Origin of the sequence: Chryseobacterium potabilaquae (genome assembly GCF_902728265.1) — a bacterium.
In the GTDB taxonomy this organism is placed as follows: domain Bacteria; phylum Bacteroidota; class Bacteroidia; order Flavobacteriales; family Weeksellaceae; genus Chryseobacterium; species Chryseobacterium potabilaquae.
The window spans coordinates 1-57,671 of record NZ_CACVBR010000025.1 but is presented as its reverse complement, the minus strand read 5'-3'; the positions used below and the strand labels follow the sequence as shown (position 1 = coordinate 57,671).

The following is a 57,671-nucleotide window of genomic DNA, read 5'->3' as shown; positions in this document are numbered from 1 at the left end:
CCGGCATTTTAATCGTTCCTCCTCCACTGTTCCCTTTACTTGGAAAAGTCTTTTGCATAATATCATCTAATTTCGGATCTCTTTCGAAATCAAGACTTGGGGCCACATTGTAAATTCCTAAAGATCGTTTTATTGTGGATCGCAGTAGGGCAAAGATTAAATGTTCATCTTCAAACTTAACTTCGGTTTTTTGAGGGTGAATATTAATATCTATTTTTTCAGGATCCAGCTCAAGGTAAAGAAAAAAAGTAGGAATGTAGCCTGGCAAAAGAAGTCCTTCAAATGCTTCCTGAACAGCCTTATTAAAATATGGACTTTTAAAATATCTTCCATTCACAAAAAGGAATTGCTCTCCTCTTGTTTTTTTCGCTCCCTCAGGTTTTGCCACAAATCCATGAAGCTTACACCAAATAATATCTTCTTTAATTGGAATCAATTGAGGTTGTAGCTTTCTTCCAAATACATCTATAATCCTTTGCATTTGGGTTCCTTTTCTCAGTTTGAAAATAGGTTCATCATCGTGAAATAATGAGAACTCTAAGTTTTCATGAGCTAAGGCTACACGTTGAAATTCATCAATTACATGTCGGAATTCGATATTGTTATTCTTAAGAAACTTTCTTCTCGCCGGAACATTATAAAAAAGATTTTTAATCAGAAAGTTACACCCTTCTGAAGTTTGTATCGGATCCTGAAATTGAAATATTCCCCCTTCAATATAAATATTTGTCCCAATGGTTGAGTCCTTCTGCTTTGTTCTTAATTCAACTTGGGAAACTGCAGCTATAGAAGCGAGAGCTTCTCCTCTAAAACCTTTTGTTGCAATTTTAAAGATATCTTCCGTTCCTTTAATCTTTGAAGTAGCATGTCTTTCAAATGCCATTCTGGCATCGGTATCGGACATTCCTTTCCCATCATCAACAACTTGTATAAGGTTTTTACCTGCATCCCTTACAATCAATTCAATTTTAGTTGCATCTGCATCTATTGCGTTTTCCAAAAGTTCCTTCACGACAGAAGCAGGTCTCTGTACTACCTCTCCCGCCGCAATTTGGTTGGCCACATGATCTGGTAAAAGCTGGATAATATCTGACATAAAAATATAAATCAACTTACAAAAGTAGTCAATGAAAACGGGAATTAAAATATAAATCCTTCGATTTAAGATATAATTATAAAATTTTAAATAATAGGATTTCCTTAGACCCTACATGTAAACTGCTTCTAGAGAGGGATTAAAAAAAAACAACCCTCCATTGTTTTTAACAAATAGAGGATTGATTCACAGCTAGTTTACACAAAATTAATACTGATATAATTATATTTATTTAACATGAATCATTTATTCGTCAAATACAAGTGTTCGTTTCTTCTCTCTTTTATCTTTTATTTCAGGAATACCATGCACCTTGTCATATAGATAGGCTAAGAGATTAAACTTTTTATAAATACGAATATATCTATATTTGGTATTGAAATGTCTGACATGAATTTTATAGGCATCATATCCAATAACAATCAATAAGCACAAACTAATTATATAGAAGACTTTGAATTCTAAATAGTAGTATGTCAGCCCTGAAAATATTGCTCCTAATACGTAGGCAACCATAATACTTGACAGTAATTTTGCCCTGCCTATTAACTCTCCATTTTTTCTAAATTTTTTCTGAGTAAACATTGAAAATAAAATCCCAAGGTCAGTTGTAGTACCGGTAAGGTGAGTGGTTTTTACGGAAAAATTAGAAATACTTGCGGTTAATCCATTCTGCAAACCCGTAGCAAACAACATTAACGCTACTAAGGCCTCTGTTTCTTCTAAGGTTTTTTGATAATAAAATTGGCCATAGACTCCTACAAACAACAAGCATAGAATCTCCAGAATAATAGGCATCGCATGAGCAAAATATTTACTCCTTTTATTAAAGTTTATCACAATAAAATTGGATAAAAAACTTCCAAAGAAGAACAACAATATCCAGCCTCCTACTACAGCTACCTGTCTCCAATTTCCTTTACTTATTTCTGCTGCTAATATGGCGTAATGTCCTGTTACATTTGACGTGAATGAAAGAAATATTAATAGAGAAGCTATATTTATAGTACCTGCTGTAAATGCAGTCAGCGTCCCCAGTCTAATGTTGTCTCCCAACGTCCTGCTGTTACTATAATTTCTTAACATTTTTTTAAGTTTTTAAGTTATTAAACCTCCACAAAAATTTCTGCAAGCCTCCCTCTTTCAGGAAGTCTTTCAGATGTTTCAATTGCGATTTCAAAAGATTTTAGGTTTTTACATTTTTTGATATAAGGAATAAGATCAAATTTCCCTTTTCCTTTACTTTTGATAGAATGAGAGTAATAGGCTTCTTCTATATTTTCTATCTTCACATAATTATTGAACGCTCTCTGAAAACTTCCGGTGAAAATATCACAAATTACTTTGTTTACTAGATGAGGATATTTATTCTTAATTATCCCATAAGCATCATTAAATTCCTTGGGTTTGATCTTATTAAATACCGTACTTTTTGTATTAAACAAAAGATCTCTGATAGAATCTCCCATATCATATCCCGAAACCAAAAGAATATCATACTGATATTGGTCTTCCGAGACCTCTTTCTCTTTAAGAATTTTTTTCAATATATTCAAAGACTCAAGAGAATAATCTGTAGCAATTAAAATTGTTTTGGTCATATCTTTAAGCATTTAGTTTCATTATCTTTTTTGATACTACAAAACTAAAGTGACCAAATTAGAAGTCTTTTGGAATACAATTAAAATGTCATTAAAGAGATTAAAATGAGATTAGAAAATTGTTAAGTGTTATTAATATTAAAGAAATAATATATTCTTAAAAAGAAGCAAAACTCTTATTTTCAATCAATTAATATTATTATCAGATTAATTTTTCCTCATTTTGAGTACTATAGAAATTGGGAAAGCGTAACTGCACTGTTGTCCCTTGGTTTTCATGAGAACTTACGATTAGTTCTCCGTTATGCATCTTCACAATATTTCTGGCTAATGGAAGCCCAATTCCATATCCTTCATAGTTTTTTGTATTGGAAGCTCTAAAAAAGGGATCATAGATTTTATTCATTTCTTCTTCAGGAATTCCAATTCCATTATCTTTTACTATAATATAGACGTCTGCATCCGTTGCCCCTAAAGAGACTTTAACCTGTTGAAAATTGGAATATTTACATCCATTATTGATAATATTTGCCACCGCAAGATGTAACAACTGTTCATTTCCAAAAACTTTCAGCTTTTTAGGGTTATCCGGTAGCATGCTTATATCCAAATAAATATTATTCCGAGAATCAATTCTCCTTAATGTTTCTATTACATCCCAAAGTAACTGATCCATCCTAACTTTATCCATTTTTTGGATTTTCCCATCAAACCCGGTTTGAGCAATCATCAGTAAAGCGTTAATTTTCTTGTCCAACTTCTCGGCTTCATCCAAAATAATTTCAAGAGTTTCCTTATATTCACCCGTTGTCCGATTAATGGAAAGAGCAACATCTGCTTCTCCCATAATAGAAGTTAAAGGAGTTCGCAACTCATGAGAAACATTTCCAATTAAATGATTTTGAGTCTCAAATGAGGTCTCTATACGATTCAGCATATCATTAAATGTATCTACCAACTCGTTTAATTCTTTATTATCCGGTTGAGACTCAAGTCTTAAATGAAGATTTTCAGAACTGATTTCCTTTACCTTCCCTGTAATTTTTAAAATAGGCTTAAATAATGTTTTGGAGAGATAAAAAGAGAAAATCATACTAAAAAATAAAGAAAGTACAATACAGGTAATCAAAGTTCTCTTTAAAAATCCTAAATAATATACCACATAATGATTTTTTGCAGACGCTATGGCGATATAGTCTTTGTCATCATGTTTAAAAGTCTGCCCTATATAATAAAACTCTTCGTCGTTATAATTGGCTTCTCCATTCTTTGCAATACTTTTGAAAAAATAATCCGGAATATGAACTTCTTGTGAAATTCTCTTGAAATTTGAGTCTTTTGGAATTGCAACCACGTAATCTTTCTCCATAGGGAGCTCTTCATCATTGAAACTATTTAAAATATAATTTTCAGGAAGATCAAGATCATCTTTGCTTTTTTCAATCTGAATAATGGTGGCTGTACGAATTTTAAGAAGTTCATAAAATCTTTGATGTGAAAAATTAACAATGGAAAAATAGACCAATCCACTAAATAGCAATATGATGGCGGTAAATACCATCATCAACAGCACCATCGTTTTGATCTGATTTGTGATCACTTTATTAACCATTCATTACGTTTTTTTCAATACATAACCCATTCCAATAACTGTATGAATCAACTTATTATCCTCTAAATTATCCAGTTTCTTTCTCAGATAATTAACATACACATCCACAACATTAGTTCCTAATTCATAGTTCACCCCCCATACAGCATCAAGAATTTCCGCTCTGGAAATAACTTTTTCAGGATTATTAAGGAAGTACAAAAGTAGTTTATACTCTGTGGATGTTAAAGAAATCTCTTCCCCAGCACGTGTCACTTTTTTAGTATAATCATTGACTACTAAATCCGAAAACTGGAAGACATGTTCATTATCAGAATAAGATTCTGTAACTTCCGCAATAACATTCCCTGCATTACTTCTCCTCAATAAAGATTTTATACGGGCAACTAATTCAATAAATTTGAAGGGTTTTACAAGATAGTCATCTCCTCCGTTTTCCAAGCCTAGAACTATATTTTCAGATGTTCCTAAAGCTGTTAAAAATAAAATGGGAACATGTTTATTTGTTTTCCTAATTTCTTTACAAACATCTAGACCATTCATTTCGGGAAGCATAATATCCAAAATTACCAGATCAAAATCATTGGCCTGTACTAGCTGTACTCCTGTCCGCCCATCAAAAGCTACTGAAATTTCATATCCACTTTCCTGAAGCCCTTTCTTTATGAATGATACAACACTGGTTTCATCTTCAATGAGAATTATTTTTTTCATATGATAAGGAATCTCACAAAAATAAAAATTATTTCGGAGTCCGACTCCGTTTAAAATAAAAGATATAGCTAAAATTATACATCATAAAAAAATCTCGGATAATCATCCGAGACTTTTTCCAAAATATATTGATATTTAAAACTTAAATAAACTAATCAAATTGGCTTACCTTCAAGAACTCGTGATTAATTAAATCATTTTCATTTTTAATTTTCTCCACAGCATTATTTTTACCACCCACGGCATTATATACATTTACACCGGCATTAACAACTGCTGCTGCTGCTGCCACAACCGCAGCGCCCGCCGCCACTGCTGCTACAACCGGAGCCTTTTTTTGTTTTGCTTCTGTCATCGGACTTGCTTTAATAGAAGATGCTTCTTGTACACTAGCTTCTATTTTTTCTGGAGCTTTAAAGCTCATAGAAGCTGTTACACTAAAAGCAATTACTATCGCAACAACAGACTTTGAATTTTTTTTTAATAGACTCTTCATAATAACCTAGCTATATGGTAGCTACCCTTTTTATAATTAATTATGTGTATTTATAGAATTAAATTCTATTTATATCTATCTTCCTACTTCCAGTCACAAAATTTTATAAACATAATTAAGACTGATTTCAAATTTTCCAAAAAAATATAAAATACAAAATATACCCAACTAATTGACAAAACAAAACAAATTATATTATCCTTTTCTCTTCTAACAGGCTTTTTTTATGTAATAGTAATATTTTAAAGTACACAAAAGTAATAATTATATCACACAAAAGAGATATTTTTCAAAAAAATTCTTTTGCCTTAGACAGAAAAATATATTATTAATAGATGAAATGCTTGAATCAATAATTTCAAATTGTCATCTAATAGTAGTAAATAACTAATAACAAATCAATTATCTTCTTCTTATAATCCACTATAACAATTTCCTTAAAAGAAAATCAAAATATCCCAACACAAAAGCCTATTACTAAAAAATCCGAAGGAAATATTCCTTCGGATTGTGTGAAGCACCCAAAATACAATTATCTCCTATTTCGACATGTTGCTGAATTACACAATTACTATCAAATGTATAGTTTTTGCCAATTTTAATCCGCCAAAAAATCCTTTTTTGAGAATTAGTATTAGAATTTGTAAACCAAACCTAACTGTAATAAAGATGTACTTTTATGATCCCCTTCATTATAGATTCCTCCTGTCCCATTTTGATCAACAATGGGAGAAGCGCTGAAAGAATATCTTACGTTCACTCCAATATTAGGAGTAAAATAATATCCTGTACCAACGGCTAACCCAAATTCAAATCCGCTGGTATTAAATTTCTTATTGGAATTTGCCAAATTTTGGATTTTAGAATCTATACTCTTCCACTCCTCTTTAGACAAACCATCTACTGAATAACTAAGATCAACCGATTGCTTATTATTTATAAGAAAATTAAGTTGAGGACCAGCCTCAAGATAGAACCCATCAACAATGTTAAACTGAAACATAACAGGTACGGAAATATAATCCAGATTAGCTTTTCTATTTCCTTCCAGTGATACCTTAGAAGTTCGTCCATCCGAGAGAGATACTAATTCTGAAAAACTATTAATCTCGTTTTTGAATCCTGTCTGGCTATAAAACACTTCTGGCTGAATACTTACAACACGTCCTAATGGAACATTTACAAACCCTCCAAAATGAACACCCGTTTTGGAATTTCCAATTTTTTCACCATCTACAAGTATAGAGGAAAAATTAAATCCGGCTTTTGCGCCAAATTTAACTCCATATTCAGACTTTTGTGCTGACATATATGAACAAGCTATTACCGCCAGTCCTAAAAATAATTTTTTCATTGTATTTTTTTTGATTAATATTAATATTTGACACGCTTATTTATTAGCTAAACTAGTTGATTAGTTAGCAAAATTTATATCCGATTTTAATAAGGAAAAGTGTGTTTAAACGTTCGTAATATATAGGTTAAGAAAGTTTGAAATTGGCTAAAGATATGAAGTTAACGCCCAACAAATCAAAGGACAACGAATGGAGTTATATTCTGAATTTTTATTTAAATACTAGAGGGAGAGAAATAAATAGTTTACAATACAATTTGTCTAGTAAAAACAGACGATTTGATTAGGTTCATTTTCTTAAACCAGCTTATTATCACAATATAATTTTAATTGTGTGAATAAAAACTACTAGAAATAGGAATTAGAATCATAATTCTTTCAAAGGGAGAATAAACGCTCGGTAATTTAGCGAAATTCTTAGGGTTTAAAAGATTAAATACATTCATCTTATTATTGTTTTATCATTAGTGTGGCACAAACATACAGATTAAATTCTAAAATATCAAAGTTTTTTTACAAAAAAAATAACAAAAACGACAATTGTAATAAAAATATTACAAAAATAACATCAATTTTAAATAAATATAAAAATACCCAATTATGAGTTATAATTTTTAAAAGTATTAAAAAGCATCAAAATACCTTTAATAATAGTAAAATATATATCATTTTTAAGTGTTTAAAAATTACCTACATTTAAGTATATCAAAGTTATTATTATAAAAATAATATTTAATCCATTAGTTTTTATTCCATAGTTTCGCACGCTTAAATAATCAACAACAACTTAGATGCAAACACTTTTTAAAATTGCGACTTCGGCAGCAGCAGTTTGTTTTAGTACGTTAGTTTTCGCCCAACAAAAATATTCAGTAAGTGGAACTGTAAAAGATAAAAAAAATGGTGAGTTACTGATTGGAGTTACCGTGAAAGTAGCTGAAGACCCTTTAATATCAGTAATTGCCAATGAATATGGCTTCTATTCCTTATCCCTTCTTCAAGGAAATTATACACTTATTGTATCCAATCCTGGTTATGCAGATTTTCAGCACTATATAAAAGTGGAAGATAATGTAAAAGTCGATATTCCCCTCGCTCAAGAAAATGAAAGAACAGCAAAAATTGAAGAAATTGTCATTTCTAAAATTAAAAAAGATAAGAATCTAACATCAGCTCAGATGGGTACCGAAACGTTAAGTATTAAGAGCATAGAAAAACTTCCTGTCTTATTTGGTGAGAAAGATATAATGAAAACAATGCAATTATTACCAGGAATAAAAAATAATGGCGAAGGAAAAAGCGGATTTAGCGTAAGAGGTGGAGCCGCAGATCAGAATCTTATCTTACTGGATGAAGCTCCAGTTTATAATGCTTCGCACCTACTGGGCTTTTTCAGTACTTTTAATAGTGATGCATTAAAAGATGCAAGTATTATTAAAGGGAATAGCCCTACACAATACGGGGGACGGCTCTCCTCTGTAATGGATGTAAAAATGAAAGATGGAAACAATAAAGATTATAATTTGAATGGAGGTATAGGCTTAATCAGTAGTAGACTTAGCGTTGAAGGTCCCCTTCAAAAAGAAAAATCATCGTTTATTGTGTCAGGAAGAAGGACATATGCGGATTTATTTCTTAAAGGGACAAAAGATTATAAGGATAATACGCTTTATTTTTATGATCTTAATTTAAAAGCTAATTATCAGATTAATGAAAATAACCGCCTTTATTTATCAGGATATTTTGGTAGAGATGTTTTAGGACTGGGAAATACATTTTCATCCGACTGGGGAAATACAACCACAACTCTTCGATGGAATAGTATCATTAATAGTAAATTATTTTCCAATACTTCTTTAATTTATAGCAACTATAACTATAAAATAAGTCTTAATAGTAACAATAATACTCTAGGACTTGATTCAAAAATCGAAGATTGGAATCTAAAACAAGATTTTAGCTGGTTTGCAGGAAATAGACATTCTGTACGTTTCGGGTTACAGTCTATTCATCATACCATTACTCCTAGCAAGGCTTCAGGTACTAGTGTAAGTAGTTTTTCTAGAAACTCAAGATACTCTTGGGAAAATGCCCTGTATCTCAATGATGACTTTAAAGCTACTAATAAACTCACTATTAACTATGGCCTACGATTATCCTCCTTCAGTATTTTAGGTGGAGATACTTACAACATTTACAAGAATGGCATTCTCACGGAAAGCAAAGTTCTAAAGAAGGGAGACTTTGGGAAAACGTATGTCAACCTTGAGCCTAGAATTACCGCCAACTATCGTTTAAATGAAGTAAGCAGTATTAAAGGAGGATATTCCCGAAATACCCAAAACCTCCATTTATTAAGTAATAGCGGAAGTGGTAATCCCACGGACCAGTGGATTGGAAGCAGCTACACCGTAAAACCAGAAATAGCAGATCAGATCAGTTTTGGGTACAGCAGAAATTTCCGAAACAATAATTATGAATTCAATGCGGAAATATATTATAAATCAATGAAAAACCAAATTGATTTCAAAAATGGAGCCCAAATTACCTTTGATACAGCAGCAGATGTGGAAAGTGAATTACTATTTGGTAAAGGAAGGGCTTATGGCCTAGAACTTATCGCTAAGAAAAAAAGTGGAAAACTAACCGGTTGGATTTCCTATACCCTTTCCAAAACTGAAAGAAAGATAGATGGTATTAATAATAATGAATGGTATAATGCCCGAGTAGATAAAACCCATGATCTATCTATAGTAGCCACCTATGATCTTAATGAAAAATGGAGTTTTTCAGGATTATTTTTATATAGTACAGGAAATGCTGTAACCTTCCCAACCGGTAAATACGAACTCAATGGACAAACCGTATTTCAATATAGCAGCAGAAACGCAGACAGAATGCCAGCATATCATAGAATGGATCTAAATGCCACCTATGTTCCTAATTCGACAAAGCGATTCCGAGGATCTTGGTCTTTTGGTATATACAATATTTATGGCCGCGAGAATGCCTATACTATTACTTTTGAAGACAACCCCAATAATCCAGGAACTACTCGTGCGGTACAGACTTCGTTATTCCGTTGGGTACCCAATATCACTTATAATTTCAAATTTTAGATCATGAAAAATATAATTTTTATACTCATATCATTGCTACTATTGACATCTTGTCAAAAAGAGATAGATTTAGATCTGGAAGATCAGAGTAGAAATATAGTCATCGAGGGCAATATAACCGATCAGCCAGGCCCCTATTTTGTGAAAATTACAAAATCGGTGGCTTTTACGCAACCTAATCAATACCCAGTAATTGCCAATGCAGTTGTAGAAGTAAGTGATAATACAGGACAATCAGAAACTTTACAATATATGGGGAATGGAATATATCAGACTATAGATTTTGAAGGGGTCCCCGGAAGAACATACACATTGAAAATTCAAGCTGAAGGAAAGGAATATACTGCCCAAAGTAATATGCCTGAAGCCGTTCCTTTTGAAGGACTTGAACAAGACTCTTTCATAATAGGAGGAAAAACTGAATATGAACTTTTACCCATATTTACAGATCCCCCTGCTTTAGGCAACCGTTATCTTTTTAGTATTTCGATTAATGACAAAACTAAAAAAACGTTTCAAGTATTTTCTGATAATATTAATAATGGAATGCCCAACCAAAGACCATTATTTCTTCCGGATGACGACGACGATGAAGTTAAAGTCGGCGATATTATTCATGTGGAAATGCAATGCATAGATGAGAAGATATACACATTTTACTCGGCTCTTATTGAACTTTCTGAAGGAGGTGCCGATGGGGGTATTACACCAGCCAATCCTCCAAGTAATATCAATAATGGAGCATTAGGATACTTCTCAGCTCATACTATAAGAAAAAATAGTATCATTATTCAATAAAAATAGTATATACTACTATAAGAGTGTATTTCGCCTTGAAATACACTCTTATCTTATAATTAAATTATCTTAATTCCCCTTTCAAAAGTAATTATATTGCCCTCAGACTTCAGATGAGTAATGTGTGTTTTTCTAAAATTCTCTTTTCTTCTTTGATGATAATAGGATATGTTCTCCATACTTGAAAATTTGTTATTTTACCATAAATAATTACATCTTGAAGGACTCAGTATATTGTTTTCCTGTCGAATCTTGAATAATAGATTTTTTTCCTACATTAAGATTTTTATTTCAAAACCATTTTTAAACAAGGCATAAAGCTTCATGTTTCCAATTTTAGGCATCTTTATATTATATATCTAATGAGCACTCAGCACCTTTTTTAAAAGAGGAGCTGTTTTTAAGGAGAGAATCTTTGCTCCTTTCTCATTAAGATGCCCATAGTCCCATCTATTTTCATATTGATAGAATTCTGGATAAAGATCAGGATTTACAAGGCTCACCACAGGTACATTAAATGCGGTATTATACCTCTCTAGTTTTTTAGCATCTGGTTCTGCAGGTCCCGGAATATAGAGTATTAATTGAATATTTCTATTCTTACACTTTTTTGCAAAATCATTGATTTTATCAACCAAAGCCTTATTAGGAGTATAGGTATTTTGATCTGCATGATAACGCTCCAGTCTATTATTAATAACACTTTTAAGTGTGTTTTCTGCTGTTCGTGGACCCGAACTAGCTTCTTCTAAGGGAGAAAAGCCATTGTTTTTATTCACCCAATTATTATTTACATTTTGAATAGATTTTTCATCAGAATATTTATTATAGTGAAAGATATTTAAAACAAAAGAGACCAACGATAATCCTATTTGTTTGTAATTTTTATTCTCCTTATGATACTTTAGAGCAAAAGCTGTATTTGAAAAATTAAATGCTCCAAAACTTCTTTCTGTCTTAATATTGATTTTAGTAACCTTTATTTTATCTTGTAATTCAACAATGATATATTTAGGTTTGAAATTGGGATTATTGAGTATATAATCTAACGTTTGAAAACTTTCCAAATCAAACCCTGCACTAGCTCCTAAATTATAAGATTTTATACCTTCCATATTTTTATCAATAATTTCACAATTAATCTGATTATTTATTTTGGAACTTCCCATAAAATACATATTATATTCTGGATGTTTTTCTATAAACTCCAGCTTTGCATTTAAAGAAGGATAAGAATAATTCGTATTTGGGCTCATAGCAAGCTTTACCAAACCAATAATAAATAGTATGGTAAGAAATATGGCCAATGTTGAGAAAAACTTTTTCATTTAAAATTGAAAATAAATAAATTCATTACTGCCGAAATTGGCAAAATTTAATATCAAAAAAGATATTAGGATGTAAATAATATTTTGTAACCAAGGCTGTGCTTTATCTTGTATTTTTAATCCATAATCCTCCGTTCTATTCCACCATTCCATCATAAGCATAAAAACAATGAGAACCAATACATCCCCTTTAAACGTCGTAGGGAATGAAAACAAGCTTTCATTAAAGATTCCTTTAATATATACAATAGCACTAGAAACACTTTCTGAGCGGAAAAAGATCCAAGCAAAGCAAGTAAGGGTAAATGTTATCAAAATTTTGAGTGCTTCTCTGAATGAAGGAAAAATTTTCCCTATGGCAACGACGTCTAGATTATGTCTGTTTTTTTCTGCAATTAATAAAGGAAGAAAAAATAAAGCATTCAATCCTCCCCAAATAATGAATGTCCATTTTGCCCCATGCCAGAAACCACTCACCAGAAAAATAATAAATGTATTTCTGATTTTCATCAATAAGCCTCCCTTACTTCCCCCTAAAGGAATATACAAATAATCTCTAAACCATGAGGAAAGTGAAATATGCCATCTTCTCCAGAATTCGGCAATATCTCGTGAAAAATAAGGAAATGAAAAGTTTTTAAGTAGCTCTATCCCAAATAATCGGGATGTACCTAAAGCAATATCTGAATATCCGGAAAAATCTCCATAAATCTGAAAAGCAAAAAGTACAGCTCCTAAAACTAGATTACTAGCACTTTCAGTATGGTAATTGGTAAATATTTCGTTAACAATCGGCGAACAATTATCTGCAATGACCATTTTCTTAAAGAACCCCCAAATGATTTGTACTATCCCATCTTTTGCTTTTTCATAATCAAAATATCTTTTCCGTTGAATTTGTGGAAGAAGATGGGTCGCTCGTTCAATAGGTCCTGCCACTAACAAAGGAAAATAACTTACAAATACTGCATAATCTACATAGTTCCTTTCTGCTGGAATTCTTTTTTTATAAATGTCTATAACATAAGATAGGCCATGGAAGGTATAAAAAGAAATCCCTACAGGTAAAATAACTTTTAAAACAAAGATATTTACTTCAAGCCCTACCGAATGTAATAGTATAACAAAATTTTCTATAAAGAAATTATAATATTTAAAGAAACCTAAGAAGCCAAGATTAATAGAAATACTTAAGATTAACCAAAAAGTTGCCATTTTTTTAGTCTTACTATTTTCGATTTGAATTCCTGAAAAATAATCCAATCCAATAGAAAATATAAGAAGGAGTAGAAAACGCCAATCCCAACATCCATAAAAATAGAAACTGGCTACCAATAGAGCTATATTTTGATACTTATAATTGTTATTACATACAAACCAGTATATTATAAAAACGATAGGAAGAAAAATTAAAAAGGCAATGGAATTAAAAAGCATACACTTTTATTTAATTAAAAATTATTTTGAAAGATTTATAATCTGGCCTCTTTATTTAATACTGATAGAGGATATGTTGAATAATAATATGGGTTTTTGAAACTTATAAGATAGCCGGGCTGTACAAAACATAATCAATCCTATTAATAAAATTGAAAAAAATAACATTAACGCTCCCAGATTTCTATTTTCAAGTCCAAACATATTAGGTTCATAGGAGGAAAAAACAAAAATAACTAAGCTAAACATACTTACGAGACCTCCAATTATTAAAAATTTCTTTTCTTTATATTCTAACTTAGCCTTATATACCAATAAAAAGGTAAGAAGAGAAGAAAAAATGAAATATAGATAATCTAATAAACTATAAAATTTAATAGCGATAACACTCCGGTAAATAGTCGCTATAATGCTCTTGTTAAATAATTTAAACACCAAAATAAAAATTCTTTTTAATCTCTCAATATCAAAAACATTGCCGATAATACCTCTCTTATAATAATTTACAAAAAGAAAAGACTCTATACACCTTCTGTAAAATAGGATGAGAAAAATACTTGTTAAAAAAACATTTACATTTAATTAGGTTATATTTTATAAAAATATATTTATCATCATTAAAGGGATAAATATTTCATATGAAAGCAAAGAAAAAAAAGAAAAATATCAGACTATACAATAAATTATATTTACCATTGCTTTTTAAAATATAATTCAATTCAATGAAACACAATAAAATATAGTGGACATGGTGGAATTAAGCATAATAGGAGAATACTGAATCGAACTCCCCATAAATAATAGGCAATAAAAAAATGAAGCAAACATGATAAGGAAAATATTAATTTTTTTTCCTTATCATAAAATTTAAAGTTGGAAATTATCATTGGGATCAATTAATGTTTTCTTTATACAATACGGATGAATAGGTTTTCTATTAGTCAGTCTTTATAAAGAAACTGTACCATCAGGAGTTGATAACCCATACTTATTATATAAATTGATAAGCTGAGCAAGAGAAGTCACATTAAGTTTTTTAAAAAGTCTCCTTTTATATATACTTACTGTAGATTGATGAAGTCCTAATTCATTAGCTATTTCTAAAAGCCCCTTCCCCTTGACTAAATAAAAATAAACGGTTCTTTCTCTATCTGATAAAATTTCTAACCCTGAACGAGAAAAAGAGCTTATAACTTTGGTTGTATTTATAAAGTCATATAATAATTCTGGATGATAATAGTACCCTTTGTTAAAGAAAGATTCAAAGCCCTCACGAAGTATAGATTCATCATATCCTTTACTGATCACAGCATCAACTCCCTCACAAACATATTGAAGAGATATTTCTTTTTTACCACCAGTAAAAATCATAATCTTAAGATTTGGATTGAGGTCCTTTAGGTTTTTGATTGTCGATTCAAAAAAGGTATCCAACATTTCAATATCCAAGATAAGAATATCATAGTCACACTTGCTCACTTTATCTATAAGAGAATTTTTATCTAAAGCAAAGTCAATAAGAATATTTTTACTTATTTTTTTCAAAATAAAAGAAGTTCCTTTGATAGCAACATTATATCTATCCGCAATAAGAACTGTTTTTTCCATAATTTAGATTTTAATTGTATTTTTTAGTTTTATTTAAATATGTATTCTAGTTGTTCGTGGATATATTCATTATGTAGTGTAAAGTCTTTTCTTTTTTGATTCCGGACTATTTCCATAACAAAATCCGGTTCCAATAGAAACTTCATCATTGCATTTTTCAACTCATATTTTGAAAATCCTGTGAGATAGCCTGTTTTATTATGATCAATTATTTCCATTACTCCGCCTACGCAAGTACTAATTAATGGAATATGGAGAATCAATGCTTCCGCTACGGCAAGAGGATAACCTTCATAACGGGAAGGCTGGATATAATAGTCCGCTTTAGCAATATAAGGGTAGGGATTTTCTTTGAGTCCCAACAGTAGAAAAGAATTTTCAACATTTTGCAATATGATTTCTTTTTTCAACGATCTATATTCAGGACCATCTCCAATGACTATAATTTGATGATTGAATCCTTCTTTAATTAACTCACTATGAGCTTCTATAAGAATATCATACCCTTTCTGATCCACTAGCCTTCCTACAGAAACAAAGGTTTTTACAGGACGCTTAAACAACATCCATTCTTTTAAATCAAAACTTTCTAATGATTTTGACCTAATATCTTCTATATTAAACGCGTTATAAATACACAAACTATTGTAAACGTATTGTTTCAAATAGGTTTCAAAATCCCCTTTTGTCTTATGGGAAACAAATACAGTGAGGTGGCATTTGTGCATCATCGATACAATTTCTTTTCCATAGACCTGAGAATAAAAATGAAGATCTGCATGAAACCAGTTGAGTTTTCTTGAATGTTTAAATGGACTGTTTACAAGATCCTTTAAAGAGGAGTCCACCATAGCAATTTCTATGTCAGGAACTATATTCAATTTCTTTTTTAATAAAGTTGGAAACAAACAATATTTTCCAAGGATTATATAGTTTTTAGTACGATGTAAGAGCCTCTGTATTCCATTACAATTTGGTTTTTCTATTCCTTCTACTAAGAAGAATATTTTTGTATTTCTGGGAATTTCTAATAATAATTCACCTTTAAAACTATTAAGTAAAAGTATAGGTTCATACTTGGAGCTATCTAAAAAATTGATAATATTTAACATAGCCTTTTGGGCTCCGCCCATCTCCATGGAAGGGATGCGAAAAAGGACCTTTTTTTTCATATGCTTATATTTTGTCGATATGGGTGGTAAACAGGATATCTCAATTCTATAATGAATAGGAAATAATATATCCTATATCAAGAGAAAGGCTTTTATCAGAATTCAGTATTAAAAACCGGGAAGGAATGATTAAAAACTTCCCGGCGAACTAAAAATACTTATCATAAAATAAAGAACGTTCATCCTTAGATAAGATCAGGGTGAATTCCAATAAAAATACTAACGTTCATAAAGACAGCTTAACCATTTCTTTTTTATAATGTTATTATTCATAATTTTCTCTTTCCAATAGGTTGAATGGAATCCAGAAGTTTTCACTTAAAATAATTGTCAATTTAATTAGGAGCTTAAAATTATATACTACACTCTTTTAAAAGGACTTTTAACATACTCTTTCGGCTTACATCATAATTATGTTTATGACCCTCTTAAATAAGTTATCGAAAAGGATCTATTGGTAACCTTATAATTAGATTGGGCAACAAGAAGGAAAGCCCTCCATTATCATACAAATTACTACCTGCTTCCACACCACTCATACTATCGAATTGATAAATATTAGCCCCCTATTTAATATCAGAATCTGGGTTTTATACTTAACTCTATTATAGTTTAGTAATAACAAAATTAAGAGTAGTGGTTGGCGGATTAGAAATAAGCGGTCTCCTAATTCGCAAATCTGCTCCTGCAAAAGTGTGATGTAATGCTATTCTAATTCTAGCAGGCTCTGTTACTTCAACAATTGCAAATGCATTAGCTCCTTGGGTATTAGTACTAAATGGTGTATCAAAAAATGTTGAAAAAAGCGTATTGTAACTACCTGGACTAGCATCTGATGTACCTGAAACAATCATCAATACAGCATCTAAGGCAGTACTTACAGCATAAGAAAAGTTAGCATCTATTCTATAAATTCCGGCTTGCGGTAATACAATATAGTCTGTATTAGCGCTTCCATCTGTCCCTCCATCCACTATGGAAGCACCTAATGTATTAAGAATAGTTGTTCCTAAATTAGTGAGTTCAAAATAGCAGTAATCAGAATCGACATAACCGTTATAAGTACTTCTAAAATAAAAAACAGGTGTAGAACCGGGAGTAAATTTACCTACCTGACCTGTATTGTCGTTGATAGCTAATGCAGAATATGGTCCTATTACAGGAAGAGTATTTTCAACCTGAAGTGGTGAATTTATACCGTCTCCTACAATATGTACCTTAGTAGTAGGTGCATTGATTCCAATTCCCATATTTCCGTTATCTAGAATTGTCACTATTTCTGAATTAGAAGAATTATTGATCTCTAATGCTTTGGTAGAATTTGTATTCCCTTTAGAAACAATATCCAACGTAGCACTGGGATTTTCGGAATTAATTCCCACCTGGCAAAAAGTCACATTACTTGTTAATAGTAAGATAATCAAATATTTTCCCATTTTTAATAATTTATAGTTTAATTTGCCTTTATTGCGAATAGGTAATCTTCCCCATTCAGATTAAGGAACATAGTATTGGTTCCATTGTTAGTAGCATACTGTCGTGACCCTGCATCCCAAATATATAATCTAACAGGATTATTGGAGGTCACATTCACTTTTAATACCCCTCTAGTAAACATCCCGAAAGTATATCTCGCTGCCATTCCAGGATGTAAACTTTCATTTGTGGCATCTCCATTAGAAGTTTGGTTGAATAAAAATTTGTTATTATCAATATAAGAATATCCAGATCCATCCTGAAAAGCAGTATCAGAACTTGATAAGGCTAATCTGGAGCAATAAACGGTATTAGCTGCTGTCGCTCCATTTACAAGAAACCCCATATATATAAACCATTTTCCGGTTGTAAGGTCAATATAAGAGTTCATATATTTCGTATCAGATGCATCTGTTGTCTTAGCATAGGGGGTAATAGTCTGAGGTGTAACCCCTGTTATCGTTGTAATTCCCCCACCAACTACCGGATCTTGCCATGTCCCAACCCCATTAGAATCTGTCGTAAGTACCCTTCCTCCTGACTGGGATCCATCAAGTATTCTTATAGCACCTGCCGTTGTAGAGTTTATATCTAATCTAGTAGAAGGAGTCGCTGTACCTACCCCCACATTTCCAGTAGAAGTAGCAATAACATCATTGGCTTGTTGCCCGATCGATGGCATTCCTGTAATTGGATTATCTTTGGCTCCGTCTATATGTAAAGCGTCCTGTGGATTAGAAGTATTAATTCCAACCTGCCCCAATAAACGAGCTGATAATAACACCAAGATCAAAAATATTTGAGACTTTGTTTTTTTCATAGCTATTTGATTTTAATGATACATTAAGAAAGCTTATGCTATCTGTTTCAAGATATTATATTGGGATTAGTTTGCTTTTATTCCGAACAAATAGTTTTCTCCATTCAAAGTAAGGTACATGGAATCTGTAGCATTGTCACTGGCATAATTTCTTGAACTTGCATCCCACAGATATAACCTTACAGGAGTAATTACATTTACTTTTATGATTCCTGCACTAAATAACCCAAAATTAGGTACTGCGGGGCCATTAGAAGTTTGTGTAAGTACAAACTTGTTGCTATTAATATAAGTATATTCGGGACCGTCCTGAAAAACGGTAGAAGAATCTGAAAATCCAAATCTCGAACAGTACGCTGTATTAGCTGAAGTGGCGCCATTTACAAGAAACCCTAAGTATACAAACCATTTACCGGGGGTAAGGTCAATGTAAGCATTCATATACTTATTAGAAGACGCATCATTGTGTTTAGCATAGGGAGTCAAAATTTGAGGAGTCACTCCTGTGATAGTTGTAATTCCTGCGGCTACTCCTACATCTTGCCAGCTACCAACCCCGTTAGCATCTGTTGTCAGTACCCTTCCTGCCGATTGGGATCCATCTACTATTCTGATAGCACCTTGCGTTGTAGAATTTATCTCTAATTTTGTAGAGGGTGTTGTTGTACCTACTCCCACATTTCCAGCAGAAGTAACAACAAAATCATTCGCTTGTTGAGCCACCGAAGGAGTTCCTGTAGCTGGATTATCTTTAGCACCATCTATATGTAGAACCCCTTGAGGATTGGTGGTGTTTACTCCCACTTGAGCAAAAGAAAAACTACCCATCAAGAGAGCAATAATGCTCATATTTAAATTTCTCATAATTTTATTTTTAAGTTAACATTATATATTATTAGTTTCTAAGCTAAACATGGTCATCTTTAAAAATATACTTATCAAGTTTTGCAATCAATCCAAATCCTATCTCAACCTCAAACATCATTTTTTTGATACTATTTTTAGGATACCCAATTGTATAGTTATCTCATAACCTCGTTCAGTTTATTCTTAAGTACATCACCGAAAATATTCACGGCAACTATAGTCCCATCAGGCGCTAGCAAAAGATTGGAGGGTAAAAAGTTAATTTTATAAAAAGTCGCTATCTCTGAGGAAAAATGTTTAAAATCACAAAGTTGTATCCATGGTAGTTTATCTTGTCGTACCGCCTTCAGCCATGCTTTCTTATTCTCATCTAAAGAAACTCCCACAACGGTAAACCCTTTGTTTTTATACTGTTCATACAATACCCGAACATTCTTATTTTCCATTCTACAGGGACCACACCAACTCGCCCAAAAATCAACTAAAGTATATTTTCCTTTAAAAGAGCCAGTGGATACTTTTTTCCCCTCCATATCGGGTAGAATAAAGTCTGGAGCTTTTTTACCCATTAAATCTTTATTAAACTTTATCAACTCTTTCTCTTTTTCAACCCCCTTTTCAAGCGAACCTATATAGGAAGCTAGCTCCTTTGAATCTGGAAATTTTTTAAGCAGCCCTGTGGCCGTAGCAAGAGCATCTTCCCATTGTAGCTCAGGGTTTGAAGAAAGAATATAAATCGCCACCGTTGCATTGGAAACATCAGCAATAGCATTGGTGTATTGAATATTTAGATTTGAAAATAATTGTTCTCTTTTGGTTTTTAATTTATCTGGGTCATTCTTTTGAGCTTCTAGTTTCTCTAATTGCGTATAATATCCCTCTCTTTTTACTATATAATCTTGCAGATCTTTGCTGGCCACAGATCCTCTAATCTCATTCTCTGCCGGATTTGACATATTCAATTGAACATTGATATTTTCTGTATCGTTAACTAACATACACACTCTTCCTGCTTTCGAATTTTTTGATAATGTCAATGAAAAAAGATGCTCGTCTGTATATAAGGTTTTTAAGGTAAAGCTTCCGTCCGACTTGATTGTACAACTATCTGCAAAGCGGTTTATATTTTTCTCAAGACTATTTTCCTTCAAGTAAATAATCTTATCCTTATGATTTTTTATCGTTCCAGTAACTGTAAAAGTCTTATTGTTTTGTCCTAAGATAGATAATGGTATCATACTCATCCATACTATAAAAAGTAATTTCATATGGTAAATAATTAATGATTAAAGAATATTAAAGGAAGCTAAGTCTCTCCTCTATATTAAAGAAGAGATCTTAGCGCCCATGGAAAATAATCCATCACTTGTGTTTCTAGAATTGTAAAAATAAAATTCATTATAGATATCGAATATTAAATAAATAGTATAAACTAATGTAAAATATCTTCTAGCTGCTCCAAAACTCTTTGATTGTAATGATCAAAATCTATCACCTTTTGGTTTTCACTTATATGGGACACAAAATCTTCATCCGTTAGAAATCTTTTAATCCCCTTTTTTAGATCATAACTTGAAAAATGAGTAAGTAATCCTGTTTTATTATGAGATACAATCTCTTTTACGCCTCCCACATTTGTACTGATCAATGGCTTACCTAAAATCATGGCTTCTCTTATCGACAAATGATAGCCTTCATACCGGGATGACTGAATATAGTAATCTGCCTTAGCTATATATGGATACGGGTTTTTCCGATTTCCAAGAAGTAAAAAAGTATCCTCTACCTTCAATAACTTAATCTTTTTCATGAGAGCTTCATAGACAGGTCCGTCCCCAATTATCATAATTTTGTGATTAATTCCTTCCTTTATTAATTCTGCATGAATCTCAATTAATAAATCATATCCTTTCTGAAAAACCAATCGTCCTACAGAAACAAATATCTTTTCATCCTTAAACAACCATCTATCTTCAAAATGAAGAGTAATAAGAGATTTTTTTCTAATCTCTTTCACATTAAAAGTATTATAAATACATACACTATTGGAAACCGATATTCCTAAATAATTTTCAAAATTGTATTGAGTGCTTTGAGCTGCAAAAACACTTGTATTACAAAGATTCATCATTCTCCCCATTTTTTTTCTATAGTACTTGGAGAAAAAGTTAATATCAGAATCAAACCAATTGATTTTTGTAGAGTTTTTAAAAGGACTTTTCATAAGCCCTTTTAGTGAAGAATGCACCATCGCAATCTCAATATCAGGAACATCTTCTATTTTAGACCATAATAATTCGGGAAAACATATATATGCAGCAAGTAGTCTATGTCTTTCCATACGTTGAAAAAGCCTCAATATACTATGGGAAGACAGTTGAGGTTTTCCTTTGGCAATGAAAAACACCCGAATATCACTGGGAATATCGTTGAGCAATTCTCCTTCATTAAAATCCAGTAACACCATAGGCTCGTATCGAGCTCTATCTAAAAAATCCAAAAGATTCAAAAGAGTTTTCTGAGCTTCTCCCATTTCCATTGAACGAATACGAAAAAGAATTTTTTTTCTCATTAACTTGATAGGATTTTCAAATTATAATTATGATTGGTGAATCAAATCTTATGTATCTCTTAATAAAAAAGTCCGAGAACAAGGGAAGTCGCTCCCGGACACAAAAAAACACTTTATTAAAAAAAATCTATATGATATTGTAGTAAATAGAGGCTATTATTTCTCACTTTATACACAGCTTCTTGCGAAGCCATTCTCCAAGCAGATAAGATCCTCCGCCTCATTGAGATTACTTTAGCTCTTATAGTCTCCGAACTGAACATTCCAACATTATACGAACCTGCAATTTTAGAAGAGGATATTGTTAATATAAATATTTGTTGAATCGTGAGGATAGCTCCATTTATTTTTTTTAAACACATAGCAATACAAAAACTAACTTAAATATCTTTTTTTCCATTTGGCTATGGTATGCCTACTCGTCCTGAAATGATTAGCTGTCTGACTATTATTTAGTTTATTCTTTTTTTGAAAATCCAAGATCTGCAAAATACTGGATCTGGAATAAGATCGATGGCTTTGATTAAAAGCTTCCGTAGCTTCGTCCTCTAGCCCAAATATCTTTTTATTAAGCTCTATAACATCGAGTACAGATAAACTTTTTTTATTGAGTAGACGTGAACATTCCTCTATTTTATGAGGAAATTTTCTATTCAAAATATCCATAAAAATCCGTTGATAATCAACCTTTGATTTTTTCATCTATTCTTTTTATTATTGTAAGCAATATATCTTATGTTGATACTTTATATTTATCCTTCCATTTATTTAAGGTGCTTTTAGGAATTCCATACTCTTTTATTATTTCAACTGCCTCTTTTTCTCCTGTTTCCATTATTTCCAGCACAAAATCTATAATTCCTTTAGTATAGATATTCTTCCGAAACTGACTGGCTTGTACACTTTTTAAATTCCCTCCCTTATTTTTATCCGCAGAGGCTTTGGGAGCATAGAGAATAAGATGTTCAGAATATATCCTGAAAAAGTCATACTGTAAAAGTAGACTCCACTTGAGTAAAACTTCGGAATCCAATGTTTCTGCTTCGTACATACTTATGATTTCATCTTGAGTAGAACTAAAAAAGCTGCACACGTGAGACATTTCAAGCCCCTTCTCCAATACACCTTGTTGAACTAAGTTCCCTAAATGAAAAGTTTTGAAATTGAATTTATTTTTTCCCATTAGATTTACATTAAATGATTCGATTTTTTTCAAGATTATAATGTTATCTTGTTCGATTTTTTTTAACTCCTTAAAAAGGATAATTGAATAAAAAACTCAATACAACAAAGGAGAGAAAAACCCGAGGGATCATTTTTTCATACCCCTCGGAAGAAAATTTTATATAAAAATTAAAAAGTATTATTTTTCATTACTCTCCAATACATCTGACTGGCATAGTCCAGAAAGGACTAGTAGCAGTAGCTCCTCCGCCCGGAGCAACAAAATAATTTGCAAGACCAGGATCTGTAGTTGAAGCCCAAAGTAGTGCATGAGAATTTACATAAGCAACAGGATAAGCAGTAGCAGATGTTCCATTTCCAGCAAGTGGTAATGTAAGTTTAGTATTATTAGGACAAGTAAATTGAACCGCTACACCAGGATTGATCGTACTCGTAGGATTACCATCCATCCCTAAATAAGCTGGGGGAGTATTTGCAGTCACTGTTAAAGTTACCCAGTCTTGTTTAGTAGGCACTCTATATCCAGGAGGACAAGGATCGAAAGATGTTTTAGTTGGACCCCACGATCCAGACACAACAGTTGAACTACCTGCATCATATTTATTTCCCCATAAATAATACCCTCCTCTAAGTGCCAGATCTGTAGCAGAAGTTGGATGATCGGGATCTAATGTTGTATCAGCTCCCAAATTATGTCTCAACCATTTTTGAGATCCACACATTACAGAAGGTGGACCGCTCTCCGCCACTGTGATCGTAGCATCGCACGCTTTGTCACCCAATATTACATGAACATTCATTGATCCAGAACTCGAAGGTGTTCCATTAATACTATATGTAAGAGTTCCATTGCCCGTATTAAGAGTTCCTGCTGCACGACTGAAGGTTAATCCATTCACTGTAACTGTTTCAACAGGATAACCAGCTCCATTTCCTCCTGTATAAGGAATCGTTAACGTCCCCCCTGTAACAGAACTACCCTGAGTCAAAGTAGATGGATTAAATGTCGCATTTCCACAATCAAGAGTGGTAACTATTGGAGGTGTTGTTCCTGTCACCGTAATAGTCGCATCACACGATTTGTCACCTAAAGTTACATGAACATTCATTGGTCCAGAAGCAGAAGGTGTTCCATTAATACTATATGTAAGAGTTCCATTGCCCACATTAAGAGTTCCTGATGTACGACTAAAAGTTAATCCATTCACTGTAACTGTCTCAGCAGGATAGCCCGCTCCATTTCCTCCTGTATAAGGAATCGTTAAGGTACCGCCCGTTACAGAAGTACCTTGGGCTAGTGTAGAAGGGTTAAATGTGCCACTAGCACAATCAAGCGTTGTTACTATTGGAGGTGTGGTGGAACATTGATCCTTATCCAAAGGTTTCCATGTACCCATATTTACTTTATTTTGATTGGCAGGCGCTGTACTTTCAGTATCATTAGTTACATCATTGTCATAATACCAAAATCCACGACATAATGTTCCGTCCGTATTTCCAATTGCCGCTACCCCTGATGTTGCCGTATTAAAAACAATAAAGCCATCATAATAATTATAGTAATTAGTAACCGTTCCCAAAATGTCAGGTGCCGTAGGCGAAAAAGCAGTAAACTTTGTTAAATCTGTTCGGGGAAACAGTAATCCTTTTCCTATATTAGGTTTACTTTCATTATTAAAAGTGGGATTTGAAGATGCATCGATAAAGGCAGAGCTGTTTGGTGCCGAAGTATTTGCCGCACTATTCCCTATTCTTACTTGCCCATAAAAAAGACACCCAAAGGTTAAACAAGCCAAAGGGGCTATCTTTTTTTTACTAATAAATGTATATCTCATTTTTTATGTTTTTCAAGTTATTACAATGTTTTAAGCCATTAATTTTTATATTTTCCAATATTTGATGATCTTTTGAATAAAAACATCTGTGTCAAAGTCTATATCTAAACTCTATTACAATCTCATTCATTATCTTTAATTTCTTCACACTAATGAAGATGATGAAAATCCGGGGAATATTTTTAGATATCCCCCAGAGGGAAAGCGCTGAATATTTTATAAGCTTCATTTGTAAACAATACCTAAAACTTATAATTACAATGCATCTTCCTTATTCACCAATATAAATCATCACTATGTCGTTTATGAATTAAAAAATAGTAGTAATAGCTATTCTGCAATACAGCGTACAGAATGACCTTCTATTCGATAACCGGCACTAGAGGATGGATTTACAGAACTGCTATTAAACCCAAAACTATATGCGGCAGGATTATTTTGGGTAGTATAATAAGAAGTACTACTCCAATACATCCCAACTTCATTACGCATTTGTAGCACCCCTCCTAATGTTGGATTATTGGGAATACTTAAATGAGAGCGAAAGCCTGCTGCAGGGAAAGTTAATTTATTTGATCCACTTGTATATGTCAATGCCGAACTAAAGAGTGAAGCATCATCGCCAAAAGGACCTATACGACCAACCGAGCTACAACTATTTAATGCCTGCCATTCAGCTTGGGTAGGAACTCTAAATCCTGGAGGACATGGGTCATTTGATGTCCTGGAAGGTCCCCAAGAGCCATCTGATGCATCATTAAAATTCCAAGTAACTGGACCTGCATTTGCTTGATCTTGGCTCTGTGTTAATATCGGGTTGATTCTCCCCCACTGATATTTATCCCCATGAATTCCAGCAACAGGAACATTAGGATCCAGTGATTCATTTGCTCCCAAATTATGCGTTTTCCAAGTTCTGCCATCACACATTGTAATCTGCTGCCCATTTATAACTATAATATTAGCATCACACGATTTGTCACCTAAAGTTACATGAACATTCATTGATCCAGAAGTCGAAGGTGTTCCATTAATACTATATGTAAGAGTTCCATTGCCCGTATTAAGAGTTCCTGCTGCACGACTGAAGGTTAATCCATTCACTGTAACTGTTTCAACAGGATAACCAGCTCCATTTCCTCCTGTATAAGGAATCGTTAACGTCCCCCCTGTAACAGAACTACCCTGAGTCAAAGTAGATGGATTAAATGTCGCATTTCCACAATCAAGAGTGGTAACTATTGGAGGTGTTGTTCCTGTCACCGTAATAGTCGCATCACACGATTTGTCACCTAAAGTTACATGAACATTCATTGGTCCAGAAGCAGAAGGTGTTCCATTAATACTATATGTAAGAGTTCCATTGCTCACATTAAGAGTTCCTGATGTACGACTAAAAGTTAATCCATTCACTGTAACTGTCTCAGCAGGATAGCCCGCTCCATTTCCTCCTGTATAAGGAATCGTTAAGGTACCGCCCGTTACAGAAGTACCTTGAGCTAGTATAGAAGGATTAAATGTGCCACTAGCACAATCAAGCGTTGTTACTATTGGAGGTGTAGTGGAACACTGATCTGGACGCATTGGCCTCCATGTCCCCAAATTCAATTTATTTTGATTGGCAGGCGCTGTACTTTCAGTATCATTAGCTACATCATTGTCATAATACCAAAATCCACGGCATAGTGTTCCCTCTGTCCCTCCAATCGCAGCGACTCCTGAAGAAGCCGTATTAAAAACAATAAAACCATCATAATAGTTATAATAATTTTCCACCGTCCCCAAAACTTCAGGTGCTGTAGGCGAAAAAGCAGTAAACTTTGTTAAATCTGTTCGGGGAAACAGTAATCCTTTTCCTATATTAGGTTTACTTTCGTTATTAAAAGTGGGATTTGAAGATGCATCGATAAAGGCAGAGCTGTTTGGTGCCGAAGTATTTGCCGCACTATTACCTATTCTTACTTGTCCATTAAAAAAACTTCCAAAGATTAAAAACATCAAAGGGCCCGTCTTTTTGACAGAAATAAATATATGTCTCATTTTTGAACTTTTATTTATTGTATTATGAACCCGTTATCCATTCCCAAGATCCTGGACCAGTGCCCCCAATGTAAATCAATATTCCCCCTCGTTGAGCGAGTACACCGGTAGTAAAAGGACTTCTAGGATGGGGCACAATTTCCATGAATTCTAATGAAATATTAGAAACATAAATCTTTTTTCCTCTCTTAAGTGTAGGGTCAGTTGTTTCATTAGGTAAATTCAAAGTTTGACCCGAACCCGAAGGATTTAACTTAAGAAAATCATCTGTTACTAATACATTATAAGTTGCCGTGATCTCAGCAGGACTTATATTAAATGTAGAATCAGAGCTACTTCCTCCTCCTACTGCCTTCCATTTTGAAGTAGAATTGTCATAGTAATAGAATCCTGCTGCCGATATATCTGATGTTTTTACGGTCGTCCCCGTTATTGAGGAGGTTACAAAAACCAGTGTTCCATTTTGATCAGAAGCATATGCAGCATCTTTTGCTGCAAGTTCAGTCACTGAATAGCGAGGAACGAGAACACCATCAGGAACCGTAGGAGAAGAAACTCCCATAACATCTAAAGTGGACTTAGGTTCGGTTGTATTAACTCCTACCTGCCCGAATGCAAATGTACCTACAGCAATTGTAAGTGTAATAAATGTTTTTTTCATTTGTTGAGTGTTTTATATTAAAAAAAATTTGTTTTATCAAAAGAGCGGCATGTAATAATTCATAAAAATCAGTGCATGCCGTCTAACTATACGAAAATCTCAATCTTTACCTTTTCTTGTTTATTAATATCCAGACTCACTTGTTTCAACATAAGCCAATACATCATTTAAGTCTATTTACCTATAGAAATTATTTTTACCTAGCCTATTAAATAAAAACATAATCTATGTATTGATTTCCCTTGAAATTAGTATTATCAACTGTTTTTATTCCCACCTGGTCGAAAATGAAATTAAATCTGAATTTTTTTAGCAAGCCCCATCTGTTGTTAATCGGGACAATATCCAGAGGTCACCTTCATAACCTCCGGAATATTAATTACGATGAAATGTAATTTTGATAAACCTCCAAATTAAATCCCATATTCAGCTTACTAACCAGCATCTGATATCAGATTTGACAAAGAAATAAATCCTATTAAAAATTAGCCGTGTGAAAATAGTAGGGTGTCATTTTTTTTCATTTTATTTAATAAATATTTCATGTTCAAAACATTATACTCATATGCGCAATAAAACCTAAAGCTCCTATGTAAAGCCTGATTTTTTCGCATTGTATTTGTGTATTCTTTTTATTAGTCTATTTCAGACTAATAATGATAAATATTTATCTGAGACTAACCATTTTACCAAAAAATAAAGCAATGAAAGGGGTTTGTGGAAATATTTTTTTATTTTTTTTTCTTATATTTGAATAGGAGATAAGGAAAAATATTTGCCCCAAGTAACTATTTTTTAATAATTTAAATAAAATTATTGTTTTTTATAAAATAATTATTATCTTTGTGTTATTAGTCTGAAATAGACCAATAATTTATATTATTTTTGTGAAAAATATAAATTACATCAAATTTTTCAGAATGACCTTTTCTTATTATTTATCGCCTAATATTAAAAATCGTAAAAATCAAATTTTTCTTTCTTTTTCTCCAGAGGCCGAATCAGATTATTCCTATCATTTTAATACTCCTTTTTATATCAATATTGAAGACTGGGATCATGTAAAAAAAAGACCTAAAAACATTTACTGTAAAAAATTTAAGCAACTTAATGTGAAGCTTAATAGCATTAAAATAGAACTGGCAAAACTTATTCAAACTAAAAAATTAAAAAACAAAGCCCCTTCTTCAAAAGTCATTTCAGAAATAATTAAAAAAATAAGTATTGATGAACAACAAAAAAATTATTCTGAAGAAAGTCTCCTTCACATGATATCTCAATATCTCGATGCCAAAAAAGAAACACTTTGCCTTTCCACCTATAGAAGATACTTGGTATTTTTCAGACTCATTGAAAAATTTGAAAGCTTTATAACCAAACATATATTATTACAAGACGTCAATTCTGAGTTCATCCAATCTTTTTATTTTTTTGGAAAATCAGAACAATATTCGGAGAGTACAATTAAAAGAACAGTCGAATTTGTAAAAACTATTTTAAATTATGCGGAAAGAATGGGCTTTGCCACGCATGTAAGAAATTTGGAGATTCCAAAAAATAAAAATCCTAAAAGAATCATTACGCTTAATGAAAAAGAATTAAAAAAAATAAAACAAACAGAGGTTCCTGCAGATCTCCAAATCGCTAAAGACTGGCTTCTCATAAGTTGTTATACCGGTCAAAGGATTTCAGATTTTATGAGATTTAATAGTAACCAACTGATCAATATAAATGGAAAAATATGCATTTCTTTTATTCAGCAAAAAACAGGAAAAGAAATCATTTTACCACTTCATCCCACTGTATTGGATATTCTCACAAAGAATAATAATAATTTTCCAAAAGCCATGGATAGAAGTTTATATAATAAACATATCAAAGAAATTGCAGATTTATCAGGAATTAAAGAATTTGTGAAAACCCGCAAAAGAATAGGATTTAGGAGTAGGGAAATGCAAATAGAAAAATTTCGAAATATAAGTAGTCATATTGGCCGGCGTAGCTTTGCATCGAATTTTTATGGTAAAATTCCGACTCCTTTATTAATGCAAGCCACCGGACATAGCAGTGAAAAAATTTTTCTTAATTATATAAATCCCGTAAATCATGAAGGAATAATGGCTCTCGGAAATTATTTTGAAGAAATATATTCCGGTAAACAAAAAAAATAAATATCTATTTATAAAAAACCTACTGATTCGAGCGGATCTGATACAAAAGTTAGGGTAATCTTTACATCAAAAATAATTTGATATAAAGATTACCCTCTATTAATTATCTAGATTCTAAACAAATTTTCAATTATTCAAAAAAGGAATTGAAGTAAAGAAGTTATTATACTCAATATCAAAGAATAATAAACTAAGCTCGGGACAAAAATAGAAACAAAATTTCAAAACCCTTCTAATACAAAATAATTTTTCAGAAACTCTCATTTTAACTTATTAACTAATGTTAATAAGGTGTATTGATCTATGGAAAATACTATATTATGCTTACAGAAAAAGAAGAGAGAATATCTTTTAAAGATTAGTAGGAAGCTACTTGTGAAAGGAAAATTACCTTTATTTCATCCCTAGGGCTTATTAAATAAAGAGGTTGCCACTAAAATAAGTTGGTCAAGTAATTCTATTCATCATATTTTAAAAAGTCCTTAACTTTACCTCTATGTAGATGTTAAGATAACTAAATAGAAACTCAAAGATAGGAAAACTAAAATATTTATTCCGAATCCTAATCCATTTAAATTATTCAATGCAAGTAAAGCAAGTATTAAAGGTTTTGTAAAAAAAATGGACAAAAAAAAACCGAAAACCATTTAATATGATTTTCGGTCTATGTACCCCAGGCGGGACTTGAACCCGCACGTTCTTACGAACACAGGATTTTAAGTCCTGCGTGTCTACCAGTTCCACCACCAGGGCATGGAGTGGAGCGAAAAACGGGATTCGAACCCGCGACCCCAACCTTGGCAAGGTTGTGCTCTACCAGCTGAGCTATTTTCGCATACTGTGCGGATGAAGGGACTCGAACCCCCACGCCTCTCGGCACCAGATCCTAAGTCTGGCGTGGCTACCAATTACACCACATCCGCGTTGTTTTTAAGTTTATTTTAAAGAGCTTGTTTCGTTTTTGTGAGTGCAAATATAGGGCAATTTTCTTTAATTGCAAGCATTTTCTCAAAAAAAAATATTTTTTTTGCTTTTTTTTTCTCCGAGCCCATTTATTACATTTCATTTTATTACTTTTACACTGTTAATATTTATGATATGGAATTACAAGGAACTGTAAAGAAACTTTTTGATGCTCAGACATTTGCAAGTGGTTTTCAAAAGAGAGAGATGGTCATTTTGACCCAAGAACAATATCCACAACCAATCAATATAGAATTTTTGTCTGATAAGATCAGTTTATTGGATAATATAACAGAAGGAGAGAATGTGAAAGTAGGAATTAATATCAGAGGAAGAGAATGGACTTCTCCTCAAGGGGAAACAAAATATTTCAATTCAATTACAGGATGGAGAGTAGAAAAAGTATTTGAAAACAATGCTGAGCCTACTCAAGCTATGCCATCTCAAACTACATCTTCTGTTTCCAATGAAAATCCATTCGCTGGGGACGATGATGATGATTTGCCTTTTTAATATAACTAATATTAGAATAAATAATAGAATCCTGCTTTACTCAAGTAGGATTTTTTTTCCAAAATGGTTCGACTAGACGAAAACGAAATTTCATTTCCCGATCCTGAGCTTTATGATGGCCATAAAGGCATCATTGCTTTTGGAGGAGATATCTCCTTAGAGAGAGTTTGGCTAGGATATCAGTTGGGAATATTCCCTTGGTATAATCCCGGCGAAGAAATTTTATGGTGGTGCCCAGATCCTAGATTTGTGCTATTCCCTCATGAATTGAAGGTTTCCAAGTCTATGAGAAAACTATTGAATAAAAATTTTTTCACTTTTACAGAAAATCAGAATTTTAGGGAAGTTATTAAAAATTGCCAACAAACAAAAAGAAAAGGACAAGATAGTACGTGGCTCTCCAATGAATTGATGGATGTATTTATAAAACTTCATGAATATGGTCTGGCAAAAAGCATTGAAGTATGGAAAGATGATGAGCTAGTAGGCGGGCTTTACGGAATACAAATCGGAAAAGTCTTTTGCGGAGAAAGTATGTTTGCCAAAATAAGCAATGCTTCCAAAGCTGGATTTATATATTTTGTTGAAAACAATAAAAAAAACATAAATCTCATTGATTGCCAATCCTATACAGAACATTTAGAAAGCTTAGGTGCAAAAATGATCCCTAAAAAAGAATTTTTAAAAATTTTACATACAAAATAATGAATGCAGATAAAGAAAAATGGATCCTATTAATTGTATTAAGTATTATTTGGGGTTCTTCCTTTATATTAATTAAAAAATCTTTAGAGCACTTTAATCCTTTCCAAGTGGGAGCTTTAAGATGTCTTATTGCCGGAATAATTCTACTTCCCCTTGCGATTACAAAATATAAATCATTTCCTAAGAAACATTTGAAATGGCTTATTTTAGCTGCATTTACAGGGAATTTCATACCGATGTTCTTATTTCCATTAGCTGAAACGGAAGTAAGCAGCAGCATTGCAGGAATCGTTAATTCCATGATGCCTATTTTTGTTATCATCGTAGGTGCGCTTATCTGGAAGTTTGAAACCACAAAAAAGCAAATTATAGGAACTTTAGTTAGCTTTACGGGGGTTTGCTTACTTGCTTTTGGAGGAGATGGAGAAGGCGGGAAATTCAAATTAATTCCTATTTTACTCTTGTTATTAGCTACTTTATGCTATGCAATAAGTACTACTACTGTCAAATCTAAGCTCATGGAAGTGTCCTCAACAATCCTATCTGCTTTTGTATTTTCGTTTGTCATATTCCTTCCATCACTTATTTCGCTAGCATTCACTGGATTCTTTTCGGAGTTTACCTTTTCAAAAGAGAATATGCTTGGGCTGATGTTTGTCAGTTTATTATCTATTTTCGGAACAGGATTAGCCATGATGATGAATTATAGACTACTAAAAGTTTCAACCCCTCTCTTTGCATCCACAGTAACTTTACTTATGCCTATTGTGGCAATTATTTGGGGAATTTTAGATGGTGAAAAATTATCTCTTTTACAATATTCCGGAGCTGGAGTTATTATAGGAGGACTCTTATTTTTAAGATCAAACAACTCATCAAAAAAATAAATCCTGCAAAAATGCAGGATTTTTATATTAAGATAATTACACTTTTATTCTTTTTGCCAAAAATCAATTCTTTTTCTTGACTTTTGCCTTGGCTTTCTTCACCTCATCTTTAATAAAAGGATATTTTTTCTGCATATCCGGAGCTAAAGAAGGATCTAAAGACAATGCTTTTTGAAGGGACTCAACTCCTTTTTCTTGTTTTTTTAGGTTAAAATAGCAATTACTTAACTGATAGTATAACTCTGCCCTATCATGTCTTTTAAGAGCTTTAATTAATACTTCTACAGCTTCTCCATACTCTCCTAAAAGCATCAACACTTCCGAATAAGCATACCAATTATAAAATCTTGATGGTTCAGCTTCTACTAGCTTATCCAAGCAGGAAAGACTTTCTTCAAATTTACCGGAATCTATAAATAAAAATGCAAGCCTTTTCTGATAATCAAGGTTCGTTTCATTTAACTGAGTAGCTTCTTTTGCAAAGTGCAAAGCTTCAGACATTCCCCCCATCTCTTCATATAGGTAAGACTGTTCCATCATGGCAAGATAAAACTGTGGGTCTTCTCTTAATGATTTTTGAAATGCGTTTAATGCAAGAATAGGTTGCTTAAGAGCTTTATGGCATAATCCTATCTTATAATAAGTGAAGGCTTGGGTATATTCCAGTTCAAGCATTTCCTTATACACATCAATCGCATTCTGATATTTTCCTAACGCCTCATAGCAAGCGGCTTTATTGGCATAGACACCAACAGAATTTGAATTAATTGCCAATAAATAATCATATCCTTTTATTGCCTCTTCATAATTCTTTTTATTAAAATAGAATTGTCCATACTCTAGCCAAGCAGTTTCAGAGTAAGCAAACTCATCCAAATATTCATTAAGAAAAGCGATGGCTTCTTCACTTCTATTTAAATCATTAAAGCATACCATACAATTTTCTAATGCATAGTCATCCGTAGGATCTTCCTGCAAAGCCTTTTTATAGTGCTTAAGAGCATTAAATGGATCACCCAAGTTCACGTATTCATCAGCAATAAAGTTGTGAAGAAAATTTTCTTCTTCTCTAAGCTCTAATGCCTTTTTACAAATCTCAATTGACTTTCTAGGGTTTCCTAAATTGGAATAATATTTAGCATAACAAACTAAAAAGTCTGTATTTTCCATTGATGAGCCTTTCAATTCATCAATAAGCTCCTTTGCCATATTATATTCCTCCCATTCCAGAAGTACCTCCAGTTTTTTAATCTTGATACCTAAAGAATTAGGATGAAGCCTTAAGCCATAATTGACGGCTGTATCTGCATAATTAAAATCACCTAGTTCTAGATAGTAAACAATAATATCTTCTAACTCCTCTGTATCAAAGTAGAATTCATCATTGTTTTCCATCATTTCCTCGAACTTTTTCACAAGTTCATTTCCAAAATACTCTTCCAATATAAAATCGTTTTAAGATTTAAGACTTGAGATATGAGATATACAAATACTCGGTTCTGAAAATCTTAATACTATAAAGTTAATAATTATTATTGTTTAAACTGTTGAATCAGTATTAATTTTTTTAAATCAAGCTATTAATTTTAGCTATCATCGTATCGGCTAATTCATCTGCTTCTTCCTGAGATTTAGCCTCTGTATAAATTCTGATAATAGGTTCTGTATTCGACTTACGAAGGTGGACCCAATTATTTTCAAAATCTATTTTTACTCCATCAACAGTTGATACTTCTTCATTTTGATACTCTTTTTCCATTTTAGTTAAAATCTCATCTACATTAATTTCTGGAGTCAATTCAATTTTCTTTTTACCCATAAAGTAACTTGGATAGCCTGCTCTAAGTTCAGAAACCGTTGTGTTTTCTTTTGCTAAATGGGTTAAAAATAATGCCACTCCTACTAAAGAATCTCTTCCATAATGTAAATCCGGATAAATAATTCCACCATTTCCCTCACCCCCAATTACGGCTTTTTTCTCTTTCATTAAGGTCACTACATTTACTTCTCCAACGGCACTGGCAAAATATTCTGAGTCATGTGTGCGTGCAACATCTCTTAATGCCCGACTTGAAGATAGATTCGAAATAGCAACTCCATTTTTATTTTTCAACAAATAATCTGCAACGGCAACTAATGTATATTCTTCTCCAAACATCTCTCCTTTTTCATCAATCAAAGCCAATCTATCCACATCAGGGTCTACTACAATACCAAAGTCTGCATTTTCCTTTTTAACTAATTCACAAATATCTCCCAAATGTTCTTTCAATGGCTCCGGATTATGGGGGAAATGTCCGGTGGGATCACAATACAATTTTATGGTTTCACAGCCAAGCTTATCCAATAACATAGGAATAGCAATACCCCCTGTGGAATTTACCGCATCTAGGACTACTTTGAATTTCTTAGCTTTAATCGCTTCGGCATCTACCATGGGTAAATCAAGGATCTGTTGAATATGAATATCAAAGGCATCCTCTCTCGTTTCATATTGACCCAGCTCGTCCACTTCAGCATAGTTAAAGTCTTCATTTTCTGCCAAAGCTAAAACTTCTGCTCCATTTTCCCCACTAATAAATTCTCCTTTTTCATTCAACAATTTAAGCGCATTCCATTGTTTCGGATTATGAGATGCCGTAAGGATTATACCTCCATCTGCATTAAGCTCAGGAACCATTATTTCAACAGTAGGCGTTGTAGAAAGCCCCAAATCAACAACATGAATCCCTAACCCTTGTAATGTGGCCGTTACCAAAGAGGAGACCATTTGACCAGAAATTCTGGCATCTCTTCCAATAACAAGTGTTAAATCTTTTTTATTTTTATTATTTTGAAGCCAGGTTCCAAATGCCGAGGCAAATTTCACAACATCAAGAGGAGTTAAGTTGTCGTTCACTTTTCCTCCGATAGTCCCTCGAATTCCTGAAATACTTTTAATTAATGACATTATGTTTTTATTTATTTTTAACTTTTAATTTTCTGTGCAAAGATAATTAAAAAGACTTTTATCTTATAAGATTGGTATTTTTTTACTAATTTTTTCATAGCTGTTTCTAACCACTTTGGGTGGGGCAAAACGATATCCTACATAAATAAGCCCATAGATATTGTTATTTTCAACGGTAGCATGTTTTGCTTCATTATAGAAATGGGAATTAAAATTAATTTTGCCTCCAAACAAAAACCGGTCTGTATTATATCCTATATGAAGTCCTCCTGCAAATCGTGAAGTAAAATATTGTCCCTTTTCTTTGGTTACTTCTCCATTATCTCCAATATCTTCATAATTGGCAAATTTTCCTCCAAATCCTAGAGCCAAATAAGGAGATATGTTGATCTTTTTAGCAATTATCCAATTATAAAAATATCCCATATTAGCCCCTATATCAAAATCCGTATCTCTAGTTTTTTCCCCATCAACAATATTATTAAAAATAGTGTATTCATAATCTAAAAATGGCATGAAGCTCCCACCACTTTTCTTTTGCCACTCTCCTTGAGTATATACACTTTTCAATGAAGCGTTTTTATTGAGAACATACGCCGTAATTCCTCCAAAATTTCGCACCTTAAAATCCGGTAGCTGAGGATAAGGCTCTTTTCCTACTTCAAAGGAAGGATCAATTTCTTTTGCATTTTCAACATAAAATCCTTTGGCTTTTCTATAATATACGGTCTGAATGAAGTTGTTTAAAAAAAGTCTAAATCTAAAGTCTGTATAAGAACTATGCCCTTTTAGATCATTTTCATTATTTCCCGGAATAAAATGAGGTGCAAAAGATAAAGATGCACTTATAATTTTGTAATCGAGAGATAAAGATGTATTGACTCTATTGTTTATTGAAAGGATTACTTTTTCTTTAAATGAATGATCAGATAGAATATATTTTTCAATATTGGTATCCAAGTTGAAACGGATCATCACCTGATCTGCATAGGACTTAATATGAGTAGTATCCTCCTGTCCTTTTGCCCAAAAAGCAAAAAAGAACAATAAGCAAACGAATAATTCTTTGATTTTCAATCTTAATGTGTTTTAATTTCAAGAATGAAATTACTACATTTTTTTTAAACCATAATCAAATCTATCAAGAACACCCGCAATCTTTATCACAATTTGTTCTTTTTGAATTGAACTTTTTAGGAGCAAAATTCTTCTGTATTACTTTAAATAAAGAATAACAAGCAAATGCAACAATAAGTAATACAATGATATACTGTAAAATTAATGAAGATTCCATTATTTTAAAATCTGATATATTATCATCGACACAAAGTATGCCAAACCTGTCATCATGGCTACTTGTAATCCAGTCCATTTCCAACTTTTAGTTTCTCTGTAGACTACTGCAAGGGTCGAGATACACTGCATTGCAAATGCATAAAATAAAAGTACTGAAATCCCTGTTGCAAAGCTAAATACTTTCTCACCATTGGGCTTCACATCTCGTCGCATTTTATCAATTACTTTAACTTCAGGAGCATCATCTTCCAAACTGTATAAAGTGGACATTGTTCCTACAAATACCTCACGCGCCACAAAACTCGTCAGGATCCCAACTCCCATTTTCCAATCATATCCTAATGGCTCAATAAGAGGTTCTATTCCTTTTCCCATTTTTGCCAAATAAGAATGATCTAATTCTACATTCGAAGCCACCCATTCAGTATTTTTTTGTTTTGGTCCAAAATAGCTTAAAAACCAAATGATAATACTAACAATAAAAATAATTTTACCCGCACCTGTAATAAAATCCCAAACTTTGCCCAACACCATTTTAAAATCATAACCAAAAAGCGGTTTTTTATACGTTGGAAGATCCATTACCAAATATGTTTTTCCTTTATTTTTAATAGCTTTATTAAGAACCGCAGCCGAAAGCAAAGCAACAGCAAAACCCAAAAAGTACATTCCCATTAGAACCAAAGCTTTATATTTTATTCCTAAAAAAGCTCCGTCTGATATAATCAATCCGATAATAATACTATAAACCGGCAATCTTGCTGAGCATGTCATAAAAGGAGTCACGAGAATCGTTAATAATCGTTCCTTAACATTTTCAATATTCCTAGTTGAGATGACGGCCGGAATTGCACAAGCAGTTCCTGAAACCAACGGAACAATACTTTTCCCATTGAGTCCGAATGGTCGCAAAAGACGGTCCATTAAGAAAACAACTCGCGCCATATATCCTGAGTCTTCCAATAAATACAAGAAATACAACAAAATTCCAATTTGGGGAGCAAATACAACAATACCTCCAATTCCTGGAACAATTCCGTTAGATATCAATGAATTAAGTGGTCCTTCTGGTAAATGATCTCCGGTAAAAGCAGATAACCAGGTAAAAAAATTCTCAATCCAATTCATGGGATATTCTGCTAAAAAGAAAACACTTTGGAAAATAATCAATAAAATCACAAAGAAAAATATATATCCCCAGAATTTATGTACCAAAACTCTATCTAGCTTTTCGGTCAATAGTTCTTTAAATTGTTGCTTCTTAGAAATAACATCGGTCAATACCTTATCAACAATTTGATATCTTCTTACCGTTTCCTGAACTTGTAATCTTTTAGGTACTAAACTTTTAAATTCAGGTTCATTGAGCAGTTCAGCGATAGATTCTATTTTTTTAAGATCTTTACCTAAAGATATGTTCACCCAGGCTTTATATTCATTTTCAAAACCCTTATGAACCAATTTATTAATAAAATCTTTATGCTCATTAGGAGTATCAAAAGATATGGTATGAGCTTTCATAAAATCATTTTTATCAACAGCTTCCCTAATCTCATCTATCCCTATCTTTTCCTTGGCATTGGTCTGGATAATCTTTATTCCTAGAGCTTCAGAAAGTTTTTCCATATCAATAGTAATGCCTCTTCTTTCTGCCTGATCAATCTGGTTAACCACTAGAATCATTGGAATCCCAAGATCTTGTATTTGTTGAAATAAAAGAAGCCCCCTCTTTAAGCTCAGTGCTTCCAGAATATAAATTACTCCCTCATAGTTTTTTTGCTCATCAATAAGAAATTTCGAAAAAATCGCTTCATCTTCAGAACTTGGGTAGATGCTATACGAACCCGGCAAATCTATTACTTCAACTTCTTGGTCTTTATATATATAATTTCCCGAATGACTTGCAACAGTAACCCCGGCATAATTCCCGGTCTTCTGCTTTTTGTTACATAAAGAATTGAAGACTGTTGATTTTCCTACATTCGGGTTTCCAACTAAAAGTACCTTTTTCTTATTATTCTCCCCCATTAGTTCAGTTCTTCTACAATAATATAATTTCCTTCTTCTTCACGAAGAGCAATTCGACTCTTCTCTTCTCCGAACTCTACATACATCGGTCCATTAAAAGGTGCCTGGTATAATATTCTAAATATGGTATCCGGAAGAAGCCCCATTTCTATAATTTTATTAGGCATCTTTAGATGATCATTGTCATACCCCAAAATCTTCCCTTTTTTATTCTTAGGGAATCTACTCATTTTATGCAAATCCGTCTGTTTCAAAGCCAATTTTTTGTGGTCACAAATATACGCTATTTAAATTTAATCTAAATAGGGCATATTGTTAAAGAAATCAACCCAAATACCAGATCGTATTTGGGTTGATGACAATATATAATTTAGTTGATATGAATGTCTTCTTACTCTTTTAGGCCTATTTTTTTCTATTTTTTAATTGCTTTTACTAATTCAATCGGATTATCATTGGCATTGAAAAAATCTTTATACATTTTTTCTTGCTTCTTCATCATATCTCCTACTGTTCCATCCATTCCCGGTATTGATTTAGACATTACATCTTGTGTCATCATAGGCCTTACTGTTGCAAATGGATCTTTCTTAAAGTCATTGAATGTTTTTTCAAATTTTTCTCTCGACAACTCATTTACTTTCAAATTCATTCCCGAAATCTTTTCTGTATAAGATAATTCTTGCCAATCTTGAACTTTTTTATTTCCTTGCAGCACCCACGAATAATTTTTATCTGCATCTTCAATTTTTACGATAAGGCCTGGCAGACCAGAGAATTTATATGGCCCATCCTGAAAAGGTACATCTGTACTGAACCAAGCCGTCCATTTTCTACCTCCAAATTCTGTCGTCGCTTTTTGAGCATTATAAGATCCTATTTTTTCTTTATCAGTAGATATTTTCCAATCAAATTTGATTGTTTCATAGTAAGCAATCCCTAAAGGAGTGAAACCACTCGCTATTCTTTCTATATATTCCACTTTCATTTCAGGATAGGATTTGATAATCTTCTCGGAGAATTTCGGCATTTTAATAGATTTTGACAAATCTTTAAAAACCCCGGATTTTTGCATGGCTTCAACTTGAACTTTAATAATAGAATCTTGACCTATGACCGTATAATCTCTATATATAGATCTATCTTTCACAATATCAAGAACTGTCATTACCTTCTCAAGTTTTGCAGAATCTTTTTTGGGTTTAAAAGTTAATTCATAAAAGAAACGATTTGCAGTTTCCTTGGATTCATTATCCTGCGCACTTATAAAAACAAATAGTGCAATAAAGAATGTCGAAAATAGTTTTTTCATTTTTTTATGGATATTTACTAATTAGTTAGTCTCTCCTAACTTTTGTTACAAATTTTATTAATTATTTTTTTATTCTATGGATAAAGAATTACACCCGCTTTAATAAGGAATTGATATCCCTTCAAAATCAAACAAAAAACCAATCGTTGTGAGATTGGTTTTTTATTTTTATTTAAAATTGAATTTTACAGTAAACATGACCTGGCTAGGACGAAGCTGAATTCTTGTATATTCCAATGCATTCAATTGTCCATTTAAATTGAAAGTTTCAAAAACTCTTCGATTGGCAATATTCATCCATTTCAACTCAAAATCGATTTTCTTTTTTGCCCAAGAAAACTGATAAGAAACATCATAAAAAGCATTATTATATTTATTGTTTCCATTTTTAGTGTTAAGTTGATCCCAATTAAAACCTACGGTATGATTTTCTATTGGATAAAAGAAAACTGCAAGATTATGATTATATCCATTATTAATTCCCAATGTTCCACCTCTACTATCTTGTTTTGTTCTTGAAATACTCATATTATAATCAAAACTCATCCATTCGAAATAGGTATTATTTATTTTAAAACCATAAGATTGGGCATTGTTCTTATTTTCGAATTGATCATTATTCAAAAATGCATCCGCTTTTGTGGTCGTATTATTGTAGGTAATAGATGCATTTGTTTTAAATTTTGGAAAATATTTTCCTACCTCAGCCGCAAATCTATTACTTGTTGAGTGATTATCCTGCTCTCGATATTGAATCAATGTAAATCCGGTCGTAGGGTCAAGGATAGGAGCTGAAAGTAAATTTCTCTTACTATCACTTAATGAATAATTAACATTAAAAAATAAATTATTCAATGGGTTTCTATACTCAATTCTTGATCCTACACTTTTAGTATTTATTTGTGGTATAGGATTATCGGGATCCATCACATTAAATCCTGCAGGGCTTAGCAACATATATCCTGCATATGCGGATTTAATATCTCCAAAATTATTGCTAATACTTCCATTTAAACTAGCCTTCCAAAAAGAAGCAAATGAATATTGAGCAAAGAAATTAGGTGTAAATGTAGTTTTATTTAATGATTTAGATACCCGTCTAAGATCATCTTCTGCTTTGATATTATTAAAGTTCACTGGAAGATTAGCAAATAAACTCCATGTGTCAGATTTATAATTTATCCCCAATGAAACATTTGGATTAACCTCAGTAAACCTTAAATTATTTTCATATTCTGATCCATTAAAATTGGGAGTTCCGGATACTGTTACTCCTTCAAAATTAGTATCGAGCTTATCGCTAGAAAAATCCAATCCCACCTGTGGGGTAAATGTCCAGCCTTTTGTTGAAAAACTAATATTAGCAGTATGTGACGTATCTAATGTTTTCAATCTAAAGCTTTGAATCGCATTTGTTCCAGGAAGAAAGTTTATCGTTCCGAATTGATCTGGATCGTTTTCATTTGTTTTTGGAAGTTTATATGGTATTTGTAAATAATTGGCTGGTGAAACCTGCAAGGTTTGCCTATCATCTTGATAATTGATATATGATCTAAAATTAATCATTTTTTCTTTCCAAGGGATAATAGTACTCAATGAATTTTGGAATGAAGAAGTAGGTGATTCTACGGATTCATCTCCTATTCTTCCCTGCCTTGTAGCTAGAGCTCTGTCTGCATTCCAGAATTGACTGAAACTCGTGGTATTTTTAAAAAAACCTTTTTTTGCATTTTTAGTAAAAATGAGCTCTCCTTTTAATTTATCAGTAAAAAATCGATTTCTTGTACTGGTTACAATCTTAGACCCTGCAAAATCTCCTGCTTGATAAATGGTTTCAATATTATCTTCTCTTTCAACCGTATTATTGGTATAACTTGCGTTGGCTTTCAATTCCCATTCTTTCTTTTTATCCATATTGGTAAGATAATTGGCTGATAAATAATGCACACTGTTCATCAAATATCTTTTTATAGGCAAGTTGGGTACACTGGCTGTTTCTACGTTTAGCCAATCATTTTGAGAAGTATTGGACTTTCTACCCTCCCATGGACTAAAGCCGCCTAAAAAATTCCCTTCATTTTCTACCTGCTCTCCTACATTATTTGTTTTATAGTTAACAACCCATTGACTTTTTTGTCCAAAAAACATGGGAGTTAATTTAACATTCCATAAAAAAGGATCCATTCCCACTCCTACTTCTCCTCTCCCTGTCATTGTTACAGAATTTTTTAGCTTTATATTAATTGCCGCTTGGTCTGAAGGAACTTTATCCCTTAGGATATTTATCGGCTGATGATTTTCTAGGACCTCAACTTTTTGAACTGCATCTTTCGGAAGAGAGCTATTAATAGTTCCATATGCCCCTTCCATGAGATCTTTCCCATTGACGTAGAATTTATTAATTGCATTTCCTTGATAAAGAATTGTCCCGTCTGTATTCACTTCAATTCCAGGTATTTTTTTCATTACATCTGCCAAGGTCCTGTCATTCTTGCTATCAAATGCTTTAAGATCATAGGAAATCGTATCGCCTCTTGAAGTGATCATTCTCGTTTTTAACTGAACCTCTTTAATTTCTGTAGCCTCAGACTCCATTTTAAAACTAAGAGTTTGATCACTATTGCTGATTTGTTTGGTTAGAGGTTTTTGGTTAAATGCTTTTACTTTAAGATCAACATTAGATTCTGCGGAAGTAAAGCTGACTTTATATTCTCCTTTGGAGTTTGTAATTCCATAAGCAAGTATTGCATCTTTACCAGGTTCTTCAACAGTTACACTTGCGCTCGGAATTGCAATCCCATCTTCATCTGTAATTTTTCCTGAAACAGTCTTCTGTGCTATGACAAGTACAGATGACAAAAACATCAGAAATATAAACACATTCTTTTTCATAGATTATTATTTTAATAATTAGTTAATATTATTATTTTTTGTTACAAGTTATTTATAAAGATGTATTTAAAGAATAAAAGTTAAAGCATCAGACCTATCACTACAAAAGCAGTTATATTTTTTTCATTAATATATTTTATTAACAAAAATTATAAAAACAACATATAAATTTCAATAAAATAAAACTTATTAGATAAAAAACACCGATAAAAAAGACATAAAAGTATTATTATTAATGAATTTTCATATAAATCAAAAATTAAATAAACTATATTAGCATTGAATAAATACATATTCAACTAATTTGTTTTTGCCCTGTAATATTTTTGCAGGGTATTTTGTTTCATATTATAAAGTCTCTTGAATGCCATTTTTAATTAGAATTACACATTAAAATAAACTTAAGTATTTTAAGATATTTTTTTATTTAATAATTTTGTAACATAAATTTTATATAATGGGAATTATTTTAAAGCCTATAGATATTGTAGATGATATTTCAAAGGAAGAATTTCTAGAAAAATACCTAAAACCAAGAAAGCCTTTAGTCATAAAAAATATGGCAAAAAAATGGCCCGCCTATCAAAAATGGACTATGGAATACATGAAGGAGATTGTTGGAGATATCGAAATTCCTTTATATGATAGCTCAAAAGCAGACCCGGCAGCTCCCATCAATGCATCTGCTGCCAAAATGAAATTTGCAGATTATATTGACCTTATTGAGAGAGAGCCTACCGATCTTAGAATTTTTCTTTTCGATCCTATAAAATTTGCTCCCAAATTATTAGAAGACTATATTTCCCCCAAAGAGCTAATGGGTGGATTTCTTGATAAATACCCTAATATGTTTTTTGGAGGAAAGGGATCTGTAACATTCCTTCATTTCGACATCGATATGGCACATATTTTCCACACTCATTTCAACGGAAGAAAGCATATCCTCCTTTTTGATTATAAATGGAAGGAAAGATTATATCAACTGCCCTATGCAACCTATGCATTGGAAGATTATGATATTGAAAATCCAGATCTTACTAAATTTCCTGCCTTAGATGGCGTAGAAGGAATTGAATGTTTTCTTGAGCATGGAGATACCCTATTTATGCCTACAGGGTGGTGGCATTGGATGAAATATCTTGATGGAAGTTTCTCCATTTCCTTAAGAGCTTGGGATAAGTCTTGGGGAGTAAAAGCTCATTCTTTATGGAATCTAACCGTACAAAGAAAGTTTGATGATATTATGAAAAAGAATTTCAAAAAGAGATACATGGATTGGAAGGAAAAAGTCGCCATAAAAAGAGCTGAAATTGCATTCAAAAGAGGCTTACCAAAATAAAAAAGAGTTCAAATTTGAACTCTTTTTTATTTGATGTAAGCTAAAACTAGCTATTTCATTATCATTCTCTACAATCCAATTATACCCATCATCACAAAACTCTATAAATTGGGTATTGTCTGAACGTTTTTTCTTCAAAATAAGAGGAGTTCTTGTAGATCCAATCAAGTTGAGCCTCTCCATCCTCAGCAAATTTTTTATCGGAGTCTTTTTTTGCTTCCCATTTGTTTTTTAAATTTTTATCTTTTTTTAATAATTCCGCTGCTGTATCTTCAAAAATATATGCTGAATAGTATTCTTTTTGAGCCAAGATCCCATCAAAGAAGTTCCAATTGAAAAAAGAATCCAATGCTTCAGGTTCAAGGGTCTCAATAATATATTTTACTCCTTCCTGATTAGTTGGAATGATATAATCTCCTGCAAAAAATGTAAGTTTTTTGTCGGATTTTTCTACAGTTGTTTCATAATGAAGATAATGACCTTCATAAGGATTTTTCACCGTTTTAAAATCATTAATTTTATATGACTCTACCGCAATTATACTATCTTTTTTTATAGATATCATTTGAATTCTATTCCTTTTAAATTCCTCAATAACAAGATATTGTGACTGTGGAATAATATAATATTTCGGAATTGTGATATACCCTGTTGGAACAGCAGTTGTAAATAATTTTATTTTCTTTGTAAATGGTTTATTTCTATCATAATATAGCCTTGGCTTTCCGGATACCTCACTTGCTTTGTACTTTCCTTCAAAACCTTTAAAATCCATAGTAGAATATTTTGTAGAATCAATTTTCCAGCGAATTCCGTAATGTTTACCGGCTTGATACTGTTTTAAGTTTTCAACCCTTAATTTTTTTATAATTTTATAATCTTGATCTAAGTTCTGAAGATTTACCAACATATACTTGTAAGTTGCATCTACTCTTTTATCATAAGGTTTTAACATATGAGTTTCAGGAACAGTACCCAAAGAATTGAACAATGTAGTATAACCTGTAGAATATCTCGGAGAATCTTCAAAAGCAGCAAAACCCACCTCTGGAACATCCCCATGAATGTTAACATAGGGCGTACTTTCGTATCCTATTTTTTTTAAATCCTCAAGGTTTTTAAGCTGATACTGATTATAAAAGTATGCTCCCAAAATAGCCCCCAATCTTTCTTTAAAAGTAGAAATATAGGTAAAGGTATATTGATAATCTGCTCCATTACTCACATGATTATCAATAAAAACATCGGGTTTCAGCCAATGATAAATTTCCTGAAAACTTCTCGCATTTTTCGAATCTGCTTTAATAAAATCTCTATTTAAATCATAGTTTCTTGCGTTCCCTCTGAATCCATATGCTTCCGGACCATTCTGATTTGCTCTTGAAAGTGAGCCTCTATTGAGCATTCCACTAACATTATAAGCAGAAATTGCAGCTACAATAAAATTCTGAGGAGTTTTTACCTTTTTTATTGCCAAATCTCTCATGAGAAGCATTGTTGCATCAATGCCATCAGGTTCACCAGGATGAATTCCATTATTGATGAATAGAATAGCCTTTTCTTTTCTTAATTGATCTATATCTTTTCCTGGAAAAGGATTGTAAATGACAACATATATCGGTTTTCCATTGTCATCCTCTCCCTTTTTTATATATTGAATTGTTGGAAATTTTTTTGCTAAGTTTTGATAGTATGCATTCATTTCTTCATAAGTAACCGTTTGATTACCATTTCCTTTTTCGAAAGGTGTTTGAAAATTATTTTGAGCAAAGCAAAAAGATACAGCAAGAGAAAGTAAAAGACAGATGAGTTTCATTGGAAAATAATATTATTCAACCCTAAATTTACTTAAAGTTTTTAGCAAAAAAGAGTACTTTTAAAAATTGAATAATTTTCGACGATTCACTCCAACCATCAACATAATCTCCCAAAAAAATAAGTCTGTCATCATTCGTAACATTCGCACGCACAAATACCTGCTCTAGTGCTCTCAACCCACCATGAATATCACCTATTACGAGTATTCTTTTCATTTCCTTTATTTCGAAATATATTGTACATTCACATAATCTGTCAACCAAACCCCATTCTCTGAAAGGTAAAATAAAACTCCATCTTCAAACATTTTGCCAGTTCTTATGGTTAAAATAATCGGTTTTCCATGACGCATCCCCATTTTAGTAGCCGTTTCTTTATCGGGGCTTAAATGTACATGTTGCCGATTTCTTCTTTCAATTCCTTTTTCTAAAATAGAATCTATATTATGTAAAGCCGTTCCATGATAAAGAAATTCTGGAGGTTTTTGTGGTTTTAACCCCAAATCTATATCGATAGAATGCCCTTGGTTTGCTCTAATTTTAGTTTTATCTTCATTGAAAATAAAGCGCTTTTTATTATTAGTTTCTACTACTTCATCAAGTTCTTCTAAGGTAAAGTACATTTTATTATGGGAAGATTTTAACTTTAAATCCTCAACATATGCCCATCCATTTTCATCTAATGTTAAATTAATAAGTTCTGGTTGGTGCCGAAGGATAAGACTTAGAAATTTGCTGAGTTTTTTCTTTTCTTGTTCATTCATGATTTTTCTTTTTACACTAAATCTAATAATTTATCATATAATAATTTCACTCCTTTAGTAGCTGTTTCTTTCATCACAATAGCTCTTTGTCCATATCCAAACCCTGTTTCGTTAGGATTGATTACAATTAAAAGACAATCATCTTTAATTTCATGGATCAATCCTGCCGCCGGATATACCTGTAAAGAAGTGCCAATAACCAATAAAATATCAGCCTCTTTTACGATTTCTCTGGCTGTTTGATATAATGGAACATCTTCTCCAAACCAAACAATAAAAGGTCTCAATTGGGCTCCGTCTTCAGCTTTGTCTCCTATATTGATATCATTCTTCTGTTCATAAATCAGGTCTTTATTATTACAAGAACATGACTTAAACAATTCTCCATGGATATGAAGAATCTTTGAAGACCCTGCTCTTTCATGTAAATCATCAATATTTTGAGTAATGATTTCAACATCAAAATATTTCTCTAAATCCGCTATTAATTGATGCGCATCATTAGGCTTAACTTCATGAAGCTGTCGGCGCCTTTGATTATAAAACTCCAATACCAAAGCTCTATCTTTTCTCCAACCTTCCGGACTTGCAACATCTGTTACATTATGATTTTCCCAGAGACCATCGCCATCTCTGAATGTTTGTATTCCACTTTCTGCACTTATTCCGGCGCCACTTAATATGGTTAATTTTTTCATTTTGTTTATTCTAATAATCTTGTATAAATCTCTTCATTTTCATCATCAAAACAGACGAAAATTACTTTTTTCAGCCTTTCTGAATGAAATTTTTTCACCTCATCCATAGCAATCTTACCTGCTAATTCCTTTGGAAAACGATACACTCCTGTACTAATATTAGGAAAAGAAATGGTTTTTACCTCTAAACTTTCTGCCAATTTTAAAGAGTTTTTATAACAATCTGCCAAAAGCTTAGAACATTTTTCTTCATTATTATTCCAAATGGGTCCAACCGTATGAATAACAAATTTGGCAGGAAGATTTCCAGCAGTAGTTGCAATAGCTTCTCCCGTTTTACATTTTCCTTGTCGATTTCTTATTTCAATACATGCTTCCAAAACCTGTTTTCCACCTGCACGATGAATAGCTCCATCAACTCCACCTCCTCCAAGTAACGAAGAATTAGCTGCATTTACAATAGCGTCTACTTCTATTTTCGTAATATCACCTTTTATAATTTCAATTTGCATTATGTTAGAGTTTATTGTATTTTTTGTTTCCGTTTTCATCACATATTTTAATTAATTACTAAAACTGCACTCTCATCCGATAGCTTAATTTCTGCTATAGCCCCACTATTAAATTGTAGAAAATCTTTTTCAATTCCATCACTAAATATAAAACCATTATTTGGCATTAATGATTCTATGATTAATTGGGTTCCCTTCTTCAACTTCCCTCCACACATACTCGTTTGCGTTCTTTTACTTTTAAAAGGTTCTCTTACTATAAAATACAAATCATCTTCATTCAATTTCGGATATTCTAAACCTACATCACCTAAAAGCCCGAAAGCCATATTAAAAATAGAACTTAGCCACCCTGTACTTCCTGTTTTTGTAGAAACAATTATTCCACTGGAAGAATGAATCTCTTCTTTTCCGTTCAATGTAACCTTGTATCTTGCAGAAGAATGGGAAGAAATCCCGATAAATAAATCATTCACGGCTAATAATCTTTGTCCGTCGTTTAGAACAACTTCTGCGAATCTCATTTCTTTTGAACTAAAACTTTCGTTTATTACAGAGTTTATTCCATTTAAAAAGTTTTTAGTATTAAAAGGAAGTAATACTCCGTCATATCTTTCTTCATCCGGGTTTATTGCTATAATAGGAACATTTTTAGAATATTTAGCGACATTGGCAACCAATCCATCTTGTCCCACTACCACAATCAGGTTCTTTTTCGAAAAAATATACGAAGGAATAAATTCCTTTTCAACTACTTTATTTTTAATAATCTTGGAAAGTTGAGTCTGAACTTCAAGAAAGGAGTGATAAAATGTATCATGCTCATCTACATATTCCTGAAAATTTCCTCCTAAACTTTCGATATAAAATTGGGCCTGAGCTTTAGTGTTGAATCTTTCAATCAGAGATTCAAGCCTGGTTTTATTTTTGATGATAATGGCATATTCGATTTTCATTTTGAAGAAACTAGATTCAGATTTAAACTTTTTCACATTAATTTTTCAATAGCTTCTCCAGTAAATCGGAACTGATATTTAAATTTCCTATTTTTCCTGCATTTTCCGACAATTCTCTGAAGGCCAATGCTATATTGTTTTTTGCATCCTGTTTCCCGCTTAAAGCACTCAGCACTTTCCAATCAATTTCTTTGTAAGGTTTTAAAGATGTTTCCAAAATATATCCTTGAGTTTCGGCTTCTTTTCTATCATTTTCAGTTTTTTGTTCAATTAATAGCCTTCTCTGATTTTCAACAGAGATATCTGCTGCAATCTTCATTTCCCTCAAAATTCTGTTATTTTCTTCCTGCTGAACTTCAGTTTCCATTCTTTTTTCCTCTATCTGTTTTTGCTTCTCTTCAATAGCAATTTCTGTATTCAGTTCAGATTCCTTAATTTTTCGTTCTTGTTCTACTGCAAAATTTCTTCTTTCATAAATCGCTTCATCAGCCTGTTGTTGCAACTTTTCTCTGGTTTCTGTTTCTAGTGCTCTTGCCATTTCAGGAGTTGTCTGAACGGCCAGAATATTAGCTCCTAAAACTTCAATTCCCATCGTTTTTATTGTTTCTGAGCTCATCAATCCCTCTAAAATATTTGCTTCTATTTGCTTTGCGGAACGGATGGCGTCTTTTAGACCTAGTTCATGAATAAAAGATGAAGTTGCAGTCTGGGCAAGATTGATAATCCTCTGATTAAGCTTTTCAATATCATTTTTCTTGTACACACCAGCTTCATTTACTGTGAAATCTAATGTGTTGGATAGTGCTTTCGGATCAGTAATTTTATAACTTATCTGCCCTTGAATTGTTACCGTTTGATAATCAAAAGTATTTTCATTAAAAATAAAGGGTAAATCATTACTTCCCATCGGAATGGCAACAATTGAACTTTTGGGAGCAAAATAAAAGAATGATAAGCCTCTCCCTTCTTTTACGGTTTTTCCATTTTTAAAATGAAGTACGTATGTCATTGAATCAAATTTGATGTGTCGGAAACCAAACATAGTTTTATAAGTTTTAAATTAAAATTTGTGTTATATTTACGCTAATTGAAAAATCCACAGTTTTTCTTTAATTCATTAACGAATTATTTATATTCTTTTAATAAATCTCTTACCTCCATCAAAGCAAATCCCAAAAGATTTACTCCATTCCAAAGGATGGGATTCAGTATCCTTTTATCAGATTCCAACATTCCAACTCCCCATATCGTATCATATGGACTGGCTTCAACTAAAATTGTATCGTTTGTTGATAAAAGAAATTCTTTTAGTTCCTCGTTTTGAGAAAATTTCAACAAGTTTCCCTCTTTTACGATTTCATATTTATGCTCATCCCAAATTGAAAAATCAAAATTTTCAACTTTTCTTCCCAAATTTTTAGCCTGATTTGGAGAATCTGATTTCAAAATATCCTGTAATGTTTGATTATCTTCGAACAGTTTTGCTTTCTTAGCCATCATATAATGTTCAGCCGTTTTGTAGGTAATGCCCTCTTTTATAAATGGGCATGGAAACCATTGGCTAAAACATGATTTTGTAATCTCATTTTTCACTGTATGCCCCCAAAAGTAAAGAAATTGTATATTTTCTTTTTCCAGAAATCTTTCTATGGTAGTTTCTAATGTATATTTCATATTTGTGTTGATTATACACAAATTTAAAAAAATATATTTTTATTAACCAAATTTATTTGTGTTATTTTTACACTAATTAAATTAAACTACTTATAATCAATTATTTAATTTCAAAATAAAATCCTTGTTCTTCCCATTCTTTATATTTCTCCTGGTTAAAAGTAAAAAGCTTTCCGGGTCTTCCACTTCCCTCTTTTTTAACATTCTTTGTTTCATTAAGAAGTCCATAGCTCATTATTTTTTTACGAAAGTTTCGTCGATCGATTTCCTGACCAATAATCGTTCTATAAAGATTTTCAAGATCTGAAAAGGGAAACTCTTCATTAAGAAGATTGAAACCAATCGGCTGATATTGAATTTTGGTGCGAAGCCTTTTTAATGCAATATCAATAATATTTTGATGATCAAAAGCTAATTTTGGAAGTTTATGTATACTGAACCATTGAGCATCTTCTGCATCAGAATCAGCAAATAATTCATGATAAGAAGGGTTCACAAGACCTAAATAAGCAACAGAAATCACTCTATTTCTAGGGTCACGATCTACATTACCAAAAGTATATAATTGCTCTAAAAAATCAGGTTTTATTCCAGATTCTTCTTGTAATTCTCTCCTTACTGCATCTTCCAAATTTTCATTGTCTAAAACAAGCCCCCCCGGAATCGCCCATCCTCCTTTAAATGGATCAATACTTCTTTTAATTAAAAGAATTTGAAGATCTTTTTTATCAAAATATCCAAAAATAACAGCATCTACTGCTACTTTTATGTCTTGTAATTTTTTTTGAGAATCCATATATACTATTTGCGTTATGAATACACAAAAATACAACTTTGAATAAATACTACCAATGTCAAAATAATAAGGATCTGCTCAAAAAATTTCATTAAATTTATAAACAACTTAAAACTAAACAATTATGAAAAACTTATTTTTTGCAGCTTGCACAACATTTTTATTAGTTGCCTGCGATAAAGTAAAAATGGATGTAAAAACTTCAGAAAAAACAGAATCTACTGCAAAAGAAGAATGGAAACCCGTCGACTCCGCCACAGCGACCAAGGCATGGATGGATTACGCAGCACCTGGAGAGGTTCATAAAATGCTAGCAAAGTCTGATGGGACTTGGACAGGAGAAACCACAATGTGGATGGAAGAAGGAGGAAAACCTATAGTCAGCGCATCAGAATGTACTAATAAAATGATTTTTGACGGTCGCTACCAAGTGACTAATCATAAAGGAAACTTTATGGGAATGTCATTCGAAGGAATGGGTATTACAGGATACGACAACTCAAAGAAAAAATTTGTATCCAATTGGATAGACAATATGGGAACGGGTATTATGTACATGGAAGGAGATTGGAACCCGTCTAAAAAATCCATTGAATTTAAAGGGAAAATGACAGACCCTACAAGGCCAGGGAAAGACTGTGAAATGAGAGAGGTCTATACATTTGTGGATGATAATAATCAGATTCTCGAAATGTATGGCCCGGATTCCAAGACTGGGAAGGAATACAAAACAATGGAAATTAAATTCATGAGAAAGAAGTAAAATATTTATAATTAATAATATACACACTCGGACTTACGGTCCGAGTTTTTTGTTTTTAAATAAAGTAAAATTCAGTGAAATCCCCATCAAAACCTAGTGAATTTACTAATACAATTTTCCTCAATATGATAGAGCTTTGTTATATAAAAGGCACAATCCGAAAAGCCTAAATAGAGTAGGAATATAATTTTAAATTTTAATCCAATGAAAACAAAATCATTATTTCTAATTGGTTTGATGGTAAGTGTCATACTTATCTTTTCACAGCTCAAACCTCAGGATTATCCATTCTATAAGGAAAATAAAAATTATGTTGTGGATAACAATCATCTAATTAAAGATGTTAAAAAATTATCTCCCAATGATGTCAATAGTTTATTAAAACTACAAAGAACTTATGGTGGAGCATTAAATAAAAATTACATTATCAATGTCATCAACAAACAAAACATTATAAAAGGGTGCTTACTAAAAGCAAATATTGATTGGAAAAAATATGGTGATTTAAATGTAAAAGTTAAAGAAATTTTAAGTAAATATTCTGCTAAAGAATTAGTTCCTAATTATTATTCTATACAAAATAATCAAGTGGTAACAGATGCCGTAATGCTAAACGAGAAAGATATCACTTCATTAAATAAGCTTACTATAATTGGAGCCAATGAAGTAACTATTTGTGGAGAATATATGAAAGCACAAAGAATATCAAGATTATTGAGACTAACGAGAAATATAAGAGTTATAGATCCCAAGGTGAATGTAAAACTTGACCAGGTTCTTGTTAACTACAGATAAAATAAATGGCTGTTTTTGAAATATAAAAACAGCCATTTGTAATCTTAAAATCAATCACCATGAAAAAGAAAATTCAATTATTCGGTATATTTTCTTTGCTATTGCTCGTTTTTATAATAGGACTAAAAGGAACTTTTGATGGATATTATGGTTTTTATTATGAAAATAAATCTTACGAAAAACCGATTCTCTACCAAGCAACAGAAAGTATAGTACAGTCTGAAGCGGTAAGTATTTTTGCTTCTTATACAGGCTTTGATACGGGGTATGGTTTTTATGCTCCCAATGTAGCCAGTGATTTTGTTTTAACTTTTGAATTAAAAGATAAAAACGGAAATATTATTGAAGAAAAGGCAATGCCTTCATTCCAGAAAAAGGAAAGTGTAGTAAGATATACTACTATTTTTAATCTCTTTCTCGATAAAGTTTCAGGGGATAAAAAAAAATTTGACAGCAAATATTATCAGTATTTGGATCTGATAATTAAAGAAGTAGCCTTGCACGTAATGAAAGAAAATCCCAATGCAAAAGGTATAACAGCAAGATTGTATTTGTATGATTTTCCAAGTCTTGTCAATTTTAAAAAAGGAAAAAAGAATGAAGATTTCATTCTTATTGATGAATTTAAATACTGATCGTCATGAAAAATTTAAATATTCTTTATAAGAAAATAGAAGTCTTTTTTTTCAGAAAAAGTACAGATTCAGAGTTTTTGAGTTTTTTCAGAATCGCTGTAGGCTTAACTATTTTACTCCATTTCCTTTCCATATTGGCAGATTTTGAAAAATTCTTTTCCAGCCAAAGTATCGTTCCTCAAGATATTATGAATGTTTTTACCCCAGACTGGATGATTACATTTCCCAAAGTGGTTGGCTATTTTCAGGCTTTGGGAATTTCAGAATATCATGTAATTCTCTTCACCAAAATAGCATTTATTAGTCTCTGTATATTTATTATAACCGGATTCTATTCAAGAATTTCCTCATTTTTTCTTCTTTTAATACAAATTATACTGCTTAAGGGAAGCTCCTTTTTTGTATATGGTGCCGATTTTTTTACGAGCATGTCTTTATTCTATCTTATCCTCTTCCCAAGTGACACTCATTTTTCGATAAGGAATTTTCTATTCAAAAGAAACAATGAAAATATAAATATAACACCTGTAAAAAGATTATTTCAACTACATATTAGTATTGCCTATTTTTTTTCAGGATTAGATAAAGTGTTAGGGTTTAATTGGTGGAATGGAGAGTCCATATGGAAAGCCATTCATCTCCCCTACTCAAATAGAGATCTAAATATAGACTTTTCTCTACTGGCCGATCATTCATATATTCTTATTATTATTGGTTGGTCAACCATTATCATAGAAATGCTATATCCTTTCTTTATTTGGAATATAAAAACGCAGAGAATATGGCTTCTGCTAACTATTTCGATGCATTTAGGAATTGCTATAGTCCTTAATCTATATTATTTTTCAGCTATTATGATTATTTGGAATATGACCAACTTCTATTTCGAAAGAGAGCAAATAAGGGTTCAAAAGAAAACTACTATTCCAATCAATAGAAAGCTGAATCCTTATTAATTTAATTTTTTAAATTCAGTAAAAACCACCGTTAAATTTCGTGAATTCCCTCCTTTTTTTTCTCTTAAAAAGATTGAGATTTGATATAATAAAAGGTAAAGCCGAAAACCTTAAAAAGTAGGCATACATCTAATTTACCAAAGCCATGAGACATATTATTAAAGGAAATCTTGCTGCATATCTATGCCGAGATTGTTCAGAGTACCTTAGTCAGGTAAAAGTACGTGTATACCTTCCTCAATCTGATATTAATCTAGCAGCTGTCTCAGCGGCTGAAATTAAAGATACTTTCAAAGAAGTAAAAGAGGAAGAGATTAAATCTAAAGAAAATAGACTTATTGCTGAGGCAGAAACAGATATGAACGGAAATTTTTCCCTAATTATAGATGAAAAATATTCCCGGTCCTCGTTAGAAATTGATTTTTCTTGTGGAACAATATCTCGTCCTCCTCTTACCCCCAAAAAAGGAAAAGAAAGACAATTCCATATAACTACATTCGTTCCTCAATGGAAAATAACCAAAGAAGAACAAATTTTAGTAGCCAACTTCTCCTATATCATTCCAGAAAAGTGGTGGTGTATCATTAAAGGTAGATATTTTGATATATGGACTATTTGCGGAAGATTAACAGATTGCCAAACCGGTAAACCACTTGCAGGTATTACAGTAATTGCAATGGATGCCGACTTCATTACAGATGATGAACTAGGAAGAAATACAACCGATAGTAACGGCCATTTTAAGATTTACTATACTTCTGCAGATTTTAAAAAGACATTCCTATCTCCTATTATTAATATAGAAACGGATGTCCTACCTCCATTTGCAAGTGGTCCCGATGTTTATTTTCAGTTAGAATATAGTGGACAACGGTTTGCCTTAGAAACAAAGTCCAATCGTCGAGATAATGTAGGATATTGCTTATGTGTAAAACTATGTTCTAAAGAGCTTATCCCTGTAGAACCATCTATCCCTCCTTCTTTTACTCATTTTGGTTTAACGCAGCATATTCCCATTCAAACAGGAATTAATTTAGCAACAGGAAAAACATTAGGTGGATATGCATTTTTCTCTTCGGTGAATTTAGTGGGAACTATAAGTAAGAAAATAAATGCACAACCAATGGAATACCTTTTTGAATATCAAGAAGTCACAAACCCTACAGATCCGCTAAATCCAGCCGGATGGAACGCAGTAGTCCCTAATATGATTGACAAGACCCTTATTGGATATTTATGGACATTAACAGGAGATGTTTCAAATCCGGTTAATTATGATCCTTATTATATTAACGGAACAGGAACAGAAAATACGATTAATTTTAACGGAAATTGGATACAAGTACCTCAAGATTCTAATTTTGCTGCCCATGTAGATGCCGAAATTCTAAAACTCAGCACAGAAAAATTGACAGGTGTTACTTCCATAGATATGAGTATGCCCACTTCAGAGATAGGAAACTCTTCCGTATCTCCTGCAAGGCCCCATATTTCCAATAGATATTTTGCCATTCGAATGAAACAAAGAGAAGTAGGCAATTCCGCTACAGAAGTTGTTGCTGGAACATCTAAACCCATTGCTATCTATAATGTATTATATCAAAATGTAAATAAACACGGCAGTTGGGCTCATACCACTGTGAATAATCAATATCTTGCCTTATCTGTAGATCTTGAAGAAATTATTTCAGGTAGTGGTGGATGTAGCAAAATAACAACTGATTTGCATGTAAAATATGGAGCCAGGAATGAAAACCTTGGAAGTGTAAGCCTTAGTATTACCGGACCTCATAAACCGGGACAAAGCTTTGGATTTAATCCTATTGTTCTTATGTCCTCCCCTGAAACTTATGGGTCTACTCAACTGGTATTTACCCCTCCTACTGACACAGTCGCAGATTTATTACCTTGTGCTTATACTATTTCTATTTCTGCAACTGCATTACTCACTACAGGAGACAGTAATCTTGATTCTTATTATGATTTTGTATCCTTCTGTAAAATATAAATTTTGAAAGGTAAAGCCGAAAACCTTAATAGTAGGCGTAAAAAACTAACAAATATTATCATGAAAGCATTATTAAGAGCCTTTATAGTAGTTATTATTATAATTGGTGGAGTTTTAATCATTGTTGTAGGGAATAAACCTTTCCCAGAACCAGAATGTCTTGTTTGCGGGTCAAACCTTATAAAAGTTTTAGGCATCGCAGAAATAGTATTAGGCTTGGGAGCTTTAGCTATCCAAGGAAACCTTATGGAAAAACAAAGAAATTTTTAAAAAACAAAAGAGGCTGTTTCAAAAATAAAAACAGCCTCTTTTTTATATTAATCTGTCTGATCCTAACATAGCGTTACACAAAAACAGTAATGTTATGAAAGATCTTAATAATCAGTATGTAAAACGTAGTCAAAAAGACTATAGCCTATCCTTTAAACTCTCTGTAGTACAAGAAGTGGA

The 57,671-nt window shown here is 32.3% G+C and carries 50 protein-coding genes, 3 tRNA genes and 1 pseudogene (1 of these 54 running past the window's edge); 13 read left to right on the top strand and 41 right to left on the bottom strand.

All coding sequences use genetic code 11. The features are described 5' to 3' along the window. The 8 genes from mutL to CHRY9293_RS12830 all read right to left on the bottom strand — a co-directional run. Positions 1 to 1,096 carry the 5' portion of a DNA mismatch repair endonuclease MutL gene (mutL, locus tag CHRY9293_RS12865; RefSeq protein ID WP_162033346.1) on the bottom strand. Its footprint begins 689 nt before the window's first position, so the window shows 1,096 of its 1,785 coding nt (coding positions 1–1,096); it begins with the start codon at positions 1,094 to 1,096; its stop codon lies beyond the left edge, outside the window. Positions 1,097 to 1,342: 246 nt separating this feature from the next. Continuing rightward, a complete protein-coding gene (locus CHRY9293_RS12860; RefSeq protein ID WP_162033345.1) occupies positions 1,343 to 2,182 on the bottom strand; it encodes a YoaK family protein in 840 nt (279 codons plus the stop codon). Positions 2,183 to 2,202: 20 nt separating this feature from the next. Further along, positions 2,203 to 2,697, bottom strand: a complete 495-nt coding sequence (locus tag CHRY9293_RS12855; protein WP_162033344.1) for a hypothetical protein — start codon at positions 2,695 to 2,697, stop codon at positions 2,203 to 2,205. 202 nt (positions 2,698 to 2,899) lie between these two features. Next, positions 2,900 to 4,309, bottom strand: coding sequence for a sensor histidine kinase (locus CHRY9293_RS12850; protein WP_162033343.1), 1,410 nt, complete (start codon positions 4,307 to 4,309; stop codon positions 2,900 to 2,902). 3 nt (positions 4,310 to 4,312) lie between these two features. Next, the gene (locus CHRY9293_RS12845; RefSeq protein ID WP_162033342.1) at positions 4,313 to 5,023 is read right to left on the bottom strand and encodes a response regulator transcription factor; all 711 of its coding nucleotides are present in this window, start codon (positions 5,021 to 5,023) and stop codon (positions 4,313 to 4,315) included. A gap of 151 nt (positions 5,024 to 5,174) precedes the next feature. Further along, positions 5,175 to 5,519 (bottom strand): hypothetical protein, encoded by a 345-nt coding sequence (locus CHRY9293_RS12840; RefSeq protein ID WP_162033341.1) that lies wholly within the window; start codon positions 5,517 to 5,519, stop codon positions 5,175 to 5,177. A gap of 477 nt (positions 5,520 to 5,996) precedes the next feature. Continuing rightward, entirely contained in the window at positions 5,997 to 6,116 is a 120-nt protein-coding gene (locus tag CHRY9293_RS12835; protein WP_228455536.1) for a hypothetical protein, read from the bottom strand. A gap of 37 nt (positions 6,117 to 6,153) precedes the next feature. After that, complete coding sequence (locus tag CHRY9293_RS12830; protein WP_162033340.1) at positions 6,154 to 6,873, bottom strand: porin family protein; 720 nt, start codon at positions 6,871 to 6,873, stop codon at positions 6,154 to 6,156. A gap of 791 nt (positions 6,874 to 7,664) precedes the next feature. Between CHRY9293_RS12830 and CHRY9293_RS12825 the strand changes: the two genes are divergently transcribed. Together CHRY9293_RS12825 and CHRY9293_RS12820 are read left to right on the top strand one after the other, a co-directional pair. After that, positions 7,665 to 9,992, top strand: coding sequence for a TonB-dependent receptor (locus CHRY9293_RS12825; RefSeq protein ID WP_162033339.1), 2,328 nt, complete (start codon positions 7,665 to 7,667; stop codon positions 9,990 to 9,992). Positions 9,993 to 9,995: 3 nt separating this feature from the next. Continuing rightward, complete coding sequence (locus tag CHRY9293_RS12820; protein WP_162033338.1) at positions 9,996 to 10,790, top strand: DUF4249 domain-containing protein; 795 nt, start codon at positions 9,996 to 9,998, stop codon at positions 10,788 to 10,790. A 359-nt stretch (positions 10,791 to 11,149) separates the two neighbouring features. Here CHRY9293_RS12820 and CHRY9293_RS12815 read toward each other — a convergent pair whose 3' ends face one another. The 14 genes from CHRY9293_RS12815 to CHRY9293_RS12750 form a co-directional block, all read right to left on the bottom strand. Further along, positions 11,150 to 12,118 carry a hypothetical protein gene (locus CHRY9293_RS12815; protein WP_162033337.1) on the bottom strand — a complete coding sequence of 323 codons (969 nt, stop codon included), beginning with the start codon at positions 12,116 to 12,118 and terminating at the stop codon, positions 11,150 to 11,152. Continuing rightward, a complete protein-coding gene (locus CHRY9293_RS12810; protein WP_162033336.1) occupies positions 12,119 to 13,555 on the bottom strand; it encodes an MBOAT family O-acyltransferase in 1,437 nt (478 codons plus the stop codon). 948 nt (positions 13,556 to 14,503) lie between these two features. Further along, positions 14,504 to 15,163, bottom strand: a complete 660-nt coding sequence (locus CHRY9293_RS12805; RefSeq protein ID WP_162033335.1) for a response regulator transcription factor — start codon at positions 15,161 to 15,163, stop codon at positions 14,504 to 14,506. Between the two features lie 29 nt (positions 15,164 to 15,192). Beyond that, the gene (locus CHRY9293_RS12800) at positions 15,193 to 16,335 is read right to left on the bottom strand and encodes a glycosyltransferase (RefSeq protein ID WP_162033334.1); all 1,143 of its coding nucleotides are present in this window, start codon (positions 16,333 to 16,335) and stop codon (positions 15,193 to 15,195) included. Between the two features lie 605 nt (positions 16,336 to 16,940). Then, positions 16,941 to 17,771 (bottom strand): hypothetical protein, encoded by an 831-nt coding sequence (locus CHRY9293_RS12795; protein WP_162033333.1) that lies wholly within the window; start codon positions 17,769 to 17,771, stop codon positions 16,941 to 16,943. Positions 17,772 to 17,788: 17 nt separating this feature from the next. After that, a complete protein-coding gene (locus tag CHRY9293_RS12790) occupies positions 17,789 to 18,631 on the bottom strand; it encodes a hypothetical protein (protein WP_162033332.1) in 843 nt (280 codons plus the stop codon). Positions 18,632 to 18,697: 66 nt separating this feature from the next. After that, positions 18,698 to 19,495: a hypothetical protein gene (locus tag CHRY9293_RS12785; protein ID WP_162033331.1), complete on the bottom strand. Its 798-nt coding sequence runs from the start codon at positions 19,493 to 19,495 to the stop codon at positions 18,698 to 18,700. Between the two features lie 158 nt (positions 19,496 to 19,653). Continuing rightward, the gene (locus CHRY9293_RS12780) at positions 19,654 to 20,766 is read right to left on the bottom strand and encodes a TlpA disulfide reductase family protein (RefSeq protein ID WP_162033330.1); all 1,113 of its coding nucleotides are present in this window, start codon (positions 20,764 to 20,766) and stop codon (positions 19,654 to 19,656) included. A gap of 164 nt (positions 20,767 to 20,930) precedes the next feature. Further along, positions 20,931 to 22,070: a glycosyltransferase gene (locus tag CHRY9293_RS12775; protein ID WP_162033329.1), complete on the bottom strand. Its 1,140-nt coding sequence runs from the start codon at positions 22,068 to 22,070 to the stop codon at positions 20,931 to 20,933. Positions 22,071 to 22,445: 375 nt separating this feature from the next. After that, a complete protein-coding gene (locus CHRY9293_RS12770; protein WP_162033328.1) occupies positions 22,446 to 22,772 on the bottom strand; it encodes a helix-turn-helix domain-containing protein in 327 nt (108 codons plus the stop codon). Between the two features lie 31 nt (positions 22,773 to 22,803). After that, positions 22,804 to 23,253 (bottom strand): transposase, encoded by a 450-nt coding sequence (locus CHRY9293_RS12765; protein WP_162033327.1) that lies wholly within the window; start codon positions 23,251 to 23,253, stop codon positions 22,804 to 22,806. A gap of 190 nt (positions 23,254 to 23,443) precedes the next feature. Further along, positions 23,444 to 25,090 (bottom strand): FISUMP domain-containing protein, encoded by a 1,647-nt coding sequence (locus CHRY9293_RS12760; protein WP_162033326.1) that lies wholly within the window; start codon positions 25,088 to 25,090, stop codon positions 23,444 to 23,446. 330 nt (positions 25,091 to 25,420) lie between these two features. Continuing rightward, positions 25,421 to 27,130, bottom strand: coding sequence for an FISUMP domain-containing protein (locus CHRY9293_RS12755; RefSeq protein WP_162033325.1), 1,710 nt, complete (start codon positions 27,128 to 27,130; stop codon positions 25,421 to 25,423). Positions 27,131 to 27,152: 22 nt separating this feature from the next. Continuing rightward, positions 27,153 to 27,791 carry a hypothetical protein gene (locus CHRY9293_RS12750; RefSeq protein ID WP_162033324.1) on the bottom strand — a complete coding sequence of 213 codons (639 nt, stop codon included), beginning with the start codon at positions 27,789 to 27,791 and terminating at the stop codon, positions 27,153 to 27,155. A 920-nt stretch (positions 27,792 to 28,711) separates the two neighbouring features. Here CHRY9293_RS12750 and CHRY9293_RS12745 point away from each other — a divergent pair. After that, positions 28,712 to 29,962 (top strand): tyrosine-type recombinase/integrase, encoded by a 1,251-nt coding sequence (locus CHRY9293_RS12745; protein ID WP_162033323.1) that lies wholly within the window; start codon positions 28,712 to 28,714, stop codon positions 29,960 to 29,962. Between the two features lie 669 nt (positions 29,963 to 30,631). Here CHRY9293_RS12745 and CHRY9293_RS12740 read toward each other — a convergent pair. From CHRY9293_RS12740 to CHRY9293_RS12730, 3 genes are all read right to left on the bottom strand, one after another. Continuing rightward, a tRNA-Leu gene (locus CHRY9293_RS12740) sits at positions 30,632 to 30,715 on the bottom strand. 6 nt (positions 30,716 to 30,721) lie between these two features. Further along, a tRNA-Gly gene (locus tag CHRY9293_RS12735) sits at positions 30,722 to 30,797 on the bottom strand. 6 nt (positions 30,798 to 30,803) lie between these two features. Continuing rightward, positions 30,804 to 30,885 (bottom strand) — tRNA-Leu (locus CHRY9293_RS12730). A 175-nt stretch (positions 30,886 to 31,060) separates the two neighbouring features. On the opposite strand from CHRY9293_RS12730, the gene CHRY9293_RS12725 reads away from it, so the two are divergent. The 3 genes from CHRY9293_RS12725 (at position 31,061) to CHRY9293_RS12715 (ending at position 33,030) form a co-directional block, all read left to right on the top strand. Beyond that, positions 31,061 to 31,438 (top strand): DUF3127 domain-containing protein, encoded by a 378-nt coding sequence (locus CHRY9293_RS12725; RefSeq protein WP_122545989.1) that lies wholly within the window; start codon positions 31,061 to 31,063, stop codon positions 31,436 to 31,438. Between the two features lie 63 nt (positions 31,439 to 31,501). Next, positions 31,502 to 32,143, top strand: a complete 642-nt coding sequence (aat, locus tag CHRY9293_RS12720) for a leucyl/phenylalanyl-tRNA--protein transferase (RefSeq protein WP_162033322.1) — start codon at positions 31,502 to 31,504, stop codon at positions 32,141 to 32,143. Beyond that, positions 32,143 to 33,030: a DMT family transporter gene (locus CHRY9293_RS12715; RefSeq protein WP_162033321.1), complete on the top strand. Its 888-nt coding sequence runs from the start codon at positions 32,143 to 32,145 to the stop codon at positions 33,028 to 33,030. The genes aat and CHRY9293_RS12715 overlap by 1 nt, the downstream gene beginning before the upstream one ends. 63 nt (positions 33,031 to 33,093) lie before the next feature. On the opposite strand, the gene CHRY9293_RS12710 is transcribed toward CHRY9293_RS12715, so the two are convergent. From CHRY9293_RS12710 to CHRY9293_RS12680, 7 genes are all read right to left on the bottom strand, one after another. After that, the gene (locus CHRY9293_RS12710) at positions 33,094 to 34,473 is read right to left on the bottom strand and encodes a tetratricopeptide repeat protein (protein ID WP_162033320.1); all 1,380 of its coding nucleotides are present in this window, start codon (positions 34,471 to 34,473) and stop codon (positions 33,094 to 33,096) included. 124 nt (positions 34,474 to 34,597) lie between these two features. Next, positions 34,598 to 35,980 carry a phosphoglucosamine mutase gene (glmM, locus tag CHRY9293_RS12705; protein WP_162033319.1) on the bottom strand — a complete coding sequence of 461 codons (1,383 nt, stop codon included), beginning with the start codon at positions 35,978 to 35,980 and terminating at the stop codon, positions 34,598 to 34,600. 63 nt (positions 35,981 to 36,043) lie between these two features. Then, the gene (locus CHRY9293_RS12700) at positions 36,044 to 37,057 is read right to left on the bottom strand and encodes a DUF4421 family protein (RefSeq protein ID WP_162033318.1); all 1,014 of its coding nucleotides are present in this window, start codon (positions 37,055 to 37,057) and stop codon (positions 36,044 to 36,046) included. Positions 37,058 to 37,273: 216 nt separating this feature from the next. Then, a complete protein-coding gene (gene feoB, locus CHRY9293_RS12695; RefSeq protein WP_162033317.1) occupies positions 37,274 to 39,304 on the bottom strand; it encodes a ferrous iron transport protein B in 2,031 nt (676 codons plus the stop codon). Beyond that, on the bottom strand, positions 39,304 to 39,534 hold the full coding sequence (locus tag CHRY9293_RS12690; protein ID WP_122545570.1) for a FeoA family protein: 231 nt from the start codon (positions 39,532 to 39,534) through the stop codon (positions 39,304 to 39,306). The genes feoB and CHRY9293_RS12690 overlap by 1 nt, the downstream gene beginning before the upstream one ends. Positions 39,535 to 39,719: 185 nt before the next feature. After that, a complete protein-coding gene (locus CHRY9293_RS12685) occupies positions 39,720 to 40,616 on the bottom strand; it encodes a GLPGLI family protein (protein WP_162033316.1) in 897 nt (298 codons plus the stop codon). Between the two features lie 168 nt (positions 40,617 to 40,784). Beyond that, complete coding sequence (locus tag CHRY9293_RS12680; RefSeq protein WP_162033315.1) at positions 40,785 to 43,508, bottom strand: carboxypeptidase-like regulatory domain-containing protein; 2,724 nt, start codon at positions 43,506 to 43,508, stop codon at positions 40,785 to 40,787. 457 nt (positions 43,509 to 43,965) lie between these two features. Between CHRY9293_RS12680 and CHRY9293_RS12675 the strand changes: the two genes are divergently transcribed. Then, on the top strand, positions 43,966 to 44,847 hold the full coding sequence (locus CHRY9293_RS12675) for a cupin-like domain-containing protein (RefSeq protein WP_162033314.1): 882 nt from the start codon (positions 43,966 to 43,968) through the stop codon (positions 44,845 to 44,847). Between the two features lie 91 nt (positions 44,848 to 44,938). Here CHRY9293_RS12675 and CHRY9293_RS12670 read toward each other — a convergent pair whose 3' ends face one another. The 9 genes and pseudogenes from CHRY9293_RS12670 to CHRY9293_RS12630 all read right to left on the bottom strand — a co-directional run bounded on the left by CHRY9293_RS12670 (position 44,939) and on the right by CHRY9293_RS12630 (position 52,064). Next, positions 44,939 to 46,663: a M14 family metallopeptidase gene (locus CHRY9293_RS12670; protein ID WP_162033313.1), complete on the bottom strand. Its 1,725-nt coding sequence runs from the start codon at positions 46,661 to 46,663 to the stop codon at positions 44,939 to 44,941. Between the two features lie 52 nt (positions 46,664 to 46,715). Then, positions 46,716 to 46,880 (bottom strand): annotated as a pseudogene (locus CHRY9293_RS12665) (metallophosphoesterase); the annotation flags it as partial. A gap of 5 nt (positions 46,881 to 46,885) precedes the next feature. Continuing rightward, positions 46,886 to 47,428 (bottom strand): RNA 2'-phosphotransferase, encoded by a 543-nt coding sequence (locus tag CHRY9293_RS12660; RefSeq protein WP_162033311.1) that lies wholly within the window; start codon positions 47,426 to 47,428, stop codon positions 46,886 to 46,888. Between the two features lie 11 nt (positions 47,429 to 47,439). Then, positions 47,440 to 48,126, bottom strand: coding sequence for an SIR2 family NAD-dependent protein deacylase (locus CHRY9293_RS12655; protein WP_162033310.1), 687 nt, complete (start codon positions 48,124 to 48,126; stop codon positions 47,440 to 47,442). Between the two features lie 5 nt (positions 48,127 to 48,131). After that, entirely contained in the window at positions 48,132 to 48,677 is a 546-nt protein-coding gene (locus tag CHRY9293_RS12650; RefSeq protein ID WP_228455534.1) for an O-acetyl-ADP-ribose deacetylase, read from the bottom strand. Between the two features lie 8 nt (positions 48,678 to 48,685). Next, the gene (locus tag CHRY9293_RS12645; RefSeq protein ID WP_228455533.1) at positions 48,686 to 49,630 is read right to left on the bottom strand and encodes a diacylglycerol kinase catalytic domain-containing protein; all 945 of its coding nucleotides are present in this window, start codon (positions 49,628 to 49,630) and stop codon (positions 48,686 to 48,688) included. Position 49,631: 1 nt separating this feature from the next. Further along, the gene (locus CHRY9293_RS12640; RefSeq protein ID WP_228455532.1) at positions 49,632 to 50,603 is read right to left on the bottom strand and encodes an SPFH domain-containing protein; all 972 of its coding nucleotides are present in this window, start codon (positions 50,601 to 50,603) and stop codon (positions 49,632 to 49,634) included. Between the two features lie 116 nt (positions 50,604 to 50,719). Continuing rightward, positions 50,720 to 51,268 carry an NADAR family protein gene (locus tag CHRY9293_RS12635; RefSeq protein ID WP_162033307.1) on the bottom strand — a complete coding sequence of 183 codons (549 nt, stop codon included), beginning with the start codon at positions 51,266 to 51,268 and terminating at the stop codon, positions 50,720 to 50,722. Between the two features lie 100 nt (positions 51,269 to 51,368). Beyond that, positions 51,369 to 52,064, bottom strand: coding sequence for an NUDIX hydrolase (locus CHRY9293_RS12630; protein WP_162033306.1), 696 nt, complete (start codon positions 52,062 to 52,064; stop codon positions 51,369 to 51,371). 124 nt (positions 52,065 to 52,188) lie between these two features. Between CHRY9293_RS12630 and CHRY9293_RS12625 the strand changes: the two genes are divergently transcribed. From CHRY9293_RS12625 to CHRY9293_RS12600, 6 genes are all read left to right on the top strand, one after another. Continuing rightward, positions 52,189 to 52,827 carry a DUF1579 domain-containing protein gene (locus CHRY9293_RS12625; RefSeq protein WP_162033305.1) on the top strand — a complete coding sequence of 213 codons (639 nt, stop codon included), beginning with the start codon at positions 52,189 to 52,191 and terminating at the stop codon, positions 52,825 to 52,827. 204 nt (positions 52,828 to 53,031) lie between these two features. Further along, positions 53,032 to 53,622 carry a hypothetical protein gene (locus CHRY9293_RS12620; RefSeq protein WP_162033304.1) on the top strand — a complete coding sequence of 197 codons (591 nt, stop codon included), beginning with the start codon at positions 53,032 to 53,034 and terminating at the stop codon, positions 53,620 to 53,622. Positions 53,623 to 53,681: 59 nt separating this feature from the next. After that, positions 53,682 to 54,257: a hypothetical protein gene (locus CHRY9293_RS12615; protein ID WP_162033303.1), complete on the top strand. Its 576-nt coding sequence runs from the start codon at positions 53,682 to 53,684 to the stop codon at positions 54,255 to 54,257. 5 nt (positions 54,258 to 54,262) lie between these two features. Next, a complete protein-coding gene (locus tag CHRY9293_RS12610) occupies positions 54,263 to 55,213 on the top strand; it encodes an HTTM domain-containing protein (RefSeq protein WP_162033302.1) in 951 nt (316 codons plus the stop codon). Positions 55,214 to 55,358: 145 nt separating this feature from the next. After that, positions 55,359 to 57,221 carry a transthyretin-like family protein gene (locus CHRY9293_RS12605; RefSeq protein ID WP_162033301.1) on the top strand — a complete coding sequence of 621 codons (1,863 nt, stop codon included), beginning with the start codon at positions 55,359 to 55,361 and terminating at the stop codon, positions 57,219 to 57,221. A 3-nt stretch (positions 57,222 to 57,224) separates the two neighbouring features. Continuing rightward, positions 57,225 to 57,491: a hypothetical protein gene (locus tag CHRY9293_RS12600; protein ID WP_162033300.1), complete on the top strand. Its 267-nt coding sequence runs from the start codon at positions 57,225 to 57,227 to the stop codon at positions 57,489 to 57,491. Positions 57,492 to 57,671: the final 180 nt, after the last annotated feature.

Bases quoted from the DNA above. Each gene is read 5' to 3' on its own strand.
- CHRY9293_RS12860 (WP_162033345.1), bottom strand. From the start codon at position 2,182: ATGTTAAGAAATTATAGTAACAGCAGGACGTTGGGAGACAACATTAGA.
- CHRY9293_RS12855 (WP_162033344.1), bottom strand. From the start codon at position 2,697: ATGACCAAAACAATTTTAATTGCTACAGATTATTCTCTTGAGTCTTTG.
- CHRY9293_RS12850 (WP_162033343.1), bottom strand. From the start codon at position 4,309: ATGGTTAATAAAGTGATCACAAATCAGATCAAAACGATGGTGCTGTTG.
- CHRY9293_RS12845 (WP_162033342.1), bottom strand. From the start codon at position 5,023: ATGAAAAAAATAATTCTCATTGAAGATGAAACCAGTGTTGTATCATTC.
- CHRY9293_RS12840 (WP_162033341.1), bottom strand. From the start codon at position 5,519: ATGAAGAGTCTATTAAAAAAAAATTCAAAGTCTGTTGTTGCGATAGTA.
- CHRY9293_RS12830 (WP_162033340.1), bottom strand. From the start codon at position 6,873: ATGAAAAAATTATTTTTAGGACTGGCGGTAATAGCTTGTTCATATATG.
- CHRY9293_RS12825 (WP_162033339.1), top strand. From the start codon at position 7,665: ATGCAAACACTTTTTAAAATTGCGACTTCGGCAGCAGCAGTTTGTTTT.
- CHRY9293_RS12820 (WP_162033338.1), top strand. From the start codon at position 9,996: ATGAAAAATATAATTTTTATACTCATATCATTGCTACTATTGACATCT.
- CHRY9293_RS12815 (WP_162033337.1), bottom strand. From the start codon at position 12,118: ATGAAAAAGTTTTTCTCAACATTGGCCATATTTCTTACCATACTATTT.
- CHRY9293_RS12810 (WP_162033336.1), bottom strand. From the start codon at position 13,555: ATGCTTTTTAATTCCATTGCCTTTTTAATTTTTCTTCCTATCGTTTTT.
- CHRY9293_RS12805 (WP_162033335.1), bottom strand. From the start codon at position 15,163: ATGGAAAAAACAGTTCTTATTGCGGATAGATATAATGTTGCTATCAAA.
- CHRY9293_RS12800 (WP_162033334.1), bottom strand. From the start codon at position 16,335: ATGAAAAAAAAGGTCCTTTTTCGCATCCCTTCCATGGAGATGGGCGGA.
- CHRY9293_RS12795 (WP_162033333.1), bottom strand. From the start codon at position 17,771: ATGGGAAAATATTTGATTATCTTACTATTAACAAGTAATGTGACTTTT.
- CHRY9293_RS12790 (WP_162033332.1), bottom strand. From the start codon at position 18,631: ATGAAAAAAACAAAGTCTCAAATATTTTTGATCTTGGTGTTATTATCA.
- CHRY9293_RS12785 (WP_162033331.1), bottom strand. From the start codon at position 19,495: ATGAGAAATTTAAATATGAGCATTATTGCTCTCTTGATGGGTAGTTTT.
- CHRY9293_RS12780 (WP_162033330.1), bottom strand. From the start codon at position 20,766: ATGAAATTACTTTTTATAGTATGGATGAGTATGATACCATTATCTATC.
- CHRY9293_RS12775 (WP_162033329.1), bottom strand. From the start codon at position 22,070: ATGAGAAAAAAAATTCTTTTTCGTATTCGTTCAATGGAAATGGGAGAA.
- CHRY9293_RS12770 (WP_162033328.1), bottom strand. From the start codon at position 22,772: ATGAAAAAATCAAAGGTTGATTATCAACGGATTTTTATGGATATTTTG.
- CHRY9293_RS12765 (WP_162033327.1), bottom strand. From the start codon at position 23,253: ATGGGAAAAAATAAATTCAATTTCAAAACTTTTCATTTAGGGAACTTA.
- CHRY9293_RS12760 (WP_162033326.1), bottom strand. From the start codon at position 25,090: ATGAGATATACATTTATTAGTAAAAAAAAGATAGCCCCTTTGGCTTGT.
- CHRY9293_RS12755 (WP_162033325.1), bottom strand. From the start codon at position 27,130: ATGAGACATATATTTATTTCTGTCAAAAAGACGGGCCCTTTGATGTTT.
- CHRY9293_RS12750 (WP_162033324.1), bottom strand. From the start codon at position 27,791: ATGAAAAAAACATTTATTACACTTACAATTGCTGTAGGTACATTTGCA.
- CHRY9293_RS12745 (WP_162033323.1), top strand. From the start codon at position 28,712: ATGACCTTTTCTTATTATTTATCGCCTAATATTAAAAATCGTAAAAAT.
- CHRY9293_RS12725 (WP_122545989.1), top strand. From the start codon at position 31,061: ATGGAATTACAAGGAACTGTAAAGAAACTTTTTGATGCTCAGACATTT.
- aat (WP_162033322.1), top strand. From the start codon at position 31,502: ATGGTTCGACTAGACGAAAACGAAATTTCATTTCCCGATCCTGAGCTT.
- CHRY9293_RS12715 (WP_162033321.1), top strand. From the start codon at position 32,143: ATGAATGCAGATAAAGAAAAATGGATCCTATTAATTGTATTAAGTATT.
- glmM (WP_162033319.1), bottom strand. From the start codon at position 35,980: ATGTCATTAATTAAAAGTATTTCAGGAATTCGAGGGACTATCGGAGGA.
- feoB (WP_162033317.1), bottom strand. From the start codon at position 39,304: ATGGGGGAGAATAATAAGAAAAAGGTACTTTTAGTTGGAAACCCGAAT.
- CHRY9293_RS12690 (WP_122545570.1), bottom strand. From the start codon at position 39,534: ATGAGTAGATTCCCTAAGAATAAAAAAGGGAAGATTTTGGGGTATGAC.
- CHRY9293_RS12685 (WP_162033316.1), bottom strand. From the start codon at position 40,616: ATGAAAAAACTATTTTCGACATTCTTTATTGCACTATTTGTTTTTATA.
- CHRY9293_RS12680 (WP_162033315.1), bottom strand. From the start codon at position 43,508: ATGAAAAAGAATGTGTTTATATTTCTGATGTTTTTGTCATCTGTACTT.
- CHRY9293_RS12675 (WP_162033314.1), top strand. From the start codon at position 43,966: ATGGGAATTATTTTAAAGCCTATAGATATTGTAGATGATATTTCAAAG.
- CHRY9293_RS12670 (WP_162033313.1), bottom strand. From the start codon at position 46,663: ATGAAACTCATCTGTCTTTTACTTTCTCTTGCTGTATCTTTTTGCTTT.
- CHRY9293_RS12660 (WP_162033311.1), bottom strand. From the start codon at position 47,428: ATGAATGAACAAGAAAAGAAAAAACTCAGCAAATTTCTAAGTCTTATC.
- CHRY9293_RS12655 (WP_162033310.1), bottom strand. From the start codon at position 48,126: ATGAAAAAATTAACCATATTAAGTGGCGCCGGAATAAGTGCAGAAAGT.
- CHRY9293_RS12650 (WP_228455534.1), bottom strand. From the start codon at position 48,677: ATGAAAACGGAAACAAAAAATACAATAAACTCTAACATAATGCAAATT.
- CHRY9293_RS12640 (WP_228455532.1), bottom strand. From the start codon at position 50,603: ATGACATACGTACTTCATTTTAAAAATGGAAAAACCGTAAAAGAAGGG.
- CHRY9293_RS12635 (WP_162033307.1), bottom strand. From the start codon at position 51,268: ATGAAATATACATTAGAAACTACCATAGAAAGATTTCTGGAAAAAGAA.
- CHRY9293_RS12630 (WP_162033306.1), bottom strand. From the start codon at position 52,064: ATGGATTCTCAAAAAAAATTACAAGACATAAAAGTAGCAGTAGATGCT.
- CHRY9293_RS12625 (WP_162033305.1), top strand. From the start codon at position 52,189: ATGAAAAACTTATTTTTTGCAGCTTGCACAACATTTTTATTAGTTGCC.
- CHRY9293_RS12620 (WP_162033304.1), top strand. From the start codon at position 53,032: ATGAAAACAAAATCATTATTTCTAATTGGTTTGATGGTAAGTGTCATA.
- CHRY9293_RS12615 (WP_162033303.1), top strand. From the start codon at position 53,682: ATGAAAAAGAAAATTCAATTATTCGGTATATTTTCTTTGCTATTGCTC.
- CHRY9293_RS12610 (WP_162033302.1), top strand. From the start codon at position 54,263: ATGAAAAATTTAAATATTCTTTATAAGAAAATAGAAGTCTTTTTTTTC.
- CHRY9293_RS12605 (WP_162033301.1), top strand. From the start codon at position 55,359: ATGAGACATATTATTAAAGGAAATCTTGCTGCATATCTATGCCGAGAT.